Genomic DNA, 57,671 nt, shown 5'->3' with positions numbered 1-57,671 from the left:
AGATTCCACACCCGGCTGGTGGTCGCGCTCGGGGTGGCGTGGATTCTGGACGGCCTCGAGATCACGGTGGCCGGCGCGGTCGCCGACACCCTGACCAAACCCGAGACGCTGCACATGTCTTCGACCTCGGTCGGCCTGATCGCGACGGTGTACCTGGCGGGCGAGGTGGTCGGGGCGCTGGTGTTCGGCAACCTCTCGGATCGGCTGGGCCGGCGCAAGCTGTTCCTGGTCACGTTGGGCATCTATCTGCTCGGAAGCGGGCTCACCGCCGTCACATCGGGCAATAGCGCGGGCTGGGTGATCTTCCTGTACGTCACCCGATTCGTCGCGGGCACCGGCATCGGCGGTGAGTACGCGGCCATCAATTCCGCGATCGACGAGCTGATTCCGGCCCGATATCGCGGTCGAGTCGATATCGCGGTGAACGGAACCTATTGGGCCGGAGCGATTATCGGCACCCTGGGCACCTTCATCCTGCTCGATCAACTGAGTCTGTCGCTGGGCTGGCGGCTCGGCTTCCTCATCGGTCCGGTGCTGGGCCTGGTGATTCTGCTGGTACGCCGTCATCTTCCGGAGAGCCCGCGATGGCAGATCATGCACGGCCGGGCCCGCGCCGCCGAGGAGTCGATCGAGGAGATCGAGCGCGAGGTGGAGGCCACCGGTGTGCGGTTGCCGCCGGTCGACGAGTCCCGCGCCATGGACGTGAAACCCACCGATCGCATCGGGTACGTGGCCCTGACCCGGGTGCTGTTCCGTCAGTACCCGCGCCGCGCGATCCTCGGCGCGAGTCTCATGATCAGCCAATCGTTCCTGTACAACGCGATCTTCTTCACCTACACACTGGTGCTCGGCAAGTTCTACGGGGTGCCGTCGGCTTCCACGCCCCTCTACCTGATCGCCTTCGCGGTCGGAAACCTGGTGGGGCCGCTCACCACCGGGCATCTGTTCGACACCATCGGCCGCCGCCGCATGATCTCGGGCACCTACATCCTGTCCGGGATGCTGCTGGCGATCTCGGCGGTCCTGTTCTACGCCGGGGTCCTCAACGCGATCACACAGACGGCCTGCTGGTGCGTCATCTTCTTCTTCGCCTCGGCGGGCGCGAGTTCGGCGTATCTCACGGTGAGCGAGATCTTCCCGCTCGAGGTGCGGGCGAAGGCGATCGCCGTGTTCTTCGCCATCGCACAGTGCTTCGGCGCGCTCGGGCCGGTGATCTACGGTGCGCTGATCGGCGACGGCTCCCATCCGGTCCGTCTGTTCTTCGGCTATCTGCTCGGTGCGGCGATCATGATCGCGGGCGGGCTGGTCGCCTACTTCCTGGCCGTCGACGCCGAGGGGCGTGCGCTCGAGGACGTCGCGGTGCCGCTGGCGGCCGCCGGGCGGGAGGGACAGACCCGGGCGGAGGGTGCGGGCTCACCGTTCTCGACCTGAGTTCGGCTCGCCCGCAACCGGCCTCACGTGGCGATCGACTTCATCCGAAACGTCGCGCACCATCGCGGCGGCGCTCCGGCGCCCGTTCGACGGCGTCGTCGGCGCCTGCGGGCTGGGCCGCCGCCTCGCATGATCGCCGATGCGCGGGTCGCCCCGGGCGGACGCGCTCGCTGTCACGGGGTGAATACCCCGCCTGCTCCGGCCACGATGGACCATGGTCGGGCAGGGCCCGGTTGCCTGCCCGGGGATGGGCGCGAGTCCGTACTGCTCCGGCAGGTCGAGACTCGCCGACCGGCAAATAACGGGCGAAACCGGGCCGTGGGTGCTCGCTCTCTGCGGCCGAAAGCGCTGGAATGGTGTTCATGACGCGAATCGGAACCGAACGGGTGCCGGTGGGCGCGGGACCGCTGACGCGGGCGGCGGTGGTGGCCGTGGCCCGGCGCGGGGCGCGGGTCGAACTGGACGCCGACGCGCTGGCGGAGCTGGCGCGGGTGCGTCGGCACATCGACGAGCTGGCGCACAGCGACCGGCCGGTCTACGGCGTGTCCACCGGGTTCGGGGCACTGGCGCTGCGGCACATTCCGGCGGATCGGCGAACCGACCTGCAGCGCTCGCTGATTCGCTCACACGCCGCCGGGGCCGGCGCTCCGGTCGAGGCCGAGGTGGTGCGGGCCATGATGCTGCTGCGGCTGCGCACCCTCCTGTCCGGGCACACCGGGGTGCGGCCCGAGACCGCGCGGGTGCTGGCCGGACTGCTGGACAGCGGGCTGATTCCGGTTGTGCCGGAATACGGTTCGCTGGGTTGCTCGGGGGATCTGGCCCCGCTGGCGGCCGTGGCGCTGGCGCTCATGGGCGAGGGCGACGTGCTCGGACCCGACGGTCCGCGCCCGATCGCACCGGCGCTGGCCGAGCACGGACTGACCCCGATCACCCTGGCGGAGAAGGAGGGCCTGGCGCTCACCAATGGCACCGACGGCATGCTGGGCATGCTGGTGCTGGCCATCGAGGATCTGCGGCGGCTGTTCGACCTGGCCGACCTCACCGCGGCCATGAGCGTCGAGGCGCAGCTGGGCACCGACCGGGTGTTCGCGGCGGATCTGCAGGAGCTGCGGCCGCATCCCGGGCAGGCGGTGTCGGCGGCGCGCATGCGGGCGGCGCTGGCCGGGTCGGAGATCGTGGCCAGCCACCGGGGCGACGACTGTCCACGGGTGCAGGACGCGTATTCGCTGCGGTGCGCGCCGCAGGTGCACGGTGCGGCGCGGGACACCCTGGACCATGCCGAGACCGTTGCCGAGCGTGAATTGCGTTCCGCCATAGACAATCCCGTCGTCCTGGCCGACGGCCGGGTGGAATCCAACGGCAACTTCCACGGTGCGCCCATCGGCTATGTGCTGGACTTCCTGGCCATCGCCATCGCCGATGTGGCCGGCATTGCCGAGCGGCGCACCGACCGGATGCTGGACGTGCATCGATCGCATGGGCTGCCCGCGTTCCTGGCGGCGGATCCCGGCGTGGACTCCGGCTACATGATCGCGCAGTACACGCAGGCCGGGGCGGTGTCGGAGCTGAAACGATGCGCGGTGCCGGCCTCGGTGGACTCCATTCCGTCCAGTGCCATGCAGGAGGACCACGTGTCCATGGGCTGGACGGCGGCCCGCAAGCTGCGGCGCGCGGTGGACGGGTTGACGACGGTGCTCGCCATCGAATTGATCACCGCCGCACGGGCCTTGGACTTCCGGGAGCCCCTGCGACCCGCTCCGGTCACGGGTGCGCTGCGGGATCTGGTGCGGACCCGGGTGCCGGGACCGGGGCCCGACCGCCATCTCGCACCGGATATCGCCGCTGTCGTCGACCTGGTGCGGTCGGGGGCGGCGGATCACCTTCTCGACACGGAGGTTTCGTCATGACCCGAACCGTCCGAGCCGCACGCGGCGGCGCGCTCACCGCCCGCAACTGGCAGGCCGAAGCGGCGTGGCGCATGCTGCACAACAATCTGGATCCGGAGGTGGCCGAGCGGCCCGAGGATCTGGTCGTCTACGGCGGGACCGGCAAGGCGGCCCGGGACTGGGCCAGCTTCGATGCCATCGCCCGCACCCTGGTCGACCTGCGCGAGGATGAGACGCTGCTGGTCCAATCCGGTAAGCCGGTCGGCGTGCTGCGCACCCACGAGTGGGCGCCGCGGGTGCTCATCGCCAACTCGAATCTGGTGCCGGACTGGGCGAATTGGCCGGAATTCCGGCGACTGGAAGCGGCCGGACTGACGATGTACGGGCAGATGACCGCCGGGTCCTGGATCTACATCGGCACGCAGGGTATTCTGCAGGGGACCTACGAGACCTTCGCGGCGGTGGCGGCCAAGCGATTCGGCGGCAGCCTCGCCGGAACCCTCACACTCACCGCCGGCCTGGGCGGCATGGGCGGGGCGCAACCGCTGGCGGTCACCATGAACGGCGGTGCGGCGCTGTGTATCGAATGCAATCCACGGCATGCGCGCCGGCGGGTCGAGACCCGGTATCTGGACGAGATCGCCGACGATCTCGATGACGCGCTGGCTCGCGTGCTGGCCGCCAAGGCGGCACGGCGTCCGCTGTCGGTGGGACTCATCGGCAATGCCGCCGAGGTGCTCCCGGAGCTGCTGCGCCGGGAGATCGAGGTGGATATCGTCACCGACCAGACCTCCGCGCACGACCCGCTGAGGTATCTGCCGATCGGTGTGGCCCTGGCGGACTGGGACGACTACGCGGGGCGGAAGCCCGACGAATTCACGCGTCGCGCACGGGATTCCATGGCGATACATGTCGGTGCGATGGTCGGGTTCATGGATCGCGGCGCGGAGGTCTTCGACTACGGCAACTCCATTCGCGGCGAGGCGAAGCTGGCCGGATATGAGCGCGCCTTCGACTTCCCCGGCTTCGTCCCCGCCTATATTCGGCCCCTCTTCTGTGCGGGCAAGGGGCCGTTCCGCTGGGTGGCGCTCTCCGGCGACCCGGCGGATATCGCCGCCACCGACCGCGCCATCCTCGACTTGTTCCCCGAACACGAATCCCTCGCGCGCTGGATCCGTCTGGCCGGAGATCGGGTCGCGTTCCAGGGCCTTCCCGCCCGCATCTGCTGGCTCGGCTACGGCGAACGCCGGGCCGCGGGACTGCGCTTCAACGAGTTGGTCTCCCGCGGAGAGGTTTCCGCTCCCATCGTCATCGGCCGGGACCACCTCGATTGCGGCTCGGTCGCCTCGCCGTACCGCGAGACCGAATCCATGGCCGACGGCTCCGATGCCATCGCCGACTGGCCGCTGCTGAACGCCCTGGTCAATACCGCCTCCGGCGCCAGCTGGGTCTCCATTCACCACGGCGGCGGGGTAGGCATCGGCCGCTCCATCCACGCTGGCCAGGTGACCGTCGCCGACGGCACGCCCCTGGCCGCGCGGAAGATCGACCGCGTCCTCACCAATGACCCCGCCACGGGGGTGCTGCGACATGTGGACGCCGGATACCAGGACGCCGAATCGGTCGCCCGCGCCAACAATATCCGAATTCCACTGTGGGAGCGCTGAATCGATGGGGACCTGGCGGAGTCTGGCCGAGTGAGCGGCCGAGAGAGGTGTGCGGTGAAGATGCTCGGGCCGAGGCCGGTCGAGGCGGTGACACCTCTCGACCCGGTCCACGGCGGCATCGAAGGCCGTGATTCCGGCTTCGGGATCCGCGCTGCTGCGCTCATGCCCGAGGTGCGCAGCTACTGGTTCCCTCAGGCGTGGCTGCCCTCGGGGATCGCGGAGCGGGTTCGCGTCGACGTGGCCGAGGGCGTCATCGTGGCCGTCTCGAGCGATGAGAAGCCCTGTGGGACAGTGCTGTCCGGCATGGTTGTGCCGGGGTTCGCGAATGTGCACTCGCACGCTTTCCATCGGGCGCTGCGCGGGCGGACGCAGACGGATCGCGGGAGCTTGTGGACCTGGCGGGAACGCATGTACGCGGTGGCGGGGAGGTTGGAGCCGGATTCCTACTACCGGCTGGCCCGGGCCGCGTACGCGGAGATGGTGCGGGCCGGCTACACCAGTGTCGCCGAGTTCCACTACCTGCATCATTCGGTGCACGGGCAGCGGTACGCCGATCCCCATGAGTTCTCGCATGCACTGGTCGCGGCGGCCGCCGATGCGGGGATTCGGCTGACCCTGCTCGATGTGTGTTATCTGGCAGGGGGATTCGGTCAGCCCACGTCCGGCGTGCAGCAGCGGTTCGACGACGGTGACGCCGAGGCCTGGGCGCGTCGGCTCGAATCATTCGATCCGGCGGGAGAATTGGTGCGCGTCGGCGCGGCGATCCATTCGGTGCGCGCCGTTCCCGCCGACCAGTTGCCCGCCGTGGTTCGGGGTGCCGGCGACCGGCCACTGCATGTCCATGTGTCCGAACAGCCGCTGGAAAACGAGGAGTGTCGTGCTGTCCACGGCTGCACGCCGGCCGAATTGCTTTCTGCCGTAGGAGCTCTCACTTCGCGTACGGTGGCGGTGCATGCCACCCACCTCACCCCCGGTGACATCACCGAGCTCGCGAGCTGCTGCGTCTGCCTGTGTCCCAGCACCGAAGCCGATCTGGGCGACGGCATCGGCCCCGCCCGCGCGCTGGCCGATGCGGGTGCGCGCCTGGCCCTCGGCAGTGATGATCAGTCCGTCATCGATCCGTGGTTCGAGGTGCGCGCCCTGGAACTGCACGAACGACTCGCCAGCGGTCGGCGGGGTCGATTCGGCACCACCGAATTGCTGTCCGCGGCTACCGCACATGCCGCGTCGGGGTGGACGAACCTGGGCGCCATCGCACCCGGCCGGGATGCCGATCTGGTCTGCGTGGACACCATGTCGCCGCGCACCGCGGGTGTGGACGGAGCTGGAATCCTGTTCGCGGCAACGGCATCCGATGTCACCGACGTGATGATCGCGGGCCGCTGGATGGTCCGCGACCGCGCGCACCGCACTCTCGGCGACGTGGCCGCCGCCCTCGACGCCGAGATCGGAGCGCTATGGCAGTGAACCCGAAAGCCACGGTCATCACCGGAATCGGCGAACTCACCACCAACACAGAGGAATTCGGTGCCCTGAACGATGCCGCACTGGTCATCGAGAATGACCGGGTGAGCTGGATCGGCCCCACCGCCACCGCCCCCGCCGCCGATCACCGCGTCGATGTCGGCGGCCGCGCCGTCCTACCCGGCTGGGTGGACAGTCATACCCACCTGGTCTTCGCCGGTGACCGGACGGCGGAGTTCGGCGCCCGCATGAGCGGAACCCCATACTCCGCAGGCGGAATCCGGACCACCGTCGAGGCCACGCGTGCCGCCACCGACGACACGCTCGCCGCCAACCTTCGCCGCCTGCGCGCCGAAGCCCTCCGCCAGGGCACCACCTACCTGGAAACCAAGACCGGCTACGGCCTCACCGTCGCCGATGAAAAGCGCTGCGCCGTACTGGCTGCCGAGGTCGCCGACGAGGTCACCTTCCTCGGCGCCCATGTGGTCCCACCCGAACTCTCGGCCGCCGACTACCTGGACCTGGTCTGCGGCGTCATGCTCGACGCCGTGGCCCCCCATGTCCGCTGGATCGATGTCTTCTGCGAGACAGGCGCTTTCGACGCCGCTCAATCCGCCCGGGTGCTGGAAGCGGGCCGCGCCGCCGGCCTGGGCCTGCGCGTCCACGGCAATCAACTGGCCCCCGGTCCTGGCGTCCAGCTCGCCGTCCAGCACGGCGCCGCCAGCGTCGACCATTGCACCCACCTCACCGCCGCCGACATCGACGCCCTCGCCGTCTCCACCACCGTCGCGACCCTGCTCCCCGCCTGCGATCTCTGCACCCGCCAACCCCTCGCCCCCGCCCGCCGCCTCCTCGACGCCGGCGCCCGAATAGCCCTGGCCACCAACACCAACCCCGGCAGCTCCTACACCACCTCGATGGCCTTCTGCGTCACCACCGCGGTCCTCCAGATGGGCCTGTCCCTCCCCGAAGCCCTCTACGCCGCCACCGCGGGCGCCGCCCAATCCCTCGCCCACGACCTCACCGCCCCCGGCGCCATCGGCGTCCTCCGCCCCGACTCCGCCGCCGACATCCACATCCTCGACGCCCCCTCCGCCATCCACCTCGCCTACCGCCCCGGCATCCCCCTCACCTGGTCCGTCTGGCGCCACGGCAAACCGGTGACCGGACGGCACGAGTAGCGCTCAGTCCAGGTCGATGCGGACGGTCATCAGGTCGGTGCCGACTGCGCGGACAGCGGCGCTGTTGGCGCGCGGGAGAGAGCGGAGGCGGGCGACGGGGTCGTCGTCAGGGAGGAGGTGAGCGGTGCCGGTGTGCCAGTGGCCGTGGAGGCGGAGGCGGACTCGGTTGTCGGCTTGGATATTGCGGATGTACTGGGAGCGGGTGCCGAACTCGGAGACGAACCAGAAGGAGTCGCCGGTGCGGCGGCCGCCGATGGGGGTGATGCGGGGCTGGCCGCTTTTGCGGCCGGTGGTTTCCAGAAGGGTTTGGATGGGCAGGCGGCCCAGGATCGGGTTGCCCACCCTCCGCTGGAATCCCGTCACCACGGCATGTTTCATATCGCGTCGGCTCGCCATGACCCGACGCTAACACCGATCGGGGCCCGGCGGGCCGACCGAACCGGAGAGGGGTGTCGGCGGTCGGGCCAGGTGGGAGGCCTGGGAAGGGCGGTCTGGGAGGAGTGGGCTCGGATGGCGGTGGCCGCGGCGCCAGGCGACGTGGCGGATCCGGCAGATGGCGGCGTCCTCCGCCTGCGCCGGCTCGTCGGGGATCACTCCAGGCCGTGGGCCTGGGCCACCAGATCGAAGAAGACCCAGACGCCGCCCTTTTGATAGGCGTCGGGGGTTTCCGAGCCGCCGAGGAACGGATACGGCGTGGCGATGTAGACCTCGTCGTCGGCGAGGAGGCCCAGGCGGCGACGGATGTCGGCGACGTGCCCCGGCTGGAGCACGTAGGTGATGACGCTCGGGTCGAACAGGACCCGGGTGACGAAGTCGGTGACCTCGGTGAAGACGCCGTAGGCCTTCACGCCGGGGCTGTAGGGATCGAGGATTCCGTACTCGCCGGTTCGGCTGCTCATGAGGAAGGCGTGTCCCAGATCCGAGTAGCCCACCACCGTGTCGAACGGCGGGTAGTGCTCGGCCCAGGCCGGCATCACCCGGTCCATGCGCTGGTCGCCGATCAATCGGAAGGGAACGCTGGTCACCGCGCCCATCCAACCAGACCGACCGGGACCGGCCCCCGACAGGTTTCTTCTGCCGATCGCTTTCGCATAGGCGGACCCGACGTCGCACCATCGAGTAGGGCGGTGCGACCGAGCCATCGGTGAATGGTCGAAACTCGGTTGGCCGGATCCTCGAAACCGAGGCGGCGGGCGCATCGAATTCGTGCGGCGGGGCTACCGCGTCGTAAACCATCCCGGCGGCCTCAACGCCCTGCGGGCAGCCTGGACGCTGAGACACGCGTATCAGATTTGGGCTCGTGCTGGTCGTTTCCGGGATTCTGCAACCGCCGGACCATTTGCGTTGTGACCTGCGGTTCGCCGGGCTAATTTGGGTGGGTGCGGGTGGAGATGACCAGTGATCCGGTGGAGTTCCGGGAGCGGGTGGCCGGATTTCTGAGACGTGATCCGTTGCGGCACACGGCGTTGTCGACCGCGGTGAACAATGAGATCAGCGGGCTCGCGATCGCCGACGCGCCGTCGTATTTCGCTTCGGTGCACGCGGATGATGTTGTCGGCGTTGCCATGCGAACGGGCCGACGCGGAGTGTGGCTGGGGGATGTGCCCATCGGCGCGGTGCCGACGCTGGTGACGAGATTCGCCGAACTCGTGCCGCGTATCGATGACGTGCACGGTCCCGAGAACGTGGCCCGGCCGTTCGCCGCGAACTGGAGTGTGTTGCGCGGCAATACCTATCGCGCCGAACCCGGATCGCGGCTGTATCGGCTCGGCCAGCTGCGAATGCCCGCCGCCTCCGGCTCGGCCCGTCGCGCCACCGAAGCCGATATCGCGCTGTGCCGGGCCTGGCTCGCGGATATGGCTCGTGAATTGGGCGAGGCCCACCTGGCGATGAGCGAAGCGGCGATTCGTGCCCGCATCGTGGCTGGGCGCTACTGGTTATGGGAGGCTGACGGCCGACCGGTCGGACTGGCCGCGCATCAGGTCCCGGTTGACGGCTGGGCCCGGATCGGGCCGGTCTACACGCCACCGCAGACCCGCGGGCGTGGCCATGCCTCGGCGCTGGTCGCGGAGGTCTCCCGCATGCTGCGGGCGGCCGGGGACGAGGTCTGCCTCTACACCGATATCGCCAATCCGACCTCGAACAAGATCTACCGCGCGATCGGCTTCGAGGCCGTCGCCGACGAGGTTCGCTACGCCTTCGAATGATTCGCCGAAAGGGTAATCGTGGCCACTGAATTGATCGAGGGCGTGCTGCGCATCGATGGTCTGAACCGGACCTTCGGTGTGCGACCGCCGAATCGGGCGAACGCGCCACTGGTGCTGGCACTGCACGGAAATCAGGGCCCGTCGACGACCGAGCGGCTCATGTACGACTGGACCAGCTTCGCGCGGTATGCCGACGAATGGGGGATCGGCGTCGTCTACCCGGACGGGTGGGGCGGCTGTTGGGCCGATGGCCGCGGAGTCACGACGGCCGACGAGGAGGGCGTGGACGATGTCGCCTTTCTCCGCGCCGTGATCGACTGGTGTGCGGAGCGATTCGATACGCGAGGCGACTGCGCGGTGGTGACCGGCATCTCCAACGGCGCGTTCATGTCCCACCGAATGGCGCTGGAGGCCGGCGATCGGGTCGCGGTGTTCGCGGCCGTGGCGGGCGGGCTGCCGGAGGCGCTCACCGGGATCCGGCCCGGATACGCGGTGTCGGCCATGCTCATCAACGGCGACGCCGACCCGGTGGTGCCGATCGCCGGCGGCCACTCGCGGCGCACCGGTCCGAATGGCGAATCGCTCGGTCGCACAAGAGGATTGGCGGAATCGGCGCAGCACTGGCGCGAGCTCGACGGCTGCACCGGTCCGGGCGAGACCGTCACCACCGACCGGTCGAGCCGCACCACGGTGAGCCACGGAATCGGCGGCACCGTGGTATCGGAGTGGACGGTATTCGGCGGTGGCCACACCTGGCCTGGCACGCCCGTTCCGGAACGCTGGGCGGGAAGCCCGGGCTCGGCGGTGTCGCTGGAGTTCGATGCCGCCGAGCAGATCTGGCGATTCGCCGAACCGCTGCTGCTGCCCGCCGCCGCCCGCGCGCACGGGCGGGGTCGGATCGACGGCTCCCACGAGCGTCCCTGACCCGGACATGACGAAGAGCCGCGGCCCGAGACGGCCTGCGGCTCTGTGCTTTTCAGATTCCATCTTCAGTTGGCGGTGTTGACCGGCAGGGACAGCACCACCTCCTGCTCGTTCTCGGGCAGGTAGTGGACGCCCACCACCCGGCCGACCTGGACCATGGAGACCGCCGCCGGGGGCAGGAACTTCTCGGTGGTCGCCTCGAAGGTGCTGCCGTCCGGGCGGGTGACCACCAGCACCAGGTCCAGGCGCGAGTGACCGTCGCGGATCTCGCCGGGCACCGACAGCGACCGCACCACGGCCTGCGCCGCGACGCCGCGCCGGGCGATATCGATCTTGGCGGGGGTGGTGAAGCCCTTGCGGATCATGGCCGCGTTCATGGCCTCCTGCGCCGCCGAGGTATCGCCGGACAGGTCCACCTCGACCTTGTCGAAGCGGTCGGGCAGGTAGCGGACCGGCAGCACCACACCCGGTCGCAGCAGCGCCAACTGGGTCAGCGGCACGATCATCTTCGCGTGCGAGGCGAAGACCTTGCCGTCGGCGCCCTCGACCCGGAAGTCGATGCGCACCTGCGGCTGCTCATTGAGGTACACGCCGGTCTGGCGCACTCCCTCGACGGTGCCCAGCCCCACCAGGCCGTTACGGAATTCGGAGCTGTTGTTGCCGGTGAAGGCCGAGATGATGCCGTCGCCGGTGAACGCGAAGGCGATGGGGACGATGGTGAGGGCGATGATCGGCAGCGCCATCTGCGGGCCGACCCAGCCGAAGACGGAGTCGGAGGTGAGGCCGTGCCACACGTAGTAGCCGATGGCCAGGACACCGAAGGCGAGTGCCGCGTAGCGGATTTGGTTCTTCATGTGCTTTCCGTATCAGGGACGTGGTCGAAAGGCCCGCTCATGCCCGATGGCATGAGCGGGGGAGAACAAGGCCCCGGCGTCGGGGCCGGTGGACAGGCCGGATCAGCCGCCGACGATCGTGCTGCAGGCGAAGACGATCTCGAACTTCTCGGTCTTCGGGCCGGCCATCGGGTTGGACAGGTCGGGGGCGCCGACGCCCTCGCCGGTGACGGTGAAGGTGTTGCCGTTCTTGGTCACCTTGGCCGAGCCGCCCGGCATGCCGTTGCCGAAGCCCAGCGCGTACGGCTGGCCATTGCTGCCGCCCTTGGTTCCGGTGATGCCGACCGCCTGCACCGTGCTGTCGCCGGTGATGGTGGCGCTCGCGCCGAGCGTGCCGTACGTGGAGTTGCCGCTGTCGGTGAGCGCCAGCGCCAGGTTGCCGCCCTGCTTGGCGCAGGTGGTCTCGAACTTGGCGGTGATCGCCTTGCCGTCGACCGAGGCGGAGGAAGCGCCGCCGGCGGGGGCGGAGCCGCCCGGGGCGGCAGTGGTGGTGGCCGCGGGGGCGGCGGTGGTCGAGTTGGACTTGGAGCTGTCGGAGTTGCTGCTGCAACCGGTGACCAGCAGGGCCGCCGCGGCGGTGGCGGCGAGGACGGCGGTGGTCAGACGGATCGGCTTGCTGTTCATGGTCATTCCTTCTTCTCGAGATGCTGGCTCCGGGGTGGAACCGATGACAGAACCGTAGAAATCGACACCCGGCCTACCGATCCCAACTTCCGGGGCGCGAATATCGGTGAGGCTGGGATAACCTGGGCGAATGCGACGACCGCGGGCCATGGTGCTGGATGAGGTGTGGCGCCGCCTCGACGGTGTCGAACCCTTGAGCGGACCGCACGGCGGACCCCTGCGGCGCACCGTCAAGCTGATCCTGGATCCGTTGGTGATCCGGCCGGTGCAGAATCCGCAGTGCGCGGGCTCGATGCTCTCGGCCGACGGCGCGGTGCTGCTCGCCACCCGGATTCACGCCGCCGCGGATGTGCTGCGCGCCACCGCCGCCTGGTTCACGCTGCTCAAACAGACCCGGCGCGGGCTGCGCATCACCGAGGGCAATGCCCAGGACCTCTACTTCCAGCGCTGTTTCGAACTGGCGACCGTGTCGGGCATGCCGGATCCGGCCGGGGACCGGGCCGCGGCCGAGAGCGCGCTGCGCGAGATCCACGGGCTCAGCGCGGGCCGTACCACCCAGGCGCTGAAGGAATATCTGTCCGAGCCTGCGCGGGTGGGCGAGCTGACCGAACTCATCCAGACCGCGTGGCGGCGTCGCCCGCTGACCGAGGTGCCCGATCACACCGATCTGCTGGCCGGACTCCTGGAAGCCTGCGCCGCAACCAGATTCGAAGACTCCGGTGCGGTGGACCTCGACGCGGTCATCGACGCCTCCGTGGGAACGCACACCGGAATACGTCTGTGGCTGAATGAAATCGGCTGTACCGCACAGGAATTCGGCCTGACGCTGTATCCGTTGCCGTTGCCGCCGCAGGTCGGGTTCTCGGCCTCGACGGCCACTTTGGGCCTGCCCCTCGACCGCACCATCCACGAGCGCGTCTTCACGGTTCTGCAAGCCTCCAGCGAACGCGCCGACCTGCCGCCGATCCCCGAACTGGTCGACGCCGAAATCGCTCGCGCCTGCGCGCCCTGGGCCCTGCTCGACGAATCCCTTCGGGTGGCGGCCGCCGCGGGCGCGGCCTTGGCCGTCAACCTCTGCCCCCTCGGCGATCCGCGCCTGCGCGGCCATAGCCCGAACGGCGACGCCGCGCCCACTCCCAGAGCACCCCTCACCCTCGCGAGCAGTGCCGCCGGTCTGATGGGTGCGGCGGTGAGCCTGACCGGTACCGCAGCCGGGCCGCTCGACATTCCCTCCGGATTGCCGGGTGCCGCAGCCGCCGGAGTGGCGGGATTGACCACCGCGGCAGCCGGAACGGTCGTTCCACTGGCGGGTTCCGACGGCTCCCTGGACACAGCGGCCGGGTCGATGGCCGGGTCGGCCGGTGCGCCCGGCGGATTGGGCGCGGCGGCGGCTTCGACCGTGCGGACCGCCGAACTCGCCGGTGCGACCGCCGATCTGCCGGATTCGGCGGGGAGAGGGCCGGTTCCGGTGGCCGAAACGCGCCGCGCCCGGGAGGGTGCGGTCGGCCCCGACGGTGGAGGTGCGGCGGCGCGGGTCATCAATGGTCGGTGGCAGCGTGAGGCCTATGTGTTGCAGGCACGGCGGATGGCGGTGCGGGCGGACGCGGTCGACGGGCCGCTGGGAGCGATAGCCGCCGATCTGCGCGTGCCGTGGCGTTCGTATCTGCGCAGACTGTGGGCGCGGCTGCACGGGCGGGATGTGCGCGACTTTCCCGTGTACGCGGCGGACGAGCTCTGGGATCTGCTCGACGGTGTGGCGCGGTCGGTGATCCTGGACCACCGGATGCGGGTGAAGCGGGCCCTCGCCGTCATCGCGGCGGCCGACCCCGGCGAACGGGAATCGAGGGCCGGATGACCGACTCGACCGTCAGGATCCGGCACTACCCCGATGGGTTGCGCGGCATCGTCCCGGTCGGCGCCCCGGCCGCGCTGGACGCCGCGCCCGGCCCGGACACCCTGGTGCTCGAGGTGATCGGTGGCTATCTCATCTGGAATGTGCTTGCCGGACAGCGACTTCCCGCCGCGCTCATCGACGATGTCGATGCTGCCCAGGAATGGGTGTGGGCCATCTACGGCCTGCCCGTGGCCGCGGCCCTCGATTCCGGGGATCGTGAGGCGGAAGCGCCCGCGGCTCCGGCGCTTCCGGCCCTGGCCGTGAGCGCCCGCCGACTCGCCTACGCGCACTGGGCGTCCCGGTGGTGGCCCGCCTCGACCTTGGACGGCATCGCCACACTCGACCCGGCACTGCTCGATCGCGATATCGCGCTCCTGACCGAGGAATGCGAGTCTCTCGTCGACGGCGCGGACGTGCTCGCGCCACCGGCGCCGGCCGTCATCGAAACCTCATTGCGCGCCTCGGATTACGCCCTCGCGGCCGGTGACGGCGCGCGACCGGCAGGCGCCCTGGTGCTGGCCCGCGGAACCGGCGGCTGGGACTGGCGCGCCTGCCCGCCCGGCCTGGTCGACGCCTCCGAATCCGCGGTGTCCTGGCAACTCGTCCGCGATGCGGGGGCCACCGCGGTGGCCATTTCCGTCGCCGCGCATCCGGACCTGCCCGCCGCCGTTCCCGCTCACCTGCGGCCATGGGCCCGCATCGACACCGGCCACAGCGAACTCGACACCGAACTCCGCGCCGCCGACGATACCTGGATCGGCGAATCGGTCCTGCCCGCACCGGCTTCCACCGTTCGAATCGCCATCCACGTCCCCGGTTTCGGCCCGGACACCGGTCCTCGTTCGACCTCGGCGCCGGCCGACGCCGCCCTGCGTCAGCTGGTCCGTGACTTCGCGTCCACCCGGCTCCGCGAGGCGGCAGCGCCGACGGTCGGCCACACCGACCTGTTCGCTCCTTTGCTCGCCGAAATCGCGGCCGCCGCAGCGGATTCGGACTTCTGACATGCCGGAGCCCGACCCCGACGGGGTAACCCCCGAAGCACCGGAATCGGCCTCGTCCGCCCCGGTGGGCGACCGACCGGCACCCGTCGGGCTGCGGGCGGGAGCAGCGCGCGAACCCGGCCACTCCGGTTTCGCGGCGAGGGCGCAGACACGCGGTCCGGCCGCTGGTTTCGTGGCGAACGGAGTCGGCGACGAACAACGGGACGAGCCGCCGGGGCACACCGCGGGCGCCATCGACGGCGATCGCGCGGCGGAGCATCCCTTGCTGCGCGCCGGGGCGGACGCCGTGGGGCGGGGGGAGTTGTGGGAGGCGCTGCGCATATTCGAGCGGGCCGCCGAGGCGGAGCAGGGGGATCTGCGGCTGTGCGCGCTGGTCGACGCGGCGGTGGTGACCGATCGGCTGGGGGATCACGCGGGGGCGGTGGACCGGTTCCGGGAAGCGTTGGCGCAGATGCCTTCGGAGGCGCCCCGGATGTATCCGGGCGCGCTGATCGGGTTGTCGCAGGCCCTGCAGAATCTCGGGGATCTGGACGGAGCGCAGCAGGCATTGGAGCAGGCCCGCGTCGCCCTGGGCAAGGAGGATGCGCCGGGGGATCTGCGGCTGGCCTGTCTGGTGTCGTCGACGGCGGTGGCGCTGCACCGGCAGCAGTGGTGGCGGGCGCTCGATCTCGCCGGTGAGGCATTGAACGCGGCACGGCGTTTCGGGCCGGAACATGCCGGGCATCCGCTGATGAACCTGGCCGCCGCGCACTTCGAGACCGGGCGGTGGGAGCTGGCGCTGGATTTCGCCGGGCAGGCGCTGGCGGCCTTCGAAGCGGTCGACGACAGCACCGGCGTCGCGGAGACCCGGCAGAACCTGGCGCTGATGTACACGCGCACCGGGTCCTTCGACGATGCGGAGCCGCTGCTGGCCGCCGCCCAGGAGCATTTCGAGGCAACCGGTGCAGCCCATCGCGCCGGAATCGGGTTGAAGGTCATGGGTTTCATCGCCGAGCATCGAGGACAGCCCGAGGTGGCGAATGCCCGCTACCGTGAAGCGCTGCGCCGCTTCGAGGAATCCCGCGCGGTCATCGACGCGGCCGATGTCCGGCTTCGACTGGCCGCCACGGCCTTCGCGGCCGGACGGTTCGACGACGGGGAATCCGAACTCGCCACGGCGCGGGCCATCTACGCCGTCCGCGGCCTCGGCCTGCACTGCGCACAGCTCGACTACTGGCATGCGGGCCTGCTGGAGCCGCTCGTCTCCCAGGTGCCGGGATTGCTCGCGCGGGCGGTGGATCTCGCGGTTCCGGCGGCGCTGGCCCTCGATGCGGTCCGCTACGAACTGCCCGACGGTACGCAACGCGACACCTGGAGCCGCCACATCGTGAATCCCGCGCTCCGGCTCGCCTTCCGCTACGCCTACCTGGCCGGTGACGCCCGGCTGGTGGCCGACCTCATCGAGAATCAATGCGCGGGAGCAATAGTGGATATCGACCGGCTCTCCGCGGAGCCGCCCGCGCCGCTCGACCTGTTCGAACCCTTCGATCCGCCGTCCGACTCGGCGGCCGCGGTCCAGGACGCGCTGCAACTCGGCACGGCCCTGGCGGCGGTGGCGGCGAGCGCCGGTCTGCCCGTCACCCCGCCGCCGCGGGTGGCCGTGCCTCCGGATGGACATATCGCCCTGTCCGCCTGGCTCGATGCCGCCGAGCAGCGCTACGGCCGCCGGGTCAGGACCGACCGGGTGATCTCCGCATGACACCGACCGCGTATATCCGGATGGCCGATGCGGGCGATCTGTATCTGACCTGGCGGTGGGCCGACGAAAGTGCGCCCGGCGGTGTCGGCGTGGTGCCGGAAGAACAGGTCGAGGCGGCCATGCGCCGCTTCGCCGCGGCCCTGCCCGCGCCCGGCGTGCCAGGCGGCCTCGACGCAGCGCTCGCCACAGGCGAATTGGCCAGCTATGAAGCGGAAAATGAACTGGCCCAGTATCTTTCTTCGACCTTTCTGCCCTACAACCTCGCCGTGCGGCTGCACGAGCTCTACGTCGAGGGCGTCCGGCCCCATCTCCGCATCCAACCGTCACCGCGCACAGCGCAATTGCCGTGGGAACTCATCGCCCCCGATCCGAATGTGCGTCTGGTGGAGATCGCCGATGTGAGCGTGCTCGCACCGCCGGGCATCGTGCACGCGCCGGCCCGGGTGGCGCGGTCGTGGGCGGAAACCCGGACTCTGCCGGTGGTCGCTATCCTCGATCCGCGTGTCCCCGGTTTCCGCGCCGACTCCTCGCTGGGATCCGTGCTCGGCCGCATGGATTCCGGCGCGCCGCTCGCGGCCCTGGTCGCCGCGCATGCCGCCGCCGACCGGCTGATCCCGGCCGTCGGCGCTCCGCTGGAGGCGTTCCGCCGCACCGATCTCGACCGATCCTGGCTGAGCCGGGCATTGCACGCGGGCGCTGCCCGCCTGCTCTACGTCGGCCATGTCACCGCCGCCGCTCCCGAATCCGGCCGCAGCGAATCCGCCACCCTCCATCTGTCCTGCACCGCCGCCAGTCCGGGCTGCGCCCCCGCCTACCGCGACCATCGTCCGCTCTCGGCCCGCGACCTGCTGCTCGGCGCCCACGCCCTCGCCGAGGGCGCGACCCACGACTACGTGGGAAACGGTCAGGGGGACAGCCGGACTCCCCACACCGGGCCCGAGATCTGGCCGATTCCGAGCCGGGTCGCCCTCATCGCCTGCGAGAGCGGCGGCGATCTGCGCTTCGCCGAGCCGCTCGGCCTGGTCGCGGCCATGCTCACCGGCGGCGCGGAACTGGTGACGGCGGGCCGCTGGCCGCTGCCCACCGATCTCGCCTTCCACCGCTTCGCGGGCACACCGGTCACCACGCATCCCTTCCAGGAAGCGGTGTGCGCCATCGACACCGCCCACGAATCCTCCGACCCCGCGGCCGCTCTCAACGCCTGGCAGCGCGAACACCTGGCCGCTTGGCGCGGTACGGGCGAAATCCATCACTCACCATTGGTCTGGGCCGCCTTCGCCACCATCGACACCCGGTGAGAAACCATGCGGCGTCGAGCCCCCGGAGGGCTTGCCCCGAGAACTATCGCCCCTGGAAGTGGCGGGTCACGAAAGGATAACGGGCCCAATGGCCCTCCGATGAGCTCCATGACAGATCAGGGAGCGGAGGGCGGCAGTGGCGCGGATCGTGACGAGCATGGTGGTGGCGGCTTCGGCGATCGCCCTGGCGTTGATCGCCGGGCCGGTCGGCCGGGCCGCGCCGGACGGCCTGCGGCATTGCGAGGTCAGTGCGGGCCGGCAACCCGAAACCGCGACACCCGAAGAGGTGGGCCTCGATTCGGCCGCGCTGCGGCGGGCGGTGGACTTCGCCTCCGATCCGACCCGATTCACCGTGCAGGTGTTCCGCAACAACTGCCTCATCGGCGGCGGGCCCAACAATCAGCGCGCGGGCGGCGTCGCCTGGAATCTGTGGAGCGGTACCAAGAGCGTGGTGTCCCTGGTGGCCGGGATCGCCGTGGACGAACACAAACTGCGCGTGGACGATCCGATCGACGTCTACCTGCCCGCCGGGCTCGGCGACGCCGAGCACCGCGCGATCACGGTGCGCAGCCTGCTCACCGAGACCTCCGGCATGGAGATCGCCATCGCCTCGGAGGGCATCACCGGGCTGGCCCGGCTCGACCCGAACGTGGTGGCGCAGGCTCTGGCCATGCCCATCCAGCATCCGCAGGGCGAGACCTGGCAATACAGTCAGCGGGCCGTCGACCTGCTGGTCTATGTCATCCAGCGGGCCGTCGGCGAGGACTTCCAGGCCTACGCGCAGCGCAATCTCTTCGACCCGTTGGGCATCCACATCTCCGATTACCTGTGGGCGCGCGACCGCAGCGGCAACACCTACGGCCACGCCCACCTGGTGCTCCCGCCCGACGATTACGCCAAACTCGGCCTGCTGCTGGTGAATCGCGGCAATTGGCTCGGCCGCCAGGTCGTTTCCACGGATTACCTGACCGAGGCGACCACCCCCGATTCACCGAACCCCTGCTACGGCTTCCTGATCACCGTCAACGGCCCGGGCTGCGAGGACATGTTCCCGGGCCTACCGAAGGACGCCATCCAAATGTCGGGCATGCTGCGCCAGGACAACTACATCGTCCCCAGCCTGGGCCTGCTGGTCAGCTGGACCGGCGTCACGGTTCCCGGTGGCGCGGTGAGTTTTCCGCACGATGTGCTGCGCGGTCTCACCGCCGCCTTCCGCGCCCCGAGCCTGTCCGACCCGGGGCCCTATGTGCCGCACCCGGACACCAGCCTGCTCGACCCGATGATGATCAACCCGGACGCCACCCTGGCGGCGCTGGGCCTCGGCTCGATGTCCTATCCCGGCTGCGGCGTCCTGGCCTGCCTGGGCAGACCGCTGTATCCGCCGTTCGGCGACTGGCCGCCCGGCTGCTTCATCCTCGGCTGTGTGGGAAACGACCCGGCCACTCCCGGCATCCGCTGACCGAAGGCTATTGCGGCCGACCGCAGTTGGAGCAGAAGCCCACACCGACCTGCACCTGATGGCCGCAACCGCCGCAGTTCGACTGCAGGGACAGGGCGCCGCCGCAGGTTTGGCAGAACCTGCCGCCGGTGGTGTGCGCGCCGCAGGTCGGGCAGGACACCCGGGCCGGGGTCGCCACATCGTGCTGGGAGACCCAGTCCTGCTGGTAGGCGGCCTCGACGATCTGGGAGCCGCGGGCCTCGGCCTGTGCCCGGGCGATCTGGTGCGCCACCTGCGGCGAGCAGTTCGTGCACATTCCGACCTGCTCGTTCCAGCAGACCCGGTGGCACATCCACCCACCGCAGCCGCCGCACTGCCGGAAGTCGTTGCGCACCTGCTCGACCGCGCGCGCGAACGCTTTGTCCTTGGTGCTGGAGGAGGACCCGCCCCAGTGGTTCGAGTAGCTCTCCGCCGCATCGGAGATCTTGTCGATGGCGTGCATCCGATCGCCGAAGAGATTGCGCAACACACGCAGCAGACCTCGGCCGCGGGAGAAATAGTTCTGGTCGAACGACGACTTGTAGGAGGTGTTGCAGCGATCACAACGAAACTCCCACTGGAACCCATCGTCATTGGATTCGTCGCTGTAGGAGCTGGTGAAGACGACCGGACCGGTCATGGTCGAGTAATTCCTTTACGGCTGAGTGGATCTCTGTGAACCGACGAGCCCGGAACCCCCCGGACCGTGTTTCGTCAGGTTCATATCGTATGAATCGCTGCACCCGCAACACATCCCACGAATCGCCTACGGCCCGGGTCGCCGGATCATTCGTCGAAGCCGACCTCCACCTCCGTGCGGTCCCCGCGGACGTACATCTCCCAATAGCGGTCGCCCAGTTCGTCATTGGTCATGCGTGGGATGCTGACGCCCGCCGGGACCAGTTCGGGGTGCTCGTCGACGATGCGCTCGGCCTGGCTGTTGCCGATCAGCACTCCGATATTCAGCACTCCGACGTACACTCCGGTGCCGCGCAGTTCCTCGGCGAGTTGCAACAGGTAGCCGCGCTGGGCGGCCAGGGCGACGCCGAAATTGGAGAGATACGGCAACACCACATTCGGTGACGAACCCGAGGAGAACAGCAGCGCGCCGGTACCGCGCTCGATCATCCCGGGGGCCAGAGCTCGGGTTACGAGCATGGGGGAGTGCAGTTTCAGAGCCATGGGCAGGCTCAGGTCCGGGACGTCCAGGGCAAGGGTTGAGGGCATGCGGTCGGCCATCTCACCGGCCGCGCCGTGCAGTGCGACGTCGATCTCGCCGAAGGTCCTGCTGATGGTCGCGACGGTTTCGGCAACCTGGGTCGCGTCGGTGACGTCGGCCGGGAAGGCCGCCGCCGCGATGCCCTCGGCCTTCAGGTCGCTCACGTGCCGCTCCGCCTTGTCGGGCTTGCGGCCGATAACGGCCACCCGGAAGCCCTCCCGGCCGAAGCGCCGCGCGACACCCATGCCCAGTCCGGGGCCGAATCCGAAGATCGCGATGGTCTTGCTCATGCTCGTTCCTCGCTAAGTTGAGCGATGGTTCAAGTTACGTGGTAGACGCTAGCATGAACTTGAACCTATGCTCAACTTAAATCTGATGCCTGATTTGTAGGATCGGCGAATGCCCCCGCAAAGACCCCTCCGCCTCGACGCCCGCCGCAATCGCGACGCGCTGGTGACCGCGGCGCGCGAGGTCTTCGCCGAACGCGGGCTCGACGCGCCACTCAAGGAGATCGCCGCCCGCGCGGGCGTGGCCATCGGCACGCTCTACAACCGGTTTCCGACCCGCGACGATCTGATCGCCGCCGCCGTCGAGGACCGCATCGAGGCGGGCGGGCGCATCGCCGAGGAGGCGCTGGCCATCGCCGACCCGTGGGAGTCCTTCGTTCATCTGGTCGAAAAGATCTGCGAGCTCCAGGCTTACGACCGCCTGCTCAACGAGCTCGCCCTGCGTGCCGCGCCGAGTCCGGAGATCGCCGCGCAACGCGATCGCGGACACGCCATCATGCGCGAAATCATCACGCGCGCACAGGATGCCGGGGTGCTGCGGGCGGATTGGGCGCTCGAGGACATCGCCTTCATCACCTGGTCACACACCCGGGTGGTGGAGCAGACCGCGGGCATCGCGCCGGAGGCGTGGCGGCGCAACCTGGCGCTCATGCTGGATGGGCTGCGCGCGGAATCCGCTCACCCGCTGCCCGTTCCGCCGATCACCGAGGAACAGTTGAACCTCTCGCTATCGGCCGATCCGGACCTCGACTGATCGGTGTTCATCGCCGCCCCACTCAAACGGTGGAATTGGCTCCGGTTACCGTCGAGAGTGATCGTTCATGCTCGTATGTGTTGGAGGTAGTGAAATGGCAGGGATTCCCGCGGTACCGACCTCGCTACTCGCGGCCGGTGGGCTTACCGGTGGCTTCGCACTGGCTCAGGCCACCAAGAAGCGTCAGCTCGGTGGCGCGGTGTTCGCGGCGGGCACGGCGGCCGCCTTCCCGCGCTGGCGCAAGACCGTCGGCACCGCCGGCGCCGCCGCGCTGACCGGGCTCGCCATCGGCGCGATGGGCGCTTCGCACCCGCTGGCCAAGAAGATCGGCGCGTGGCCATCGGTCGCGGTCGTCTCCGGGGTGGTGGCGGCGGCCGCGTGGGCCGCGGTGGACCGCCGCGCCTGATTCACCCGGGGGTCCTCCGGTGTGCGTCAGACCGTAAGGTTTGAATGCGTGCCGGGGGACCGGATGCGCAATACCGTGAAGTATGCGCACTTTCGTTCATCTGCTGCTGTTCGCCGCCGCCATCGCGGTGGCGGTCGGGGTTTTCGGTCCGCTGGTCGGCTCGGTCGACGCGCGGAATGTCCAGTTCAGCGATCTGCGGGACGGGTTTCCCTCGGGTCGGTCACTGGACCAGATCGGGGCGCAATCGGGGGCCTTCATGACGTCGCTGGCCATCGGGCTGCTCGGGGTGGCGGCGGTGCTGTTGCTGGCCGCGCTGTTCGGCTCGCGCATCCTGGGCTGGATCGGGGTCATCGTCGGAATCGGCGGACTCGGCGTCCTGACCTGGCGGCTCGACCAGCGCTTCGACCAGGAGCTGCGTGACGATTACCGCCATCTGCTCGGCGGCGCCTGGGGCCTGTACCTCGTCGGCGGCGGACTGCTGCTGTCGCTGCTGTTACTGCTCGTTCCGCGCGAGCGACGCCTGCCGCCGCCACCCGGTCCCGGCTTATGATCTCGTAATCACCTGTCGGCCTTCGCACTTCGATCATCTACTGAATCGGCCCGTAACCCGGTGTCGTATTCAGCTCGAACGATCCGCAGCCCGCGGCAACCACCCCGGCCACCGGCAACCGCTCCGGCGGCCGAGACCGCACCTGGACGGGAGTGGCCCGCCCCGACGGCTCGGGCTGGACAGTATGCCGCCCTGCCGTCACCGACTGCCGATGACCTAGCGATTCCGGGCTGATCGCTCCCGTCCGAGGGGTTTCGGCGCATCCGCGAGCCATCACCCCGCGAGCAGGCGGATCAGCGTACGCAATTGGGCGCTGTAGTATTCCTCGAATTCCGTTGTGCCAGGATGCTTTCCGGTGGCTCGCAACGGGAATATGACGGGGGCCGAATCATGCCCATCAGTGCCATGCGAAGCGTCTACCGTGGCCGAGCCCCGGGCCCTGACGCTGGGCGGTCTCGGCATCGGACTGACGGCCATGCCCGCCATGACCGCGGCCATGCGGAACCTCACGCCCCCCAGATCATCGACGCCATACCGCAACTCACCGTCGTGCAGCGGATCGGCGGATCCATCGGCACCGCCGCCTTCGTCGTCATCCTGCAACAGCGGCTACCTGCGGACGGGGTGTCGTCGGCGGGGGCTTCCGCCTTCGCGGTTCCGCCCGACCTGGCCAATACCGTCACCGGAATCGCCGCCACCATCACCTACCTCCTGAAGGCGTGGGGCCTGGCCTGATTCGCCAGCGGGTTGTGCGGACTCCGGATAGCCGCGGTGCTCTGCCCATTCGCGGGCCAGGATCGACATGACGGTGGCATCGATCCACCGGTCGCCGTAACGCAGGGATTCGCGCAGGACGCCCTCGGGGCGAAAGCCCGCCTTCTCGTAGGAACGGCGGGCACGCGGATTGAAGGCATAGACCTCCAGGGAGATTCGGTGCAGGCCGAGCGTCTCGAAGCCGTAGCCGACGATCAGCCGCGTCGCCTCGGTGCCCAGTCCGCGCCCCTGCCCGCCCGGGCCGATGAGAATGCGGAAATTGCAGCTGCGATTGCCGGGATCCCACTGATTGAGGACCGCCTCGCCGACGCAGCGGGCGGTCGCGACCTCGACGATGGCCAGGTCGAGGCGGTCCGGCTGGGCCTCGCGGGTGGCGTACCAGTCGCGCAATCGCCGTGTTTCGGCCGGATCCTCCGGCGTGATCTCGGTGGTATCGTCGTGGACACTGCCGGTCAGACGGCGGACGTCGGGATCGCGCAGCGCCGTGAGGATGGCGTCGAGGTCTTCGGAAATGAACGGCCGCAGTACCACTCTCGTGCCGGTCAGAGTGGGCTTGATCGAGAAGTCGGCGGATTCGAACACCGATGAATTATCGCGCCGAGGTCACTAGAGTCGGCGAATGGCCAAGCCACAATCGGGGGCGGCGTCGCACACGCTCGCCGACGTCATGCCGTCCGTCGCCGCGTCCTTGGGCCTCGACCAGCTCAATCCGCTGGGCTTCGCGCCGACCCGTGATGTCGTCGTCCTGCTGATCGACGGCCTCGGCGCGGAACTCCTGGCGCGCCACTGCGACATCGCGCCCACCCTGGCCGGACATGCCGACGTCACCCTCACCGCCGGCTTTCCCGCCACCACGGCGACCAGCCTCGCGAGCCTCGCCATCGGCGCGCCCTGCGCGACACACGGCATCATCGGCTACAGCTTCGCCGTGCCCGGCGGTGATGGTCTGCGCCTGCTGAATTCGCTGCGCTGGAAACTCGACAGTGCCACCGGTGACGACGCTCGTGATCTTTACCCGCCGGAATCGGTGCAGCGGCATGCCAGCCGTCTGGAAGACCTCGCGGCCCACGGGGTCGAGCTGCACTACGTGATTCCCGCCTACCAGCTCACCTCCGGCCTGACCCGAGCCGTCTTCCGCGCCCCGGGCGTCCTGCACCCGGCCGCCTCCCTCGACGAGCTGCGCACGGGAATCCTCGCTGTCGCACAGCATTCCGGCGCCAACTCGCGCTTCGCCTACGCCTACTTCCCCGACCTCGACGTCAGTGGCCACCTGTACGGACCCGAATCCCCGCAGTGGGCGGCGGTGCTGCGCGATATCGATGCCTGTATCGCCGACCTGTTCGCCGATCTGCCGTCCACCTGCACGATGCTGATCACCGGTGATCACGGAATGATTCACGCGGACACCGTCATCGACCTCGACGCCTGGCCCGCCCTGCACCGCGATGTTCATCTGATCGGCGGCGAGGCGCGCGTCCGCCACGTCTATCTCGACCGCCCCGCAGCCCTCGCCGACGCCCACTCCACCTGGTCCGCCGAACTGTCCCCATACGCCACCGTCGTGACCCGCGAACAAGCCCTCGACGAACGCTGGTTCGGCCCGACTCCGCCCACCCAGGTCATCACCACCCGGATCGGCGACCTCATCGCCGTCGCCGAAGACCGCGCCGTCCTTCTCCGCCCCGTTCGTGAACCTCTGGAATCGGCCCTGGTCGGTCACCACGGTGCCCGCACCACCGCCGAACAGCTCGTCCCTCTCATCGCCAATCCCTGACCTTGTTCGTTCTGGGTGGCGCACATTCCCTGCGGAGGGGAGGCATGGTGCCTGGTGATCACGGTCCCGCTCGATCTGGACGACAGGGTGGTCAATCTCGGACCGTCGCACCGGTTCTCGGCGAGCCCCTGCTGATCGCGGCGATCGCCGCGACCTTCCTGCGGGTGCGGCGCTCAGGCGCGCAGTAGCGCGGTCTGGACCTTGCGCAGACGGTCCACGTCGCCGCGGAAGCCGGCCACGGCATCGTTGTAGAGGAATGCCTCCCAGAGGCGGACCAAGGCGTAGGCCAGGGTGTCGCGTTCGATGGGCGGGCGGTAACCCTCGGATTCGGCGCGTTCGATGAAGCGTTCGACCAGAGCCACGGCGGACCGGTGGACGATGCCGTCACCGCGGGTGATCAGGCGCAGGGCGGCGGTGGACTCGTTGTCGAAATAGGAACGCAGCGCATCGTTTTCGACGATCAGGTCGATGGCGCGGTTGAGTACCGTGGTGAGCCGCTCGCCACCGGTCTCGCGGCAGCCGCGATCGGCGTAGGCCACGACCTTCTCCAGCTGCCGCGCCACCGCCGCGCCCAGCAGCCCGTCCCGGGACCCGAACCAGCGGTAGATGCTGGCCCGGCCCACGCCCAGCTGGGCGGCGATGGCATTGACGTCCACCCGCTTTCCCGCCAGGAACACGGCGATGGCGGCCTCGAGCACGTCCTCCCGGCTGGCCGAGGCCGGCCGGCCCGGCGCTCTGGTTCCCTCCGCGCGTGTCACGCGGACAGCTTAGGGGTCAGGTATGCCGACAGTGTGCGGGCGGTGGCCGCGCGCCCCAGGGTGAGGGCCTGCTGGAGCACCGCGGGATCGCGGTCGATGCGGCCGATATCGGGTGCGCTGTGCGGCGGGCGGATCTGCAGGACGGCCGGATCGGACTCGAGATCTCGTTCGTCGTTGTGGTGCCGCTGGACCCGCTCCAGCCACGGCCCGACCGTCCCCGGTGCGTGCCGGGCCAGGAAGCGGGCCACCACCCGGGATTCGACCGTGGAGGGAGGACGCATGGTTTCGCCGGCACGGCGGGTGCGCAGCACCAGGACGTGGGTCGCGCCCTGCGCCAATGCCGTTGGCACGGGGATGGATTCGGAGAGCCCGGCATCGACGTACCGGCGCGCGCCGATCCGCACCGGTCGCCCGGCCAGGATCGGCAGACAGGTCGAGGCCCGCAGTGCCGCCTGCACCGAGCCCACGTCGCTGAGCTCGGGGTGCAGGTCGACGGCCGCGCCGGTGTCGGCGTCGGTGGCGATGGGGTGGAAGGTGACCGAATTGGCCAGGATCGCCGGGAAATCCATCGGCACGATGCGCTCGTACACGGTGTGCACCAGGTATTCGGTGTCGACCACCGTGCCGCCGCGCAGCGCCCGGACCGGGTTGATCACGCGGTTGATGACCTCTGGATGCCAGGCCCGCCGCGAATCCACCGCGCGCCCGCACAGCAGCCAGGCCGCGTTCAGCGCGCCCGCGGAGGCCCCGTACACCGCGTCGAAGCAGGGCAGTACGCCCAATTCCTCGATGGCCATGGCCATTCCGTGCGAGTACGCGCCACGTGAGGAGCCGCCCTCGATGACGAGCGCGAGCCGGTGGGAGTCCGTGCGCTGCCCGGGCGTGCTGCCCTCGCGGTGCCGGTGGGCGATGAGCTCGCCGACGCCGAGTGCGCGGTCGTGGTCGGGCACGGATGGCTCCCATCGCGGTGGTCGGTCTGTGCGGCCGTTCGAGTATACGACCCTATTTGAGACATCGATCTCTCTGTGTATCATATCCGGCGATGGCGGGGGTGCCATGAAACTGGAGGTCAACGCATGCAACTAGCGCTCACCGACGACGAGCTCGCCTTCCGCGACGAGCTGCGCGCGTTCTATCGGAGCGAGATCCCGGCCGACATCCGCAATCGGCAGCGGCACGGCCAGGAACTGAGCAAGGACGACATCGTCACCACCCAGCGCATCCTCAACGCGCACGGGCTGGCGACCCCGAACTGGCCGGTGGAATGGGGCGGCAAGGACTGGACTCCCATCCAGCGCCACCTCTGGCACGACGAGATGCAGCTGGCCTCCGTGCCGGAACCGCTCACCTTCAATGCCAATATGATCGGTCCCGTCATCGCGCACTTCGGCTCGCAGGAGCTCAAGGAACGCTTCCTGCCGCCCACCGCCAACCTCGATATCTGGTGGTGCCAGGGATTCTCCGAGCCGGAGGCGGGCTCCGATCTGGCCTCACTGCGCACCGTCGCGGTCCGCGACGGCGACAGCTATGTCATCAACGGCCAGAAGACCTGGACCACCGCGGCCCAGTCCGCCGACTGGATGTTCTGCCTGGCGCGCACCAATCCGGACGCGCCCAAGAAGCAGGCGGGCATCTCCATGCTGCTGTTCCCACTCGACACCCCCGGTGTGACCGTGCGGCCGATCAAGCTCATCGACGGCAGCCACGAGGTCAACGAGGTGTTCCTGGAGAACGTGCGGGTGCCCGCTGATCAGCTGGTGGGCGAGGAGAATCAGGGCTGGACCTACGCCAAGTTCCTGCTCGGCAACGAGCGCACCGGCATCGCCGCGGTCGGGCAGACCAAGGTGCGGCTGTGGCTGGCCAAGGAGCACGCCAAGCAGACCCGGCTCGGCGAGCAGACGCTGCTCGACGATCCGCTGTTCGCCACCCGCTTGGCCGAGCTCGAAAACGAGCTGCTGGCACTGGAACTGGTGCAGCTACGGGTGGCCGCGGGCTCGGCCGACGGCAAGCCCAACCCGGTCTCCTCCATCCTCAAGCTGCGCGGCACCGAGCTGCAGCAGGCCGTCACCGACCTGCTGGTGGACATCGCGGGGCCCGATTCGGTGGCGCGCGAGGACGAATCGCACCCCGACTGGGCCCGGCGCAGCACCGCCACCTACCTGAACTACCGCAAGACATCGATCTATGGAGGATCCAACGAGGTGCAGCGCGGCATCATCGCCTCGACGATCCTCGGACTGTGAGGCAGCGCAATGGATTTCGATCTCACCCCCGAACAGGAAATGCTGCGCGACACGGTGCGTGACGTGCTGTCCCGCGGCTACACACCCGAGCGCCGCACCGAGGTGGTCGGCACCGAACTCGGCTGGGATCCCAAGATCTGGGCCACACTCGCCGACATCGGTGTGCTCGGACTGACTTTCGCCGAGGAGGACGGCGGCATGGGCGCCGGACCCATCGAGGCCATGCTGATCATGACCGAGATCGGCCGCCGCCTGGCCCCGGAACCGGTGCTGGACTGCGCACTGCTGCCGGGCTGGCTCATCTCGACCGCCGGCGGCGACGCGCAGCGCAAGGACCTGCTGCCGCGCATCGCCGAGGGAGAGCTGAAGCTCGCCTTCGCGCACGGCGAGCCGGGCCTGCGCTGGCCCGCGACCGAGATCGCCACCGCGGCGGTGCGGCAGCAGGACGGCTGGCGGATCACCGGGCGCAAACACCCGGTCTCCCACGGCGACTGCGCCGACCTGCTGATCGTGAGCGCGGCGTTGGAGGAGGGCATCGGGCTGTTCCTGGTCGATCCGAATGCTCCGGGCGTGCGGCGCGCCGCCTACGCCACCCACGACGGGCTGCGGGGCGCGGACATCGAATTCGACGGCGTCGCCGCCGAACCGCTCGGCGAGCCGGGCGACGTCGCCGCCGCCATCCAGGCCGCCCTGGCCGGGGCGCAGGCCGCGCTGTGCGCCGAGGCCGTGGGGGCGATGGAGGAGTCGCTGCGGCTGACCTCGGAATACCTGAAGACCCGCAAGCAGTTCGGGGTGCCGCTGCGCACGTTCCAGACGCTGACCCAGCGCGCGGCCGACATGTACGTGTCGCTCGAACTGGCGCGCGGCATGAGCATGTACGCGTCGATGTCGCTGGCCGACGGCATCGTCGACCCGGTGGTGGCCTCCCGCGCCAAGCTGCGAATCGGTCGCTCCGCCAAGCACATCGGGCAGGAGGCCATCCAGATGCACGGCGGCATCGGCATGACCGACGAGTACCCGGTCGGCCACTACACCGCGCGGCTGACCGCCATCGAGCACACGCTCGGTGACTCCACCGATCACCTGCGCTACCTCGGTAGCTACGTCGCCGATTACCAGATGGTCGAAATCTGATGCATATTCGCGGCGCGGTACTGGAGGAGATCGGACGCGAGCGGCCCTACGCCGACTCTCGGCCGATCAGCGTGTGCCAACTCGAACTCGGCGATCCCGGCCCCACCGAGGTGCTGATCGCCATCGAGGCGGCCGGGCTGTGCCACTCGGATCTCAGTGTGGTGGACGGCAATCGGCCGCGCCCCCTGCCCATGCTGCTCGGCCACGAGGCCGCGGGCACCGTGGTGGCGGTCGGCGAGCGGGTGGCCGATCTGCGCATCGGGCAGCGGGTGGTCATGTCCTTCCTGCCGCGCTGCGAGGAGTGCGACGCGTGCGCGCGAGACGGGCAACTGCCCTGCACCGCGGGCACCCGCGCCAACACCGCCGGTGAACTGCTGCACCACACCGGGCATCTCTCGCGCGACGGGGATCGGGTGCGGCACCATCTCGGGGTCTCCGGATTCGCCACCCACGCCGTGGTGGACCGGGCCTCACTGGTGCCGGTCGGCGACTCGGTGCCGCCGGAGGTCGCGGCGCTGTTCGGCTGCGCGGTGCTGACCGGCGGCGGTGCGGTGCTGAACGTGGCCGACCCGCGGCCGGAGGACAGCCTCATGGTCGTCGGGCTCGGCGGCGTCGGAATGGCGGCCCTGCTGACCGCGAAAGCCGTTGGCGTGGAACGGATCATCGCGGTGGATCGGTTGGCGGACAAGCTCGCCATGGCCGAGGAGCTCGGGGCCACCGAGACCTGCACGCCGGAGCGGATAGCCGAGGAGGGGATCCGCGCGCGGTATGTGGTGGAGTGCGCGGGTCACCCCGCTGCCTTCGAAACCGCCTACGCGGCAACGGAACCCGGTGGCATGACGATTACGGTCGGCCTGCCCGGCCCGAATGCGACGGTGACCCTGCCACCCCTGAGCCTCACCGCCGAGGCCCGCACCATCGTGGGCAGCTATCTGGGTTCCGCCGTCCCGGCCCGGGACATTCCGCGCTATGAACACATGTGGCGGGAAGGGCGACTGCCGGTGGAGAAATTGATCTCCTCGCGCATCCGGCTCGAGGAAATCAATGCGGCAATGGATCACTTAGCCGACGGAAAAGCTGTCCGTCAAATCCTTATGTTCGACCATTCCTGACTTCGAGAGCGGCTGCGCCGCATCGGAAATCAATGGATTCTCCGGTGCGGCGCTTTCGCCTGCCATTGCGCCGGCCGCCGGTCCCGTCCCTACTCCGGAATGCCCGGCGAGACACTGTCTCGCCGGGCATCCTCCATCCGCCGCTCGGACAGCCGTAGGGCGCGTCATGTCGAGCGGACCCATCGCTCATGGCCACGGCGCGTCGTAGAGTCGGTGAGGAAGGCTTACGGCAGGTCGGAGAAGCGCACGGTGCGGGCCGCGGCGGTCACTTGCAAGCCGTCCGCGCTGGGCTGGATGGCCGTCAGCTTCGCGCCGAGCGGAAGCCCCCGCAACGGCACGACAAAGGTGAGAGATGGCTGGAGCAAGGCCAGGGGAACCGCCGGGCCGCCCGCCGCGGCCTGGACCGAGACCGGAGTGACCTCGATGCCATCGTCGGTCGGTGCGACGGTGACGACGACCGTCGCCGGCACCTGGACACCCTCCGCCGAGAAGGTGCCGGTGACGCGCAGCCCGTCCGGGCTGTAGGAGATCGACTCCACTTCCTGCGGTGCGAAGCCCTGCACGGTGTCGTAGGGAACCAGCGCCGTCGCGGTCGCCGTCGCCGCGACAAGGTTCGATGTTTGTCCTCGGAGCAGGTCATTCAGCGGCGCGGACACGTCGGTCAGCGTGACATCGAGATTGTGGACGGTGATCTGCTGCCCACTCCAGTCGCCGACACGGATGTCGATGTCGTGATAGCTGCCGTGGAAGGCCTGTGTCAGGAAGGGGATGCCGCCGATGTGGACGTTCGGCTGGTTCGGGAGGTTGTATTCGACGGCGATTCTGCGGCCGATCTCGTTCTGTGCCATCGCCACCCCGACCCGGTCGCCGACGATCAGTGCGATCGCCAGCAGGACGATCAGTGTCAGCAATCCGCGCATGCGCTCACCCGCTCAACCATTCCACCATCATGCTGGCATCACGGCCACGCACGCCCGATCCCACACCGGACTCCCACGAACATCTCACACAGAACGCACAAGTCGCTCTCCCCGCCGCAGCCGGGGACGGCAGGGTCGGACGAGCTGGCCGCGGCTGGCGGCCAGCTCGCGAGCTTGGAGCATGATGCCCGCGTGGCCCGCGCGTACGGTGTGGACATCGAAGGGTTGCCGGGTGTGAGGCGGTCGGCGTCGTCGATCCTCTTCGTGGCCAGCGCGGGGGATATCGCAGACCCGCGTTCGGGGATTTCCCCATTCCGATTCTGGGGTTGTACCGGATTACGCCGCAGTCGGCGCGAAGTTAGCTTTCAGACATGACTTGGACCCTGGGAAGGCGCTTCTCCGTTGTATTCGGAGTCGCCGCGCTGCTCGTCGCCGAGGCGACCACCGCGTTCGCCGAGCCCACCGGGGCCACCCCCTTGGAGCAGTTGCGCCGGGACACCGAATCGATCCACGCCCTCGGTATCAGCGGTGTGCAGGCCCGTGTAATCGCGCCTGACGGTGGACAATTGGTCGCCACCACGGAACTCCAACAGCTATGGCCCGGAGGGCGATACGGCCTCGGACTGGCCGAACGCCCCCTGAGCTGTGGCGGAACCTTTTGGAGCCATGAGGGCGGCGACGCCGGCTACATCACTCTCAACGGCGTCACACCCGACGGCGCCCGAAGCGCCACAGTCTCGATGTCCGAGGCTCTCGGCGACTCCCCGAACCACATCCTCGACCAAGAAACCGCAGCCACCACCCTCATAGACCACGCCCTATGCGCCGACGCCCGCTGACTACTCGACGTGCGACCGCATCACTGCGTGTTCGCCGGTGGGTCGCCCTCGTGGTGCGCCACCAGGAGTAGCCGAGCGGCCACCGTTTCGCGGGCAATCTTCTCGATTCGCGCGGCCGTGAACGCCATAATCCGCGGCATCCGCTCCCATTCGGCTCGGCGATGGCCTTCTCCGTGCGAGCCGCCAGCCTACATGAAGGCGAAACGCATACTCTCTGTGCACAATTCGGAGAAGGATGTCGTAAATGGAAACATATTCGTAGGGTTGAAATATCTGAAGTGTCCGATTATTTGCGGTCCGGGCCGCTCGATCGCACAGTGGAATCCGAGGCCGAACGCTATCTGGCTGTGGGGCCGAAAGATCGAGGTCGGACAACCTGATATGCGGTGAGTTGCCGTGACATAGCCGGCGAGATGGATAACAATGCCGCCCATGACGGTGCCGGCGAGCGGATTGACGAATCGGCGGGCTGATCGGGCGTCCAATGCGATACCGCGCGGCAGTTTTCGGCCCGACATCGAGGGGCTACGAGCAGTCGCCGTACTGGTCGTTGTGCTTTTTCATGCGAACACTCCCGGGGTCGAGGGCGGATTCGTCGGTGTCGATGTCTTTTTCGTCATTTCCGGCTTCCTCGTCACCGGAATCCTCTGGCGGGAAGCGGCTGCCGCCGACACTGTCGGGCTGATCCGGTTCTACGGCGCGCGGGCCCGCCGTCTGCTGCCCGCGGCGGGTGTCGTGGTCGTCGCCACCGCGATCGGCGCGGCCACACTGTTGCCGCCGCTGCAGGCTCGCCAGGTCCTCGGCGACGGGATCGCCAGCGCCTTGTACGCCGGGAATTACCGGCTCGCGTTGCGCGGCACCGACTACCTCGCCGGAGACACGCTTCCGTCACCGTTTCAGCACTTCTGGTCGCTCGGGGTGGAGGAGCAGTTCTATCTGTTGTGGCCGGTTCTGATCGCCGTCACGGCCTGGTTCGCGCGGCGGCGCCGAATCGGATCGGCCGCTGTGTCGCCCTACCTGATCGTGCTCGCTGCTGTCGCCGCGCTCTCCTTCACGATCTCGCTGATCTGGACCCGCACGTTGCCACCGTGGGCGTACTTCTCGCTGCCGACGCGGGCCTGGGAACTGGGCATCGGCGGCATGATCGCGCTGTCGGCCGGTGCGTGGTCCCGGTTGCCGAAGGCGGTCGGCGCCCCTGCCGGATGGATCGGGCTGGCCGTGATCGTCGCGGCGTGCACCCAGCTGAACGGGAAGACGCCGTATCCGGGCACTGCGGCCCTGCTGCCGATTCTCGGCACCGCCCTGGTGATCATCTCCGGTTGTGGGGAAACACGTTTCGGGGTCGGTCGCGGGCTGGCACTGCCCGCGATGCGGGCGATCGGTCGCGTATCGTACTCCTGGTATCTGTGGCACTGGCCGGTATTACTGCTGGCGCCGCGCGTGCTCGGTCACCAGCTCGGACGGGGCGGCTCGATGGCCGCGGTCACGATGGCGGGCGGACTCGCCATGCTCACGTTATGGCTGGTCGAGAATCCGGTCCGTTTCGCCGCCCCGCTGCGAGGGTCGGCCGCACGCAGCCTCGCCTGTGGCGGCGCGATCACCGCGGTCGCCGGTGGTGTGGCACTGATGCTGCTGGTACTCGCTCCCGTCCCGGTCGGGCGCGGCGCGGCGGCCGCGGCGCTCACGCTCGCCACAGCGGCCCCGTCGGCCGCTCCCAGCACCGACTCTCGCGACGCGACGGTCCGACAGCTGACCGAACAGGCGCAGGCCGCAGTCGCCGCCTCAGCCGAAATCCAAGCTGTCCCTTCGAATCTCACCCCCTCACTGGCAGACGCACCCGGCGACAAGGCGGGTGTGTTCGTCGACGGCTGCGTGCGATCGTGGCGTGAGGTGGGACAGCCCGAGTGCGCCTCCGGCGATCCGGACTCGGCGACGACAGTGGCCCTGGTCGGCGATTCACACGCCGCGATGTGGCATCCGGCGTTCGAGCCGATCGCCGCGCAGCGGCACTGGCGGCTGGAAACCATGGCCAAAGTCACCTGCCCGTTGCTCGACTTGCCCATCACCAGCCCTTATCTGGGCCGGGAGTACACCGAATGCGAGCAGTGGCGCGGCCAGATCCTGACCCGGCTGCGGGCCGAACGCCCCCGCCTGATCGTCGTGAGCATGTCCCGGCGCTACGGCGCCGACTTCGGCTTCGTCTCCTACGACCAGGCCTGGGTCGACAGCCTGAACCACCTGGTCGGCCAGCTGCGAGCGACGGGAGCGGCGGTCCTCGTTCTCGGGTCGATCCCCGATCCGCACACCACCGTGCCGGTGTGCCTGTCCGAACATATCGACAATGCCGCGGCATGCACGCCAGCGCGCCCGGTCGCGGTCAACGACGCGGGCATCGCGGACGAGCAGGCGGCGACCACCGCAGCCGGCGGCCAGTACGCCGATCTGACCCCCCTGTTCTGCACCGCCGCCCGCTGCCCCCTCATCATCGGTGACAACCTGGTGTACCGCGACGACAATCACCTCACCGTCAGTTACGCCAGAACACTCGGACCGGTCATCGCCGCACTCGCTGACCGCGCCCTCGCCAACGGCTGAGCCGACCACACAGACCCGAGCCCGATTCATCGCGCCGCCGGACATCGCCACCGTCGACCGACGCGAGCCGTGCCGAGAAGGCAGCGCAGGCGGCCTACGCCAGGAGCGGCCAAATCTCGCTCAGCACAGAGGAAGTCGCCCAACGACCAGAGATCCCGCAGGAGACGGGCCTTATACCGCGAAACGGCGCGCCCCTGGGAGTCGGGGCTGCACACCGACGCGGCGGCGAACTACTGTGCCGGTTCCAGTCATATTGCGAAAGGTTCGAAACCATGTACCTCATCTCGATGGCGTTAGGGATGTTCGGTCCACTGCTGGTACCGGTAGGAAGCTCGGACTGTTGGATGGACAGCACTGCTCCCGCGTGCTGGCCCCACTAGATCGATTCTCGAAACTGGGTGGGCGGCATTGCCGCCCACCCAATTGCCCCGTCCGCGACCTGCACATCAGGCATCGCGCAAAGCGTGTGCCCTGCGCGCTGCTCATCTGGCATCGGCGCACACGCTACTCGCCATCCACCGGCACGGAACGGGTCAGCTGATCGACCTCCGCAATCCGGCCGTCATCGGCGAGACGGCCGATCATGCAGATCTCGGTGGCGGTCGGGCCGCTGCTGCGAAGGGTGGCGTACAGCGTGTAGTGGGCGGCTATGGCGTCGCCCGACAGGAGGGCCCGGTGCACTTCCACCCGCACGGATTCGGCGTTCTTGCGGGCCGGGCGGGCATGCGCGACCAGGGCGTGACGGTCCAGGTGGAAGCCATCGTTGCGATAGTCGATATCGGGAGTGAACCAGCGGTCGACCAGCACGCCGGGATCGTCGGCGCCGAAGGCCATCTCATGGGGATAGGTGGTCAGGTACTCGTGCAGATCGGATTCGTTTCGCATGGTGCCCATGGTGCGGGGACACGCTCACAGCGGGCTCACATCCCGCTCATATGCCCGCCAAACACGCTTCGATGGCGGAAACGGCGTCGGCTCGACCGAGCGCCCGGCCTCGCTCGTACGCGACCGTCGCCTCGTCTCCGATAGCCGCAGCCAATTCCGTTCGGAGAGCCACGATGTCGGGGTACCGGGCATCGGGTGCACCGCGCAGGGCATGTCCGGCCCCGAGCGCCTCGGCCGCCGCGGCAGCCAGCCCGGCCGCGAGACATGTCCGCGCCACCCCGACACTCACCTCGGCGGCCATCGGCATGTCCCGGATCGCCATCGCGTCGGCCCACGCATCGGCGCAGTGCGCGGCCGCCGCCCCGACCCGGCCTTCGGCCGCCCGCAGCAGACCCATGCGCAGCCCGAACATGGCGCGATACGAGCGGTCCTCGCTCATGACCCGATTCAGGTCGCCCTCCGCGATCCGCAGACGGCGCGCCGACTCGGCCATATCCCCGTCGATCCGCGCGATATCCGCGGCCAGCAGCTGGGCCATGAGCATGTCCCTTGCCGACAGCGACTCCGCCGGCACCGCATCCAGATCCGCCCGCGCGGCGTCCACGTCACCGGAGTGCAGGCGAATCATGACCAGCCAAATCCGCAGCGCGACAGCGTTGCCCAACTCCTCGGCGGACACCAACGCCGCCGACATCGCCTCCGTCGCCCCGCTGAGATCCCCGAGCGTGGCCCGCGCGAACGCCAGGAAGTTCAGTGCCGTCGACCGGCCCCAGCGCTCCCCGGCCGCCTCGAAACACTCGGCGGCCGCCCACAAGTCCGCGTCCATCCGGGCGACCCCGGATTCATTGGCATTCAAGAAAGACCGCACCAGCCAGAACATCCCCCGAGTCCATGCGTCCGGATGCCCCAGCCACGGCTCGATCGCCGCGAGCCCGGCCTCGACCCTCCCGACCGCCAATTGCGCTAATCCCCATGCTAATTCGGTCGCGCCGTCTCCCCGCTGGTCAGAGATGTCCGTCGCGCTGTGTGATGCGGCGCCGGCGAGGTCGGCGCCGATCCAGCGGCGGACGTCGTCTGTGGCGGCGCTGAGTTCGGCGGCTTGGGCCGCAAGCATCGAATGCAGCGCGAAGGCCGCCGCGAGGGGCGGGTGCGGGTGGTCGGTAGGCATGTGCAGGACCGGTCGGAGCACGCGCACCGCCTCCGCGTGCGCTCCGTGCAGGGCCCAGTACATTCCGAGGGCGGAGCCCAACCGGGCCGCGGTTTCGGCGTCCCGGGACTCGTGTGAGAAACGCAGGGCCGCAAGTAGATTGTCGCGATCGGCATCGAGAAGGCGGAGCCAGGGGAGTTGGTCGCGGCCCCGGAGTCTCGGCTGGGCGCGCTCGGCCAGATCCAGGTGAAAGGCCGCGTGCGCTGTCCGCGCGGCATCGAGTTCACCACGCGCTGTGAGCCTCTCGAGTCCGTATCGGCGCACGGTTTCGAGCATGCGATAGCGCGGCTGCGGCGTGCTCGGGTCCGACGGGTCCGCGGCGGTGTCCAGCAACTGCACCAGCGACTTGTCGACCAGTGCCTCGAGTTCAGCGGAGAGGACGCCCAGTGACTCGGCCCCGCATGGGGTGAACGGGGCGACGAAGACGGCCAGCCGCGCCAGCGCGGTGCGCTCCGCCTCGTCGAGAAGCTCCCAGTCCCAATCCAATACCGCCCTCAGCGTGCGATGCCGGGGGAGCGCGGTGCGATTCCCGCCCGCCAATACCGTGAACCTGTCACCCAGGCGGGCCCGCAGCGTGGCCAGCGGCATGACGCGCAGCTTGGCGGCGGCCAGCTCGAGCGCCAAGGGCAGCCCGTCGAGACGGCGACAGATCTCCGCGACGGTCTCGATCTCGGCGTCGGACACGGCGAGCGTCGCACGGACCGCCGCCGCGCGGTCGAGGAACAGCCGCACCGCCGAATAGCCGCCGGCATCCGAAGCATTCGGCGGCGGCACCGCTAAAGGCGCTGTCTCCCAGAGCGTTTCCCCAATGATGCCCAGCGGTCGGCGACTCGTCGCGAGAATCCGCAACTGCGGCACCCGACCGAGCAGATTCTCGGCGAAACCTGCCACTCCCTCGACGAGATGCTCGCAATTGTCGAGCACCAGCAACGTCGGCGCGGTCGGCAACGCCTCCACCAGCAACGCCACCGGATCCGCCCCCACCGGCTCGTGCGCCCGCGACATCGCCACTCCCAGGCTCGACGCCACCGCGTGCGGCAGATCCGAAACATCGCTAATCGCAGCCAGTTCCGCCATCGCCACCCCACCCGGGAACCGCCCACTCAACTCGGCGGCCACCGCCACCGCCAGCCGGGTCTTCCCGGCCCCGCCCGGCCCCACCAAGGTCACCAGCCGCCCCCGGCGCACCAGAGCCCCGACCTCGACCAGCTCCCGCTCGCGCCCCACGAAGCTCGTCAACGGCGCACGCAGCCGCGTCGGCGAACCCTCGCCTCGGCCTGTGCGCATGCCTTGCGATCCAGTCCTCGATCCGGTCGTGCGGCCGATCCTCGAATCCAGCTGCGGCCCCGCTGATTCGCGCCCCGGCCGTACCCTTGAATCCCGTGATGCCGCCTGTGCGCCGGGTTCGCCGTCAGCGGGGCGCGGCTCGCGGCGGCGGGCGGGAACCTCGCCGCGGAGGAGCTCGAGGTGAAGGTCGGTGAGGTCCGGGCCGGGGTCGGTGCCGAGTTCGGTGGACAGCGCAGTGCGGTAGCGGTCGTAGGTGGCGAGGGCCTCCGCGGTGCGGCCGGAATCGTGCAGGGCGCGAATGTGCAACAGGCGCAGCCGCTCCCGCAGCGGACGGCTCGCGATCAGTTCCTCCAACTCGGCGATCAGGAGTGAATCGCCAGGCCGGGCGGTCAGTTCGGCCGCGAGCACCGATTCCGTCGCGCTGATTCGCAGTTCGTCGAGGCGGATAGCGGCCGCCGCGGCGAAGGGCAGATCCGCGATATCGACCAGGGCAGGGCCCCGCCACAGCGAGAGTCCCTCGCGCAGTTGGCAGATCGCGCGGTCCGGATCGCCGCGCTCCACACTCAGCATCCCGCCGCGCACCAGACGCTCGAAGCGGAGGGCATCCACCGACAGCACCGGCACGTCCAGGCGATACCAGCCCGCACCCGACGCGATCGCGGCGTCGTCGGGCAGGGCGCGGCGCAGGCGGGAAACCAGTTCGTGCAGCGCGTGTTCGGGCCGCTTGGGAGCGCGATCCGGCCACACCGCCTCGGCCAGCGCGCCCACGCTCACCGTGCGCCCCGCGTCCAGGGCCAGCCGAATCAGCAGTCCGCGCAGTCGCGGTCCCGAGACCGGCACCGGGTGATCGCCGGCCAGCACCTCGAGCGGTCCCAGGATCGCGATACGCACACCGCGAGTCTGGCACGCCGCACCGCCACCCGAGCCCGCTCGACCCCCCGAGCGGTCCGGTGCGGCACGTCCTCGAACGGTCAGCGCGCCGTGGACAGCAGGCGCGCTCGCTGACGGGTCTCGTCCTCGGCGCGGGTAGCGGCCAGGGCGCGGCGGCGGTTGGTGCGCACGGCGGCACTGAAGAGCTGGTATTCGGCCGAGGGAACGCACACCTCGCGGTAGGGATGTCGGGAGGTGGCATGGCACTGAGGGCCGGGAATGACGACACCCCGGCGCGGATCGGGACCGGCCTCCTGGGCGCGCACCCACCTCTGCATGGTGCGGGAATCGATACTGGGCAGGTATTCCACCGCACGATCCCATTCCAGGCCCTCCACCTGCATAGGATCGGCGACCGCGGTGACGACAACGGCGTATGCCGTCCCGACGGTGTTGTCCGCCATTGGATCTACCCCCTGTCCATGCTCGAGATCTCCGGCGTTGCGCGGGGAATGTTCAGGATACGTCGAAAGATCTTGCACTACTGAGTGTTTCGCTGTACCCGCAGGTAGTCTGCGGGTACTCCGCAGTCCTCGTGTCCCGAATCGGCCAGGTGCCGCCGGTATTCCGACGCCGCGGCACGGGCAGCCGCGCGGGGTCGGCAGTGGCGCGAATCACGCGCCGATCGGGCCTCGGAATACCCGTACCATCCCCTATGTTCAAGTGGTTGCCATATCCACCAAAATGGCAGCGACTCGAGGAGGATCCGTGCAGTTCGGAATTTTCAGCGTCGGCGACGTGACGATGGACCCCACCACCGGCCGGACCCCGACCGAGGCCGAGCGAATCCAAGCCATGGTCCGCATCGCCCGCAAGGCCGAAGAGGTCGGTCTCGACGTCTTCGCCACCGGCGAGCACCACAACCCGCCCTTCGTGCCGTCCTCGCCGACCACCATGCTCGGCTATATCGCGGCGCAGACCCAGAACCTGGTCCTGTCCACCTCGACCACCCTCATCACCACCAACGACCCGGTCAAGATCGCCGAGGACTTCGCCATGCTGCAGCACCTGGCCGGCGGCCGGGTGGACCTCATGATGGGCCGCGGCAACACCGGACCCGTCTACCCGTGGTTCGGCAAGGACATTCGCGACGGCATCCCGCTCGCGGTGGAGAACTACCACCTGCTGCGCCGCCTGTGGCGCGAGCACCGCGTCGACTGGGAGGGCAAGTTCCGCACCCCGCTGCAGGGCTACACCTCGACCCCCGCACCGCTCGACGGCACCCCGCCGTTCGTGTGGCACGGCTCCATCCGCTCGCCCGAAATCGCCGAGCAGGCCGCCTATTACGGGGACGGCTTCTTCCATAACAACATCTTCTGGGATCAGCACCACACCCGGCAGATGGTGAACCTCTACCGCCGCCGCTTCGAGCACTACGGGCACGGCGCGGCCGAACAGGCCATCGTCGGACTCGGCGGCCAGGTCTTCATGGCCGAGACCGAGGCCGAAGCCAAGCGGATCTTCCGCCCCTACTTCGACAACGCGCCCGTGTACGGGCACGGACCGTCGATGGAGGACTTCACCGAGCTGACGCCGCTCACCGTCGGCACCCCCGAACAGGTCATCGAGCGCACCCTGGGCTTCGCCGACAATGTCGGCGACTACCAGCGGCAGCTGTTCCTCATGGACCACGCCGGCCTCCCGCTCGAGATGGTGCTGGAGCAGCTCGAGATCCTCGGCAAGGAGGTGGTCCCGGTGCTGCGCAAGGAGTTCGAGGCGCGCCGCCCCGCCGGAGTGCCCAGCGATCCGCCCACCCACGCGTCGCTGGTCGCCGCCGGCCCCGGCGCCCCGCACCATCTGGTCGAGCCCGCCCGCGAGCGCACGCTCGCCGAAAAGAACTGAGGATGAGCATGAGTCGCAAACTGGTTGTCCTGACCGCCGGCCTCTCACAGCCCTCCTCCACCCGGCTGCTCGCCGACCAGCTCGCCGCCGCGGTGACCGCGGCGGTGGGCGGGCGTGGGGAGAGCCTCGAGTTCGAGGTGATCGAACTGCGGGAACTGGCAAGCGATCTCGCCACCACCATGACCACCGGCGGGCTGCCCACGCCCGCGGTGGCCGCGGCACGGCAGCAGGTCTCCGACGCAGACGGCATCATCGCGGTGACGCCGGTGTTCACGGCGAGCTACAGCGGTCTGTTCAAGATGTTCATCGACGTCCTGGACACCGACGCCCTCAACGGCATGCCGGTGCTGATCGCCGCCACCGCCGGTACCGCCCGGCATTCGCTGGTGCTCGATTACGCCATGCGTCCGCTGTTCACCTACCTGCGGGCCGTGGTCGTGCCGACCGGCGTCTTCGCCGCCACCGAGGACTTCGGCTCGAGCGGCCTGGCCGAGCGCATCCACCGCGCGGCCGCCGAACTGGCCCAGCTGGTGGTCGACGAACCCACCGGCGTGCAGGGCTTCCTGCAGGACGAACCGGCCCGTCACCGCAGCTCCGGCAATGGCGTCGGCGCGGTGCGCCCGTTCAGTGAACTGCTGGCCGGGCATACCGGCGACGGACGGTAGCGAACAGGTAGCTGGGTAGCATGAGCGGATGGCCGAGGAAGTTCTGCCCGCCATCCCGCTCGACTCCTGGCGGCCCACCAAGGAAACCCTGCACCGCTACGCCCAGATCGTCGGCAAGGTGGCACTGGCCAAAGGCATCAGGCGCAACCACTGGTGGCACACGACCTACCGGCTCACCGCCCGCGGTTGGACCTCCGTCCCGCTCGGCACCGCCACCGAGGGCCCGGTGTTCACGTGCGCCTTCGACTTCTTCGACCATGTGCTGCGGCTCAGCAACGACCGCGGCACACAGGAGGAGGTTCCGCTCACCGGCCAGTCGGTGGCGAGCTTCTACACCGAGACCATGAGCGCGCTGGGCAATCTCGGCGTCGATGTGGTCCTGGCCCACCCCACGCCCTTCGACCTGCCCGACCACGGGCGGCCCTTCGACCAGGACGACGAACACCACGCCTACGATCCGGCCGCCGCCCGGCACGCGTTCCATGTGCACAGCCAGGTGGGCCGAATCCTGGAACGCTTCAGCGCGACCTACTCCGGCAAGATCAGCCCGGTCCAGCTGTTCTGGCACACCTTCGACCTGGCCGTCCAGCGTTTCTCCGACCGCAAGGTCCGCATGCCCGACAGCGTGGATCCGGTCACACGCGAGGCATACTCGCGGGAGGTGATCAGCGCCGGATTCTGGTTCGGCGACGACAAGATCCCGGCCCCGACCTTCTACTCCTACACCGCGCCCGAGCCCGCGGGGCTGACCGAGCGGCCGCTGCGGCCGGCCGAGGCCCGCTGGGTGGCCTCCGGGTCCGGCCACAACGCCTACCTGCGCTACGACGACGTCCGCGTCCGCGCCGACCCGGTCCGCGCCGCGCTGGATTTCTTCCAATCCCAGTACGAGGCCGGATCGAGTCTCGCAGGCTGGGACGTCGCCGGTCTGGCCTGCCACAATGGAATCACCGACCCCGTGCTCGCCTCGCCACGGCTGGGGTGGCCGGAATAACCGGGTGCCCTTATTCGTATCCCCCACATAGTGTGTCGACGTGGGAGATGCGGAGGATCACTATGGGGAGAGGGCCCGCAAGGCTTTCGCGTGTGGAGAAAAGGGGTCCAGATGCGTGAGGAACGCATGCCGAATCCGACGTTGACCGCCTACCGGGAGACCACCTTCACCGCCGGGCCGAGCACCCGTGTCGGCCTGATGGGCGCACTGGTACTGGGCAGCGTCATCCTGGTCTGGGCGGCCGAACACGCATCCCGCGACGGCGATGACCACGGCTGGTTCGTGGCGGTGTCCTGCGCCGGGCTGTTCGTGGCCCGCGGGCTGTACCTGCGGCGGCCCATCACCCTGCCGCACCTCACCTACGCGGCATTGACGCTGGTGGTCTCGAACTTCAGCTACCGGACCGAGCACCCGGTGATCGGCTTCCTCTTCCTGGCGGCCAGCGGCGCCATTCTGGTGCTGCCACAGGGCAGTAAGCCGCAGCCCGAACAGCTGCCACGGGTGGCCGAACTGGTGCGGCGCAGCCAGCGGGATCCGCTGGCGCCCTTCGCGCTCCACTCCTCCAAGTCCTACTTCTTCAATGCCGACGGCTCCGCGGCCATCGCCTACCGGGCCCGCCTCGGCATCGCGGTGGTGGCCGGCGATCCGATCGGCGACGCCGACCGGTTCCCCGAATTGCTCACCGAATTCTCGCTTTTCGCGGGTAGCCACGGCTGGCGCATCGCGGTGCTGGGCGCGAGCGCGGAGGTCGCCCAGATCTGGCAGCGGCGGGCGGTGGACCATGGCGGGCTGCGCGCCATCGGCATCGGCCGCGACGTGGTCATCGATGTCGACCACTTCGACATGGTCGGCCGCAAATTCCGCAACCTGCGGCAAGCGGTGAGCCGCACCAAGAACTTCGGCGTCACCACCGAGATCCTGCCCGAGGTCGCGCTCACCGAACCCCAGCGCGAGACCCTGCTGGCCATCGTGGACGAGTGGGGGAGGGGGCGGCAGACCCGCGGCTTCTCCATGATCCTCGACCACCTTCTCGACGGTCGGCACCCCGGCATGCTGGTGGTGATGGCTCGCGACGCCGACGGCCAAGTGGCCGGCTTCCAGCGCTACGGCATGTCCGGCAACGGACAAGAACTCAGTCTTGACGTGCCGTGGCGGCGGCGCGACGCACCCAACGGGCTCGACGAGCGCATGATCGTGGACCTGGTGGACTACGCGCGCGAGCACGGCATCAAGCGAATCTCGCTGGCCTTCGCGGCATTTCCGGAGGTCTTCGCCGACAAGCACCGGTCGCGGACCATGCAGGCGGTGTATCTGGCGGTGCGCCTGGGTGATCCGCTCATCCGGCTGGAGTCGCTGTACCGGTTCCTGCGCAAGTTCAACGCTTTCGGCGATCAGCGTTACGTGCTGCTGCGCCGGCGTGCGATCGTCATCACGGCTCTGGCGCTGCTCACCCTCGAATTCGTCCCGCACCGCAAGCAGTACTGACCAACCCTTCGAACGCTCGAGGGCGATCCCCGAAACCGTGAGCACGATTCCGTGCCGCGGCACCATGGAATGCTCTCGCCCTCCCACAGGCGGTCGCTGAAGCCGTGCCAGGTGGTGTGAACTTGGCCGTGTCCGCGATCGAGCCGCGACGGGGGCCTCACGCCGCGATGACGGGGCTTCAGCCCATCCGCGCCATGACGGCGCGCGGCAGCAGTGGCATCACAAATCCGAGGACGCGCCACGGCCATTCGGGCACCGAGGCGCGCACGGCCTCCCGCTCGATGGCGGCCACCATGGAATTCACGCCCTTGTCCAGTGGCACAACCAGTTTCGCGTCTCCGGCCTGGGCGGCCATATCGGTGGCAATGAATCCCGGCTGCACCGTGGTCACGGCGATCGGGGTGCCGCGCAACTCGATGGCCAGCCCCTCGCCCAGCGCCGTCACGCCCGCCTTGCTGGCCGCGTACGCCGCCTTCTTGCCGGGCAGCCCGCGCACCGCGCTCATGGACGAGATGAGCACCAGGTGCCCGGCGTTCTGCTGCCGGAAGATGCTCATGGCCGCCTCGGCCTGGGCCAGCGCGCTGACGAAGTTCGTGGTGGCGGTGGCCAGATTGGCGTCCGCGCGGCCGGTACCGAGGCGCGCGCCCTTCCCGATGCCGGCATTGACGATGATCCGGTCCAGTCCGCCGAGCTCCGCGCGCAGCTCGTCGAAGACCTTCGGAACGGCCGCATGGTCGTCCACGTCCAGCGCGCGCACCGCGACCGTGATCCCGGGGTAGGCGGTGAGCAGTTCGTCGCGCAGTTCCTCGAGATGGGAGACCCGTCGCGCGCACAGCCCCAAGTCGCGTCCCCGCCGCGCGAATTCGCGGGCCATGCCCGCGCCCAATCCGGAGCTGGCGCCGGTGATGAGAATCTTCCGCCTGGTCATGCCGTCACCCTAGCCGCGCCGTGCCCGAGGGAAGGGGTCTCGGGCACGGTGCCCGAGACCCCCGTCGGAGCGCGGCGTGGTTATCCGAAGGAGCCGGTATCGGGCCGCGCGGGTTGCAGATGCCAGGCACCGCAGTTCTCGGTGGAGAAGGCCACATCGGTCGCCTTGATCTCCACCGTGATCGGCTTCGTACGGGTGAAGTCGCTGGCGATGATGTAGTAGTTCGGGTCCGGGTAGTCGGCGGGCTGCTGGACTTTCCACAGCCGCCGCCAGAAGCATGCGCCGGCGGCTGGATCCGGCGTCCCGTCGCCGATATAGGTGCCCGGCTTGATATCCACATTGACCAAATACGCCCCGTCCACGGTGATATCGGTGACCGGTTCGGCGGCCGCAATTCCGGATGCGGCCATTGTCAGCGCGGAAGCGAATGCTCCCGCGACCATGAGCGCGCCTGCACGCACGGTGTTTCCTCCCTGAGCAGCTCACTGCACCGCACGGTTCCCGGCGTGCGGTGCCGGGCGAGATCCCCGAGTCTCCCGGGAGGGTCTATCAGAAACTCGGGTCTGTTTTCGGGAAATCAGGGCGATTCAGGAAAATACACAATCTCGAGCGATGCCTTTTCGGCTCCCGCAACGATATTCAAGGCATGAGAAGACTACGCCCGGTCAGGGCCGGATGCGCCGACCAGTGCGCCCGGCTGTGCACGGACGCGGGCCTGGCAGCCGTCCTCGCCGCTGACCGCGGCCTACTGCACTGGCGGGCCATGAGCCGCCTAGGGGACCCGGGTTTAGCCGAACATGCCGTGCAGGAAACGTTGCTGCGGGCGTGGCGCGCCTGCGCCAGCTACGACCCGGACCGGGGCAGCGTGCGCACCTGGCTGCTCACCATCGAACGCAATGTGCTCATCGATACTGCCCGCTTCCGGGCCGCCCGCCCCGGTGACACCAGCTGGGACGAAATCGGCGAGCAGGCCGAGAACCACTGCGCCCGGCCCGACTTCAGCGACGCCCTGACCGACGCACTGCTGGTAGCTGACCTGCTGGCTCAGCTGCCGCGGCCGCAGCGCGACGCCGTCGTGCAGGTCATTCTGTGCGATCGCGCCTATCAGGACGTGGCCGCCGATCTCGGCATCCCGGTCGGCACGGTCAAGACCCGCGTGCACTACGCGCTGCGCTCCCTGCGTCGTTTGCCGATCAGTGCGTGACCCGATGCCGGAGGAGGTGGTTTTCGCCGCGCACCCGCGGGCATATCGCGGATGCGTGAACCCGCAGACCCCTCCACACGTCGAACAAGCAGCGGCCGATCCGAACCGGCTCGGCCCCGAGCGAGGAGTTACCGATGCCCGACATCACCCCGGCTCCCGACGGATTCCGCATGGACCGCCGGACCGCCCTGGCCACCACCGCGGTCGCCGCGACCGCGCTCACCGTGGCGGGTTGCAGCAGCACCTCGAATCAGCCCGCCTCGGCCGCCCCCGACACGACGCCGGCCAAGCACGATTCCAACCCGGCCAAGAAGCAGGACGTGCTGGCCAATACCGGTGACGTCCCGGTCGGCGGCGGCGTGATCACCGGGGACACCGTCATCACCCAGCCGACCGCCGGCTCCTTCGAGGCTTTCTCGTCCACCTGTACCCACCTGGGCTGCAAGGTGAATGCGGTGACCGATGGCCTGATCAAGTGCCCGTGCCACGGCAGCACCTTCCACCTGGACGGCACGGTCGCGAGCGGTCCCGCGCCGCGGGCGTTGGATTCCAAGGCCATCCGGGTCGACGGCGACCAGATCGTCTCGGCCTGACCTGCGCCCGGCACGCGGCTCGACGCCGGGGGATGCGCCGAGCCGGGTTCGACCGAGCGTTAATACGCTCCCACCATCGACTTCACCGCCCCGCACGCCCGGTCGTGCGGGGCGGCATCTTTCCGGGCGCGTCGCCGCCGTGGCCGCCGTGGAGTGCGGGATAGTGGGTGCGGTGGTCGATTGCTCATTGCGCCCGGTAGTGCCGGGTCGGGGGTTTTCGGGCGTCTGACCACTGGTAACGGTTCCATCACGAAGCTTGCCAGCGAGTAACTGGTGTTGCCAGAGTGAACAAATGGGTCTGGTGTTACTAGTGGGAAGGGAGGGGCGCTCGCCCCGAGCGCCGTCCGCTTATGAAGCCGAGCATCACTAAGGCCGGAGTTTGCACCGCCGTCACCGCGGCGGCCATCACCACCGTGGCCGGCATCGTCCCGGCCGCCGCGCTGGCCGCGCCCGCGCTGCCGGTGCTGCCCCAGAAGCTCGCCGGGAAGACCATCTTCCTGGACCCGGGCCATCAGGGCGCCAATCACAGTCAGGACGAGAACAAACAGGTCAGCGACGGCCGCGGCGGCACCAAGGCGTGCCAGACCACCGGCATGACCAGCCTGCACGGCGTCGCCGAGCACACCATCAACTGGGATGTCGCGCAGTTGGTGCGCGCCTCGCTCGAGGGCATCGGCGCGCACGTGGTCATGAGCCGCCCGGACGACAGCGGCTGGGGCGGCTGCATCGACGATCGGGCCAAGGCCGCCAATGCCTCCGGCGCCGATCTCGCCGTCAGTATCCACGCCGACAGCGGTCCCGCCGACGGCCGCGGCTTCCATCTCATCGTGCCGGCGCTGCCCGTCGCCGACCCCAAGGTCACCGAGGTGCAGTCCGGCGCCGGACTGGCCGCCAGCAAGGCCATGCGAGACGCCTACGTGCAGAGCGGATTCCAGGTCGCCACCTACAACGGAGCGGTCGATGGATTGCAGACCCGCTCCGATATCGCCGGGCCCGCGCTGACCACGGTGCCGGACGTGTTCCTCGAAATGGGCAATGGTGCCAATGCCGAGGACGCGCAGCAGCTGGAAACCCCGGAGGGGCAGCTCGAGCACGCCGTCGCCATCACCACCGGCATCGCGTCCTACCTGCTCGGCGTGACCGTGCCCGCCGACACCGCGAAGGCGTCCGAGTCGGGAACGCAACCGGGACAACAGGTTCCGGACCAGCCCGCGCAGACGCCGCAGGCTGCCCCAGGCCAGCCCTCGCAGGTGCCCGCCTCGGAGCAGACTCCGCAGGCCGTGGCGCCGACACCCCAGGCCGCGGTCCCGCAGGCGCCGCGGGTCCCGCGGGCGGTGGTTCCGGCGCGGGCGCCCCAGGCCAGCGTTCCGGCGGCTCCCGCGCAGCCGGGGCAGGCGGAGCAGGCCGGGCAGGCGCAACCGGGGCAGGCGCAACCGGGGCAGGGCCAGCCGGGGCAGGCCCAGCCGGGGCAGGCGCAACCAAAGCAGGCCCAGCCGGGGCAGGCGCAACCAAAGCAGGCGCAACCGGGGCAGGCGCAACCGAAGCAGGCTCAGCCAGGGCAGGCCCAGCCGCCCGCGCGGACGGCTCCCGCTCCGGCGCAACAGAATCCGGCTCCGGGGCAGCAGCCGGGCGGCGTGAGGTTCGACGTCGGCCCGCAGTTCTTCCAGCAGCTCGCCGAGCAGCTCCTGAACGCCTTGGGACAGTCGCCGACGCCGGGGCAGCCGGGTGCTCAGCCGCAGACCGCACCGCAGCCGGGAGCGCAGCCGCAGGCGGCACAGCCCGCGCAGTCGGCGCCGACCAAGCCCGCCGCCCGGCCGATCGCGGATCAGCGTGCGCCGCAATGGCAATCGCCAAGCACCCTGGACGGTCAGGGGACTTCGGCCACGCCGGGTCTTCCGGGCGCGCAGGCCCCCGCGTTCGACGAGAACTCCAAGTCCAACGGTCTGGACGTGAACTCCGTGAGCACACTGCTGCAGACGGCCATGAGGCTCTTCGGCCCGCTGGTCAAGATGCTCACGGGCGACTCCGGTCTCGCTTCCGACCTGATCAACCTGTCCTACGGTGTGGTGTCGGTGCTGAGCGGCACGCTGCTGAGCTCGGCCGCCAAGTAATCCGCTGTATCGCAGCATCGATCGCCTCCGCTCCGAATCATTCGGAGCGGAGGCGGTTTTCGTCTGCATCAGCCCTACCGGAGACGTTCGGCAAGGAGCGTCGGCGCATCGGCATCATTCGCTTCGCTGACCAGTCTCTTCCGGCGTGTAACTCGGGTGGCAGCGCTCAGGTGGTCATTTGCCCTGCTACTCGCGGGTTCATCGCGCACCCGTGTGTCGATCCGCGCTAACTCGTGCAAGCATCGTGCGAACGTGTTGTTGACGCCTCTCCTGTTTGGTGTAACTATGGGGTACACATAACGCCACTGACTGGAGAGGTGACGACGATGTCTCCGACCACGACCCCCATTGACGACCCCGTGGTTGCCGAAGCTCAGGAGTACGCCAACAAGCTGCTGCTGCTCTCGGAAGGGTCGGTGAACAAGCACTTCGACCCGTACGAGGACATCGACTGGGACAACCCCGACTTCGACGCCAACGCTCGCCCCGAGCGCTGGATCCTGCCGGAGTCCGCGGATCCGCTCGGCCGTCACGACTGGTACCGGTCGCTGACGGTGGACCAGCAGATCGCGGTCGGCAAGTACCGTCAGGCGAATATCGCCAAGGTCGGTCTGCAGTTCGAGTCCATCCTGATCAGCGGCATGGTGAACCACACCTTCTCGCTGCCCAACGGTGACGCGGAGTTCCGCTACTGCACCCACGAGATGGCCGAGGAACTCAACCACACCCTGATGTTCCAAGAGATGGTCAACCGCATCGGCGCCGACGTCCCGGGCATGGGCCCGCTGGTCCGGCAGCTGCGCTTGTTCGGCGTGCCGGTCGCGATCGCGTTCCCGAACCTGTTCTTCATGGCCGTGCTCGCCGGCGAGGAGCCGATCGACCACATCCAGAAGCAGATCCTGCGCTCGGGTGAGGAGGTGCACCCGATCATGCGCGGCGTCATGAGCATTCACGTCGCCGAGGAGGCGCGCCACATCTCCTTCGCGCACGAGTTCCTCGAGCACCACGTGCCGGAGCAGAACGCGGCCAACCGCTTCATCCTCTCGATCGCCATGCCGATCGTCATGTTCATCCTGGGCCGCTCCATCGCGACCCCGCCGAAGAAGTTCTTCCAGGAGTTCGACATTCCGGAGGAGGTGCGCAAGGAGCTGTTCTACGGATCCGAAGAGGCCAAGCAGGTCTTCGCCGACTACTTCATCGACGTGCGGGCGCTGGCCCACAAGATCGGTCTGATGAACCCGATCTCCAAGCGGGTCTGGAAGCTGCTCGGCATCGACGGCCCGGCCTCGCGCTACCGCTCGGAGCCGATCCGCTCCGGCAAGGTCGCATAGGAAGGGAACGTACAGTGCCGTACGTTGTCACCCAATCCTGTTGCAGCGACGCGTCGTGCGTCTACGCCTGCCCGGTCAACTGCATCCATCCGACGCCGGATGAGCCGGACTTCCTGACCGCGGAAATGCTCTACGTCGATCCGCGGGCGTGTGTGGACTGCGGGGCGTGCGCCACCGCGTGTCCGGTGGACGCCATCACCTCGTCGAAGAAGCTGACCGACGAGCAGCTGCCGTTCATCGAGATCAATGCGGACTTCTACCGGCAGGAACGGCCGCGGCCGTTGCTGGCCCGGCCGATTCCGGCCGCCGAGGTCAAGCCCGGTCGGGAACCGCTGCGGGTGGCCGTCATCGGCTCCGGGCCCTCGGCCATGTACGCGGCCGACGAATTGCTCACGCAGCCCGGCGTTTCCGTGACGGTGTTCGACAAGGTGACCAGGCCCTACGGTCTGGCCCGTTTCGGCGTCGCGCCCGACCACACCAAGACCCGTCAGGTCCGCGAGCTCTTCGACGTGATCTCGGCGCAGCCGGGCTTCGGGTCGTATCTGAATGTGAATGTGGGTCTGCATGTTTCGCATGAGGAACTGCTGGCGCACCACCATGCCGTGATCTACGCGGTCGGCGCGTCCTCGGACCGCAAGCTCGGGATACCGGGTGAGGGGCTGCCGGGCAGCGTCTCCGCGACCGACTTCGTGGCCTGGTACAACGGTCACCCGGAGCAGGCGGGCCGGTTCTTCGACCTGTCGCACCGGCGGGCGGTGATCGTGGGCAACGGCAATGTGGCGCTCGACGTCGCACGCATGCTGACCGCGGATCCGGAACTGCTGGTCGGCACCGATGTGTCGCAGCGAGCGCTGAACACATTGCGGCGCAGCAATATCGAGGAGGTCGTGATCCTCGGACGGCGTGGCCCGGCCGAATCCGCCTTCACCGTACCGGAATTCGTTGGCCTGCTGGGCGCGGATGTAGACATCGTCGTCGAGGGTGAGATTCCCGAGCTCGTCGAGGGCATGTCGCAGAAGGTCGAGCACAAGCTGAAGCTGTTGCGCGGCTTGGCCGATCGGCCGGTCGCCGGGCGCAAGCGCATCGTGTTCCGGTACCTGTCCGCGCCGGTGGCCATCGCCGGTGTGGACCGGGTGACCGGGATCGAGATGGTGCGTAACGAGCTCGTCACCGGCGATGACGGCGCGGTGCACGCGGTTGCGACCGAGGCGGTCGAGACCCTCGACGCCGGACTGGTGTTGACCTCGGTGGGCTACCGGGGTATGGCACTGCCAGGCGTGCCGTTCGACGAGCGAGACGGGGTCATCCCGAACCTGGACGGCCGGGTGCTCGAGGAGTCCGGCGGCGCGGTGGTGCCCGGTGCGTATGTCACCGGCTGGATCAAGCGCGGCCCGACCGGTTTCATCGGTACCAACAAGTCATGCGCCCAGCAGACCGTGCGTCAACTGGTGGACGATTTCAATGCCGGTCGCCTGGCCCAACCCGCCCGTAGCGCAGCTGATTTCGACCGACTGGTCGGTGAGCGACAGCCGCACGCCATCCGCGGCGGCGCCGTCAACCGTCCCCGCCGCAAGCTCTCCCTGATGGTGCGCCGCTGACCCACCCCCTCAGCGCCACCGGAGGCCGCCGCACGCAACCCTACGCGTGCGGCGGCCTTCTTCGTTCCGTAGGTCCGCGAGTACCTCGCCGGGTCGCCCGTAGTGATTCTCCTTGCCGGGCAACGTATCCCGGTCACGCGCCGACTGCGAATCTCCGGTGTCCGCGCGAAGGCGCTGGACCGAGGGTGTTGTGCGAGTTGTAATGCCTCGTTTGCTCGGGACGACATCCGGGGTAGCGGAGAAGATTTCGTAGCGAGTCACGGACGATGAAGCGGGCCGCGTGGGGGATTCCGGGACAGCTACCGACCAGTGATCGGCAATCCGCCCTCCCGTACTGGCGTCGCGGTTTCATTTTTCGGACACTACTCGCCTACCAGTCGGTATGAATTGACGGTTCGCTGCATCGTAGCCAATAAGAAAGACTGTTCGGTTGCTTTTACGGTGCAGTTGGCTCCGATCGTGTTCGGAAGGTTGTCTGAGCAGTAGATTCGCCATCTTCGCTACTGGACGCGAAATCTTCTCTCCCGATTCGATATTCAAATACCGCAAATGCCAGCTAACCTGAACGCGCTGTTTGGAAAACGACCGCGACCACATGGTTGGTACGCCCGTGGGCCGTGGTCTCGGTGCGTTGACGGGATAGCAATGACAGTTGGCTTTGGCATGAGCATCGGCACAGTGAACTCCGTCTGGGCGACCACGGCCGCTGATCGGAACCGGCCCGCGGTGCGCGTTCGCCGGACGGCCGTCACCTTCGACAGCGCCGGCGGTCCGCAGATCGGGGGGATTCCCCGGTTCGCCCCGGTGGTCACCGACTTCGCCGATCTCACGAGCGAGCCGGACCCGGTGGTCATCGGTGGTCGCATCTGGTCTCCGGCGGATCTGGTGGCGGCCGTGGTGAACGGGCTCATCGAGGCCAACGCCCCCGACGCGCCCGCCGTAACCGCTTATCCCGCTTGCTATTCGGACAAACACGTCACAAGGCTGCGGCGGGCGCTGGACTGGTCCGGCGCCGCCGACGTCACCCTCATGCCCGAGCCGGTGGCCGCGGTGGAATGGCTCGACGAGGAATACGGCATCTCCGACAATGGGCTCACTCTGGTCTACGATCTCGGCGGCAACAGTCTCGACCTCGCCGTGGTGCGCACCGAGCCGGATCGGGACGAACGCGGCATTCTCGGCCGAGCCGAACGCTCGCACGACTACGGCGGACGGCCGCTGGGCGCGCTGCTTGCCCGATATGCCCGGAGTATCGCGCCCGGTGCGACCGAGCCCATCTCGTCCATCGTGCCCGCCGCGGACACGAACCGCCTGCGCAGCTGGCACATTCGCAATTCGCTGCGATTGGTTCGATCCGTCGTGCACGGAGCCGGTCTGCACGTGGAGGAGATCGACCGGGTGCTGCTGATCGGCGGCGCTGCCCGCCCCGCCGAGGTAGCGCGCGTACTGGCCGACCTGGGCCGCCCGGTCGTCATGTCGCCCGATCCCGCGCACACCGTGGCCGTGGGTGCGTCCATCGCGGCCTTTCGCAGCGCCGACACCGGATCCGCCATCGCCCGATACGCCCCCCGCGCCGCGGTGATCTCCGGCGCCGCAGTCGCTTCCGCGCTCGCCATGTCCGCCGCCACCGTGCTCGGCGGGCCGGTCGCCGGACCGCCCGAACTGCAGGCCGCCCCCGAACCCGGCGACCCGGCCGCAGGCACCGCGGCCCTGAGCACCGGCGACATCATCGTCCTCGACGATATCGCGGCCCCGCCCAGCGTCCACTCGCGCGCCGTCGCCACCGTGGCGGCCGTCCGCGCCTACTCCCCACTGGCCTCGACCGTCACCCCCACCTGGGTCAAGAACCACCCCGTGGACTCCACCGGCGGCGGCACGCACTGCGAAACCCGCGCCCTCACAGACACCGTCGTCACCTACGCGAATCCGGCGCAGTTCATCAATCCCGTCCCGTTCCAGAACCCGGCGCTCACCGGCTGGACCGCGGGCGCCTACTCCAGCCAGATCCCCAAGGTCAGCGTTCCCGGCGCCCCCGTCCAGCCGATCTCCGGCACCCTCCCCGGCGGAGCCACCCCCGGCGCAACGCAACCCGGTGCGACCCAGCCCGGAGCCCAGCCGGGCGCGACCAAGCCCGGAAGCGAGCCGGGCGCGACCCAGCCCGGCACGGGTCAACCCGGTAGCAGTCGGCCCGGCGCAGGTGATCCCGGGAGCGGTCAGCCGGGCGGCACGACACCGGGAAGCACCACGGGCGGAAACCAACCCGGCACCGCTGGCGGAACGACCGCGGGTGCCGGAACATCCGCGGGCTCCAATCCCGGAGGCTCCACCCCGGGCAGCTCCACTGGCGGAACCAGCACGGGCGGTACAGCTTCCGGCGGAACGCCCGGCGGCTCGGCTCCCGGCGGCGGCACTCCCGCGGGCGGCGGAGCCGCTCCCGGTGGCACGACCGGCGACCCCGCCGGAGCGCACAGCGGCGGCAATGCGCCTGGTGGTTCCAACCCGGGCGGTTCGAATCCGGGCGGTTCGAATCCGGGTGGCTCCACCCCTGGCGGCGGAACCGGAACCGGAGCCGGCTCTCCCGGCGGCTCCATCCCCGGCGGCTCCACCCCCGGTGGCAGCTCACCGCGGGGTGCGAACGGCGGCGGTATCAAGGGCGGCGGTCTCGGCGGCGGCTCCGGTAACCCCGGAGGCTCCACTCCCGGTGGCAGCCACGGCGGTATGGGTGGCGGCGGACTGGGCGGCGGCGGTGGAGCCGGTGGCGGCGGCAAGGGGGGCGGTGGCCACCGCTGATCCGCTGCGGCGCCGCGTATCTCGGCGAGCTGCGCTGCTGCGGCTCCCGTTGACAGTGACGGGCCCACCCCGCGTTACCGCGCCCGGCGCGGTGGTGGGTCTGTCGTGAGTCAGCGGGCGGTGAAACCGCCGTCGATGGCCAGGGCCGCGCCCGTGACGAAGCTCGCCTCGTCGCTGAGCAGGTAGGCGCAGAACGCGGCGATTTCCTCGGGGCGGGCGATGCGGCCGAGGGGGTGCAGGGCGGCGATGGCGGCCTCGCCCTCCGGGGTCGCGCCCATGGAGGCGCGGAAGGCGGGAGTGTCGACCGCGCCGGAGATCAGGGCATTGACGCGGATGGACCGGTCGGCCGCTTCCATGGCGACGGCCCGGGTGAGGCCCACCACGCCGTGTTTGGCGGCGACGTACGGCGCGACCTGGGCCATGCCGACCACGCCGAGATTGGAGGCATTGTTGAGGATCGCGCCGCCGCCGGTGGCCGCCAGCGCCGGAACCTGGTGGCGCAGACCGTAATAGACGGCGGTCAGGTTCAGTTCGAGATCGGCCCGCCACCCGGCCTCGTCGATGTCCTGCACGGCGCCGAACGCATTGACCGCGCCCGCATTGTTGAAAGCCCCGTCCAGGCGGCCGAATTCGGTGATCGCGGCCGCCGTCAGCCGTTCCACGTCGGCTTCGACGGTGACGTCGGTGGGTATGAACAGCGCCCGGCCACCGGCGGCGTGGATCTCCGCGGCCATCAGGTCACCGGCCTCCTTGCCGCGCGCCCCGAGCGCCACGGCCCCGCCCTCGGCGGCGATCCGCCGCGCCACGGCTGCACCGACGCCCGAGGTGGCGCCGGTGATCAGGACGACCTTCGTGTCGAACCGGGCATTCGTCATGGCTGCATTCCCCTTGCGGTAGAGCTGATTTCGTTGACATGACATAGTCAATGCCGCGCGGGGAATAGTCGCTGGCGGGAAACGGCCGTCACACTTGTCATGTCATATGGCCGACTGATTCAGGAGGGCGCGAGCAGCTCCGGCAACTCGTCGAGCCCGTCGATCACCGTCGCCCGCGTCGCATCCGGATGCTCGGAGGTCAGATAGCCCCACGGCCCGCGCCGGATCAGCACCGGCATCATGCCCGCCTCCAGCGTCGGCAGCACGTCATTGTCGACCCGATCCCCGATGTAGCAGATCTCGCCGGGCGCGACCCCCGACACGTCCGCGACCCGCGCGAAGAACTTCGGATCCGGCTTCTCCAGCTCCCATTCGGCCGAGGTGTAGACCGCGTCCACCGGCAAGGTCATCCGTTCCAGGGCCGACTTCGCTTGCGGCGGTTGGTTTCCGGCGATGATCACGGTGATCCCGCGCCGCCGCAGTTCACCCAGTGCTCGCCGCGCATCCGGGTACAGGTCGTCGGCGTCGAAGTTGTTGCGCAGGCTGTCCGGCTCCTCGGCGGCCCACGCGATCTGCTCGGCCTCGACATCGATACCCGGCCGCATCAGCTCGAAGGCGTCGGCGAACGGCCGCCCGGTGGCAGCCATGCCGCCGATCACCCCCAGGAACGCGAAGCGCGGCACGCCGAGCCGGTCGGCCCACCGGCACCAGATGCGCGTCTCGTCGATCAGTGTCTCGCCCACATCGAATACCGCAGCCTTGATCATTCGCCCAGCGTATCGGGCAGTCGTTCAATGCCGGGCGTTGAGGAAGCCGATGACGGTCGCGCCCCACCAGCAGAGCTGCGACAGAAGCCCGGTGGCCGCGCCCCAGGCCAGCAGGCGCGGCGTCAGCGGGGCACCGCCGCGGGCCTTCAGACGGCGGTTGAGCGCGCAGGCCTGGATCCCGTTGAGCGTCAGCACGAGTACCAGCGCCAGTTTGGTGCGGGTCATGGCGGAGGCCAGGTTCGGTTCCAGCACGCAGCCGCTGGCCACCAGCCCGGCCAGACCCAGCCAGATGGGGACGTGCAGGCGGCTCACCGCCCAGAGGGTCTCACTCAGGGTGAGACGCCCTGCGGCCCAGCGTAAGACGAAGGAATCGGCCATGAGCACGCCGCCGAAACCCACCACCAGGGACGTGAGATGGACGAAGAGTCCGCCGCTGTGCACGGCCGGGCTGGCGGTGACGTGGGCGGCGATCCAGACGGCGGCGGCGAGGGTGCCGGTGGCCAGCAACGCGTAGGCGGACACGATTCCCCACGAATGGTGCGGTAGTCCCGCTGGCCCGGTGCGGTGCCGGGTGTCACTGGTCTGGAGCATTGCCGAGCCTTCTGTTAGGTAAGGGAAGCCTAATTTACTAAGAAGGTCATCGCGGTGGCAAGTCGGCAATGATCCCCGCGGCGGCCCGCCTCCGGGCACACTGGTGTGAGCTGTCGTGCGAGGGAGGGGAGAACCTGATGGACGCCAGAATTCGCGGGACCGTCATGCCGGTGCTCGAGGTCGCCCTCGATCCGGGTGACCGGCTCATCGCGGAGGCGGGCCAGCTCTCCTGGATGACCGACGCCATCCGGCTCAACACCTCCACCCGGGGTGCGGCGGGCGGCGTCTTCGGCGCGGTTCGCCGCGCCATGGCGGGAGCCGGGCTCTTCATGACCGAATACACCGCCCACCGCGAACCGGGCCGCGTCGCGTTCGCCGCCAAACTCCCCGGCCAGATCCTGCCGGTGCAGGTCGGCAAGGACCGTGAGTATCTGGTCCACCGCCACGGATTCCTCTGCGCCGCAGGTGATGTCCGCATCGCCCTGAGTTTCCAACGCCGCCTCGGCGCGGGGATCTTCGGTGGCGCCGGCTTCACCCTGCA

At 69.2% G+C, this 57,671-nt stretch carries 51 protein-coding genes (2 of these 51 cut by a window edge); 32 read left to right on the top strand and 19 right to left on the bottom strand.

Going from position 1 to position 57,671, the window contains the following annotated elements; translation table 11 throughout:
- The 5 genes from GLP40_RS06730 to hutI all read left to right on the top strand — a co-directional run.
- Positions 1–1,431, top strand: partial view of an MFS transporter gene (locus GLP40_RS06730; RefSeq protein WP_154786992.1) — the 3' portion only. 75 nt of this gene lie to the left of the window's left edge; the window shows 1,431 of its 1,506 coding nt (coding positions 76–1,506); its start codon lies off the left edge, out of view; it ends in the stop codon at positions 1,429–1,431.
- A 362-nt stretch (positions 1,432–1,793) separates the two neighbouring features.
- Positions 1,794–3,338 (top strand): histidine ammonia-lyase, encoded by a 1,545-nt coding sequence (hutH, locus tag GLP40_RS06725; RefSeq protein ID WP_154786991.1) that lies wholly within the window; start codon positions 1,794–1,796, stop codon positions 3,336–3,338.
- On the top strand, positions 3,335–4,984 hold the full coding sequence (gene hutU / locus GLP40_RS06720; RefSeq protein WP_154786990.1) for a urocanate hydratase: 1,650 nt from the start codon (positions 3,335–3,337) through the stop codon (positions 4,982–4,984). Before hutH ends, hutU begins: the two co-directional genes overlap by 4 nt.
- Positions 4,985–5,044: 60 nt before the next feature.
- Positions 5,045–6,451, top strand: a complete 1,407-nt coding sequence (locus tag GLP40_RS06715; RefSeq protein ID WP_230329312.1) for a formimidoylglutamate deiminase — start codon at positions 5,045–5,047, stop codon at positions 6,449–6,451.
- The gene (gene hutI / locus GLP40_RS06710; protein WP_154786989.1) at positions 6,442–7,629 is read left to right on the top strand and encodes an imidazolonepropionase; all 1,188 of its coding nucleotides are present in this window, start codon (positions 6,442–6,444) and stop codon (positions 7,627–7,629) included. Before GLP40_RS06715 ends, hutI begins: the two co-directional genes overlap by 10 nt.
- Positions 7,630–7,632: 3 nt before the next feature.
- On the opposite strand, the gene GLP40_RS06705 is transcribed toward hutI, so the two are convergent.
- Entirely contained in the window at positions 7,633–8,025 is a 393-nt protein-coding gene (locus GLP40_RS06705) for a nitroreductase/quinone reductase family protein (RefSeq protein WP_154786988.1), read from the bottom strand.
- Positions 8,026–8,219: 194 nt separating this feature from the next.
- The gene (locus GLP40_RS06700; RefSeq protein WP_196054554.1) at positions 8,220–8,654 is read right to left on the bottom strand and encodes a T6SS immunity protein Tdi1 domain-containing protein; all 435 of its coding nucleotides are present in this window, start codon (positions 8,652–8,654) and stop codon (positions 8,220–8,222) included.
- Between the two features lie 366 nt (positions 8,655–9,020).
- Here GLP40_RS06700 and GLP40_RS06695 point away from each other — a divergent pair, with 366 nt between their 5' ends.
- Together GLP40_RS06695 and GLP40_RS06690 are read left to right on the top strand one after the other, a co-directional pair.
- Positions 9,021–9,836 carry a GNAT family N-acetyltransferase gene (locus tag GLP40_RS06695; protein WP_196054553.1) on the top strand — a complete coding sequence of 272 codons (816 nt, stop codon included), beginning with the start codon at positions 9,021–9,023 and terminating at the stop codon, positions 9,834–9,836.
- 18 nt (positions 9,837–9,854) lie between these two features.
- Positions 9,855–10,760, top strand: coding sequence for an alpha/beta hydrolase family esterase (locus GLP40_RS06690; RefSeq protein WP_154786985.1), 906 nt, complete (start codon positions 9,855–9,857; stop codon positions 10,758–10,760).
- A gap of 65 nt (positions 10,761–10,825) precedes the next feature.
- On the opposite strand, the gene GLP40_RS06685 is transcribed toward GLP40_RS06690, so the two are convergent.
- Both GLP40_RS06685 and GLP40_RS06680 read right to left on the bottom strand, forming a co-directional pair.
- A complete protein-coding gene (locus GLP40_RS06685; RefSeq protein WP_154786984.1) occupies positions 10,826–11,614 on the bottom strand; it encodes a hypothetical protein in 789 nt (262 codons plus the stop codon).
- Positions 11,615–11,716: 102 nt separating this feature from the next.
- Positions 11,717–12,277, bottom strand: a complete 561-nt coding sequence (locus GLP40_RS06680; protein ID WP_154786983.1) for a lipoprotein LpqH — start codon at positions 12,275–12,277, stop codon at positions 11,717–11,719.
- A gap of 130 nt (positions 12,278–12,407) precedes the next feature.
- Here GLP40_RS06680 and GLP40_RS33630 point away from each other — a divergent pair, with 130 nt between their 5' ends.
- The 5 genes from GLP40_RS33630 (at position 12,408) to GLP40_RS06650 (ending at position 19,667) form a co-directional block, all read left to right on the top strand.
- Positions 12,408–14,132: a hypothetical protein gene (locus GLP40_RS33630; RefSeq protein ID WP_230329311.1), complete on the top strand. Its 1,725-nt coding sequence runs from the start codon at positions 12,408–12,410 to the stop codon at positions 14,130–14,132.
- On the top strand, positions 14,129–15,172 hold the full coding sequence (locus GLP40_RS06665; RefSeq protein WP_154786982.1) for a hypothetical protein: 1,044 nt from the start codon (positions 14,129–14,131) through the stop codon (positions 15,170–15,172). Before GLP40_RS33630 ends, GLP40_RS06665 begins: the two co-directional genes overlap by 4 nt.
- Positions 15,173–15,344: 172 nt before the next feature.
- Positions 15,345–16,910 carry a tetratricopeptide repeat protein gene (locus GLP40_RS06660; protein WP_328289798.1) on the top strand — a complete coding sequence of 522 codons (1,566 nt, stop codon included), beginning with the start codon at positions 15,345–15,347 and terminating at the stop codon, positions 16,908–16,910.
- Entirely contained in the window at positions 16,907–18,208 is a 1,302-nt protein-coding gene (locus tag GLP40_RS06655) for a CHAT domain-containing protein (RefSeq protein ID WP_154786980.1), read from the top strand. The genes GLP40_RS06660 and GLP40_RS06655 overlap by 4 nt, the downstream gene beginning before the upstream one ends.
- Before the next feature lie 157 nt (positions 18,209–18,365).
- Positions 18,366–19,667, top strand: a complete 1,302-nt coding sequence (locus GLP40_RS06650; RefSeq protein WP_154787285.1) for a serine hydrolase domain-containing protein — start codon at positions 18,366–18,368, stop codon at positions 19,665–19,667.
- Between the two features lie 7 nt (positions 19,668–19,674).
- Here GLP40_RS06650 and GLP40_RS06645 read toward each other — a convergent pair whose 3' ends face one another.
- Together GLP40_RS06645 and GLP40_RS06640 are read right to left on the bottom strand one after the other, a co-directional pair.
- A complete protein-coding gene (locus tag GLP40_RS06645; RefSeq protein WP_154786979.1) occupies positions 19,675–20,325 on the bottom strand; it encodes a double zinc ribbon domain-containing protein in 651 nt (216 codons plus the stop codon).
- Positions 20,326–20,471: 146 nt separating this feature from the next.
- Positions 20,472–21,194 (bottom strand): SDR family NAD(P)-dependent oxidoreductase, encoded by a 723-nt coding sequence (locus GLP40_RS06640; protein ID WP_154786978.1) that lies wholly within the window; start codon positions 21,192–21,194, stop codon positions 20,472–20,474.
- A 109-nt stretch (positions 21,195–21,303) separates the two neighbouring features.
- Between GLP40_RS06640 and GLP40_RS06635 the strand changes: the two genes are divergently transcribed.
- The 3 genes from GLP40_RS06635 to GLP40_RS06625 all read left to right on the top strand — a co-directional run bounded on the left by GLP40_RS06635 (position 21,304) and on the right by GLP40_RS06625 (position 22,901).
- Positions 21,304–21,945: a TetR/AcrR family transcriptional regulator gene (locus tag GLP40_RS06635; protein ID WP_154786977.1), complete on the top strand. Its 642-nt coding sequence runs from the start codon at positions 21,304–21,306 to the stop codon at positions 21,943–21,945.
- 94 nt (positions 21,946–22,039) lie between these two features.
- Complete coding sequence (locus GLP40_RS06630; protein WP_154786976.1) at positions 22,040–22,351, top strand: hypothetical protein; 312 nt, start codon at positions 22,040–22,042, stop codon at positions 22,349–22,351.
- A gap of 82 nt (positions 22,352–22,433) precedes the next feature.
- The gene (locus tag GLP40_RS06625; protein ID WP_154786975.1) at positions 22,434–22,901 is read left to right on the top strand and encodes a hypothetical protein; all 468 of its coding nucleotides are present in this window, start codon (positions 22,434–22,436) and stop codon (positions 22,899–22,901) included.
- A gap of 273 nt (positions 22,902–23,174) precedes the next feature.
- Here the strand turns inward: GLP40_RS06625 and GLP40_RS06620 are convergent, their stop codons facing one another.
- A complete protein-coding gene (locus GLP40_RS06620; RefSeq protein WP_154786974.1) occupies positions 23,175–23,504 on the bottom strand; it encodes a hypothetical protein in 330 nt (109 codons plus the stop codon).
- A gap of 6 nt (positions 23,505–23,510) precedes the next feature.
- The gene (locus GLP40_RS06615) at positions 23,511–24,257 is read right to left on the bottom strand and encodes a GNAT family N-acetyltransferase (RefSeq protein WP_328289797.1); all 747 of its coding nucleotides are present in this window, start codon (positions 24,255–24,257) and stop codon (positions 23,511–23,513) included.
- A 37-nt stretch (positions 24,258–24,294) separates the two neighbouring features.
- Between GLP40_RS06615 and GLP40_RS06610 the strand changes: the two genes are divergently transcribed.
- Positions 24,295–25,449: an alkaline phosphatase family protein gene (locus tag GLP40_RS06610; RefSeq protein WP_154786973.1), complete on the top strand. Its 1,155-nt coding sequence runs from the start codon at positions 24,295–24,297 to the stop codon at positions 25,447–25,449.
- A gap of 173 nt (positions 25,450–25,622) precedes the next feature.
- On the opposite strand, the gene GLP40_RS34720 is transcribed toward GLP40_RS06610, so the two are convergent.
- On the bottom strand, positions 25,623–26,207 hold the full coding sequence (locus tag GLP40_RS34720) for a QsdR family transcriptional regulator (RefSeq protein ID WP_328289796.1): 585 nt from the start codon (positions 26,205–26,207) through the stop codon (positions 25,623–25,625).
- A complete protein-coding gene (locus tag GLP40_RS06600) occupies positions 26,204–27,157 on the bottom strand; it encodes a patatin-like phospholipase family protein (RefSeq protein ID WP_328289795.1) in 954 nt (317 codons plus the stop codon). The genes GLP40_RS34720 and GLP40_RS06600 overlap by 4 nt, the downstream gene beginning before the upstream one ends.
- Positions 27,158–27,283: 126 nt before the next feature.
- Between GLP40_RS06600 and GLP40_RS06595 the strand changes: the two genes are divergently transcribed.
- The 3 genes from GLP40_RS06595 to GLP40_RS06585 are packed head-to-tail and all read left to right on the top strand — an operon-like array spanning position 27,284 to position 30,696.
- Positions 27,284–28,450, top strand: a complete 1,167-nt coding sequence (locus tag GLP40_RS06595; protein ID WP_154786971.1) for an acyl-CoA dehydrogenase family protein — start codon at positions 27,284–27,286, stop codon at positions 28,448–28,450.
- 9 nt (positions 28,451–28,459) lie between these two features.
- Positions 28,460–29,584: an acyl-CoA dehydrogenase family protein gene (locus GLP40_RS06590; RefSeq protein WP_154786970.1), complete on the top strand. Its 1,125-nt coding sequence runs from the start codon at positions 28,460–28,462 to the stop codon at positions 29,582–29,584.
- Positions 29,584–30,696, top strand: coding sequence for an alcohol dehydrogenase catalytic domain-containing protein (locus tag GLP40_RS06585; protein WP_154786969.1), 1,113 nt, complete (start codon positions 29,584–29,586; stop codon positions 30,694–30,696). Before GLP40_RS06590 ends, GLP40_RS06585 begins: the two co-directional genes overlap by 1 nt.
- 224 nt (positions 30,697–30,920) lie before the next feature.
- Here GLP40_RS06585 and GLP40_RS06580 read toward each other — a convergent pair whose 3' ends face one another.
- Positions 30,921–31,616 (bottom strand): LmeA family phospholipid-binding protein, encoded by a 696-nt coding sequence (locus GLP40_RS06580; RefSeq protein ID WP_154786968.1) that lies wholly within the window; start codon positions 31,614–31,616, stop codon positions 30,921–30,923.
- A 371-nt stretch (positions 31,617–31,987) separates the two neighbouring features.
- Here GLP40_RS06580 and GLP40_RS33625 point away from each other — a divergent pair, with 371 nt between their 5' ends.
- A complete protein-coding gene (locus GLP40_RS33625; RefSeq protein ID WP_230329310.1) occupies positions 31,988–32,455 on the top strand; it encodes a hypothetical protein in 468 nt (155 codons plus the stop codon).
- Between the two features lie 432 nt (positions 32,456–32,887).
- On the top strand, positions 32,888–35,050 hold the full coding sequence (locus GLP40_RS06570; RefSeq protein ID WP_230329309.1) for an acyltransferase family protein: 2,163 nt from the start codon (positions 32,888–32,890) through the stop codon (positions 35,048–35,050).
- A 504-nt stretch (positions 35,051–35,554) separates the two neighbouring features.
- On the opposite strand, the gene GLP40_RS06565 is transcribed toward GLP40_RS06570, so the two are convergent.
- The 3 genes from GLP40_RS06565 to GLP40_RS33170 all read right to left on the bottom strand — a co-directional run bounded on the left by GLP40_RS06565 (position 35,555) and on the right by GLP40_RS33170 (position 39,763).
- A complete protein-coding gene (locus GLP40_RS06565; RefSeq protein WP_196054552.1) occupies positions 35,555–35,935 on the bottom strand; it encodes a nuclear transport factor 2 family protein in 381 nt (126 codons plus the stop codon).
- 46 nt (positions 35,936–35,981) lie between these two features.
- Positions 35,982–39,320, bottom strand: coding sequence for an AfsR/SARP family transcriptional regulator (locus GLP40_RS06560; RefSeq protein ID WP_196054551.1), 3,339 nt, complete (start codon positions 39,318–39,320; stop codon positions 35,982–35,984).
- 80 nt (positions 39,321–39,400) lie between these two features.
- Complete coding sequence (locus GLP40_RS33170) at positions 39,401–39,763, bottom strand: hypothetical protein (RefSeq protein ID WP_196054550.1); 363 nt, start codon at positions 39,761–39,763, stop codon at positions 39,401–39,403.
- A gap of 304 nt (positions 39,764–40,067) precedes the next feature.
- Between GLP40_RS33170 and GLP40_RS06555 the strand changes: the two genes are divergently transcribed.
- The 4 genes from GLP40_RS06555 (at position 40,068) to GLP40_RS06540 (ending at position 44,342) form a co-directional block, all read left to right on the top strand.
- A complete protein-coding gene (locus GLP40_RS06555; RefSeq protein ID WP_328289794.1) occupies positions 40,068–41,201 on the top strand; it encodes an LLM class flavin-dependent oxidoreductase in 1,134 nt (377 codons plus the stop codon).
- A gap of 8 nt (positions 41,202–41,209) precedes the next feature.
- The gene (locus GLP40_RS06550; RefSeq protein WP_154786963.1) at positions 41,210–41,866 is read left to right on the top strand and encodes an FMN reductase; all 657 of its coding nucleotides are present in this window, start codon (positions 41,210–41,212) and stop codon (positions 41,864–41,866) included.
- Between the two features lie 28 nt (positions 41,867–41,894).
- Complete coding sequence (locus GLP40_RS06545; protein ID WP_154786962.1) at positions 41,895–42,857, top strand: DUF5996 family protein; 963 nt, start codon at positions 41,895–41,897, stop codon at positions 42,855–42,857.
- Positions 42,858–42,968: 111 nt separating this feature from the next.
- Complete coding sequence (locus GLP40_RS06540) at positions 42,969–44,342, top strand: bifunctional lysylphosphatidylglycerol flippase/synthetase MprF (RefSeq protein WP_154786961.1); 1,374 nt, start codon at positions 42,969–42,971, stop codon at positions 44,340–44,342.
- A 178-nt stretch (positions 44,343–44,520) separates the two neighbouring features.
- On the opposite strand, the gene GLP40_RS06535 is transcribed toward GLP40_RS06540, so the two are convergent.
- The gene (locus GLP40_RS06535) at positions 44,521–45,270 is read right to left on the bottom strand and encodes an SDR family oxidoreductase (protein ID WP_154786960.1); all 750 of its coding nucleotides are present in this window, start codon (positions 45,268–45,270) and stop codon (positions 44,521–44,523) included.
- 80 nt (positions 45,271–45,350) lie between these two features.
- Positions 45,351–45,731, bottom strand: a complete 381-nt coding sequence (locus GLP40_RS06530) for a hypothetical protein (protein WP_328289793.1) — start codon at positions 45,729–45,731, stop codon at positions 45,351–45,353.
- Between the two features lie 185 nt (positions 45,732–45,916).
- Here GLP40_RS06530 and GLP40_RS06525 point away from each other — a divergent pair, with 185 nt between their 5' ends.
- From GLP40_RS06525 to GLP40_RS06500, 6 genes are all read left to right on the top strand, one after another.
- A complete protein-coding gene (locus GLP40_RS06525; protein WP_154786959.1) occupies positions 45,917–46,474 on the top strand; it encodes a sigma-70 family RNA polymerase sigma factor in 558 nt (185 codons plus the stop codon).
- Positions 46,475–46,608: 134 nt separating this feature from the next.
- A complete protein-coding gene (locus tag GLP40_RS06520) occupies positions 46,609–47,067 on the top strand; it encodes a Rieske (2Fe-2S) protein (protein ID WP_230329308.1) in 459 nt (152 codons plus the stop codon).
- Between the two features lie 350 nt (positions 47,068–47,417).
- On the top strand, positions 47,418–49,178 hold the full coding sequence (locus GLP40_RS34360) for an N-acetylmuramoyl-L-alanine amidase (RefSeq protein WP_154786958.1): 1,761 nt from the start codon (positions 47,418–47,420) through the stop codon (positions 49,176–49,178).
- Positions 49,179–49,504: 326 nt separating this feature from the next.
- The gene (locus tag GLP40_RS06510) at positions 49,505–50,509 is read left to right on the top strand and encodes an AurF N-oxygenase family protein (RefSeq protein WP_154786957.1); all 1,005 of its coding nucleotides are present in this window, start codon (positions 49,505–49,507) and stop codon (positions 50,507–50,509) included.
- Between the two features lie 14 nt (positions 50,510–50,523).
- Positions 50,524–52,107, top strand: coding sequence for an FAD-dependent oxidoreductase (locus tag GLP40_RS06505; protein WP_328289792.1), 1,584 nt, complete (start codon positions 50,524–50,526; stop codon positions 52,105–52,107).
- A gap of 663 nt (positions 52,108–52,770) precedes the next feature.
- Positions 52,771–54,897: an Hsp70 family protein gene (locus GLP40_RS06500; protein WP_196054549.1), complete on the top strand. Its 2,127-nt coding sequence runs from the start codon at positions 52,771–52,773 to the stop codon at positions 54,895–54,897.
- 110 nt (positions 54,898–55,007) lie between these two features.
- On the opposite strand, the gene GLP40_RS06495 is transcribed toward GLP40_RS06500, so the two are convergent.
- The 3 genes from GLP40_RS06495 to GLP40_RS06485 form a co-directional block, all read right to left on the bottom strand.
- On the bottom strand, positions 55,008–55,772 hold the full coding sequence (locus GLP40_RS06495) for an SDR family NAD(P)-dependent oxidoreductase (RefSeq protein ID WP_154786954.1): 765 nt from the start codon (positions 55,770–55,772) through the stop codon (positions 55,008–55,010).
- 119 nt (positions 55,773–55,891) lie between these two features.
- Positions 55,892–56,539 (bottom strand): HAD family hydrolase, encoded by a 648-nt coding sequence (locus GLP40_RS06490; RefSeq protein WP_154786953.1) that lies wholly within the window; start codon positions 56,537–56,539, stop codon positions 55,892–55,894.
- 24 nt (positions 56,540–56,563) lie between these two features.
- On the bottom strand, positions 56,564–57,130 hold the full coding sequence (locus GLP40_RS06485) for a hypothetical protein (RefSeq protein ID WP_230329307.1): 567 nt from the start codon (positions 57,128–57,130) through the stop codon (positions 56,564–56,566).
- Between the two features lie 137 nt (positions 57,131–57,267).
- Between GLP40_RS06485 and GLP40_RS06480 the strand changes: the two genes are divergently transcribed.
- Positions 57,268–57,671: the 5' portion of a TIGR00266 family protein gene (locus GLP40_RS06480; RefSeq protein ID WP_154786952.1), read on the top strand. It continues 304 nt past the right edge of the window; only the first 404 of its 708 coding nucleotides appear in the window; the start codon lies at positions 57,268–57,270; its stop codon lies off the right edge, out of view.

Origin of the sequence: Nocardia aurantiaca, from assembly GCF_009708175.1 — a bacterium.
GTDB classification, from domain to species: domain Bacteria; phylum Actinomycetota; class Actinomycetes; order Mycobacteriales; family Mycobacteriaceae; genus Nocardia; species Nocardia aurantiaca.
This window is presented reverse-complemented; position numbering and strand designations above follow the sequence as displayed.

Coding starts and splice junctions, on each gene's coding strand:
- hutH (WP_154786991.1), top strand. CDS start 1,794: ATGACGCGAATCGGAACCGAACGGGTGCCGGTGGGCGCGGGACCGCTG.
- hutU (WP_154786990.1), top strand. CDS start 3,335: ATGACCCGAACCGTCCGAGCCGCACGCGGCGGCGCGCTCACCGCCCGC.
- GLP40_RS06715 (WP_230329312.1), top strand. CDS start 5,045: ATGCTCGGGCCGAGGCCGGTCGAGGCGGTGACACCTCTCGACCCGGTC.
- hutI (WP_154786989.1), top strand. CDS start 6,442: ATGGCAGTGAACCCGAAAGCCACGGTCATCACCGGAATCGGCGAACTC.
- GLP40_RS06705 (WP_154786988.1), bottom strand. CDS start 8,025: ATGGCGAGCCGACGCGATATGAAACATGCCGTGGTGACGGGATTCCAG.
- GLP40_RS06695 (WP_196054553.1), top strand. CDS start 9,021: ATGACCAGTGATCCGGTGGAGTTCCGGGAGCGGGTGGCCGGATTTCTG.
- GLP40_RS06685 (WP_154786984.1), bottom strand. CDS start 11,614: ATGAAGAACCAAATCCGCTACGCGGCACTCGCCTTCGGTGTCCTGGCC.
- GLP40_RS06680 (WP_154786983.1), bottom strand. CDS start 12,277: ATGAACAGCAAGCCGATCCGTCTGACCACCGCCGTCCTCGCCGCCACC.
- GLP40_RS33630 (WP_230329311.1), top strand. CDS start 12,408: ATGCGACGACCGCGGGCCATGGTGCTGGATGAGGTGTGGCGCCGCCTC.
- GLP40_RS06665 (WP_154786982.1), top strand. CDS start 14,129: ATGACCGACTCGACCGTCAGGATCCGGCACTACCCCGATGGGTTGCGC.
- GLP40_RS06655 (WP_154786980.1), top strand. CDS start 16,907: ATGACACCGACCGCGTATATCCGGATGGCCGATGCGGGCGATCTGTAT.
- GLP40_RS06650 (WP_154787285.1), top strand. CDS start 18,366: ATGGTGGTGGCGGCTTCGGCGATCGCCCTGGCGTTGATCGCCGGGCCG.
- GLP40_RS06645 (WP_154786979.1), bottom strand. CDS start 20,325: ATGACCGGTCCGGTCGTCTTCACCAGCTCCTACAGCGACGAATCCAAT.
- GLP40_RS06640 (WP_154786978.1), bottom strand. CDS start 21,194: ATGAGCAAGACCATCGCGATCTTCGGATTCGGCCCCGGACTGGGCATG.
- GLP40_RS06635 (WP_154786977.1), top strand. CDS start 21,304: ATGCCCCCGCAAAGACCCCTCCGCCTCGACGCCCGCCGCAATCGCGAC.
- GLP40_RS06630 (WP_154786976.1), top strand. CDS start 22,040: ATGGCAGGGATTCCCGCGGTACCGACCTCGCTACTCGCGGCCGGTGGG.
- GLP40_RS06625 (WP_154786975.1), top strand. CDS start 22,434: ATGCGCACTTTCGTTCATCTGCTGCTGTTCGCCGCCGCCATCGCGGTG.
- GLP40_RS06610 (WP_154786973.1), top strand. CDS start 24,295: ATGGCCAAGCCACAATCGGGGGCGGCGTCGCACACGCTCGCCGACGTC.
- GLP40_RS06595 (WP_154786971.1), top strand. CDS start 27,284: ATGCAACTAGCGCTCACCGACGACGAGCTCGCCTTCCGCGACGAGCTG.
- GLP40_RS06590 (WP_154786970.1), top strand. CDS start 28,460: ATGGATTTCGATCTCACCCCCGAACAGGAAATGCTGCGCGACACGGTG.
- GLP40_RS06585 (WP_154786969.1), top strand. CDS start 29,584: ATGCATATTCGCGGCGCGGTACTGGAGGAGATCGGACGCGAGCGGCCC.
- GLP40_RS06580 (WP_154786968.1), bottom strand. CDS start 31,616: ATGCGCGGATTGCTGACACTGATCGTCCTGCTGGCGATCGCACTGATC.
- GLP40_RS33625 (WP_230329310.1), top strand. CDS start 31,988: ATGACTTGGACCCTGGGAAGGCGCTTCTCCGTTGTATTCGGAGTCGCC.
- GLP40_RS06570 (WP_230329309.1), top strand. CDS start 32,888: ATGACGGTGCCGGCGAGCGGATTGACGAATCGGCGGGCTGATCGGGCG.
- GLP40_RS06565 (WP_196054552.1), bottom strand. CDS start 35,935: ATGCGAAACGAATCCGATCTGCACGAGTACCTGACCACCTATCCCCAT.
- GLP40_RS33170 (WP_196054550.1), bottom strand. CDS start 39,763: ATGGCGGACAACACCGTCGGGACGGCATACGCCGTTGTCGTCACCGCG.
- GLP40_RS06550 (WP_154786963.1), top strand. CDS start 41,210: ATGAGTCGCAAACTGGTTGTCCTGACCGCCGGCCTCTCACAGCCCTCC.
- GLP40_RS06545 (WP_154786962.1), top strand. CDS start 41,895: ATGGCCGAGGAAGTTCTGCCCGCCATCCCGCTCGACTCCTGGCGGCCC.
- GLP40_RS06540 (WP_154786961.1), top strand. CDS start 42,969: ATGCGTGAGGAACGCATGCCGAATCCGACGTTGACCGCCTACCGGGAG.
- GLP40_RS06535 (WP_154786960.1), bottom strand. CDS start 45,270: ATGACCAGGCGGAAGATTCTCATCACCGGCGCCAGCTCCGGATTGGGC.
- GLP40_RS06525 (WP_154786959.1), top strand. CDS start 45,917: ATGAGAAGACTACGCCCGGTCAGGGCCGGATGCGCCGACCAGTGCGCC.
- GLP40_RS06520 (WP_230329308.1), top strand. CDS start 46,609: ATGCCCGACATCACCCCGGCTCCCGACGGATTCCGCATGGACCGCCGG.
- GLP40_RS34360 (WP_154786958.1), top strand. CDS start 47,418: ATGAAGCCGAGCATCACTAAGGCCGGAGTTTGCACCGCCGTCACCGCG.
- GLP40_RS06510 (WP_154786957.1), top strand. CDS start 49,505: ATGTCTCCGACCACGACCCCCATTGACGACCCCGTGGTTGCCGAAGCT.
- GLP40_RS06500 (WP_196054549.1), top strand. CDS start 52,771: ATGAGCATCGGCACAGTGAACTCCGTCTGGGCGACCACGGCCGCTGAT.
- GLP40_RS06495 (WP_154786954.1), bottom strand. CDS start 55,772: ATGACGAATGCCCGGTTCGACACGAAGGTCGTCCTGATCACCGGCGCC.
- GLP40_RS06490 (WP_154786953.1), bottom strand. CDS start 56,539: ATGATCAAGGCTGCGGTATTCGATGTGGGCGAGACACTGATCGACGAG.
- GLP40_RS06485 (WP_230329307.1), bottom strand. CDS start 57,130: ATGCTCCAGACCAGTGACACCCGGCACCGCACCGGGCCAGCGGGACTA.